Below are 57,177 nucleotides of genomic sequence, written 5' to 3'. Positions count from 1 at the left end.
ACGGCGAAGGGGCGAGCGATGGGGACGGACACCGCGCAGGCGACGGCGCGAACCGCACGGACCGATCGGCCGGGGCGGCTGGTCGTGGACTGGCTGACGACCACCGATCACAAGAAGATCGGGCACCTCTATCTGATCACGTCGTTCGTCTTCTTCCTGATCGGCGGCCTGATGGCGCTTCTGATGCGCGCCGAACTCGCCCGGCCCGGCCTGCAGATCGTGGACAACAACCAGTTCAACCAGCTGTTCACCCTGCACGGCACGATCATGCTGCTGCTCTTCGCGACCCCCACGTTCGCCGGGTTCGCCAACGAGATCATGCCGCTGCAGATCGGCTCCCCTGACGTCGCGTTCCCGCGTCTGAACATGCTGTCGTACTGGTTCTTCCTCTTCGGGGGCCTGATCGTGCTCGGCTCGCTGGTGGTACCCGACGGGCCCGCCGCCTTCGGCTGGTTCGCCTACGCCCCGCTCAACAGCCTGGAGCGGTCGCCGGGCATCGGCGCCGACATGTGGATCATGGGCCTCGCGCTGGCCGGCTTCGGCACGATCCTCGGCGCGGTCAACTTCATCACGACCATCGTCGGGATGCGCGCCCCGGGCATGACGATGTTCCGGCTGCCGATCTTCACCTGGAACACCCTGTTCACCTCGATCCTCATCCTCTTCGCGTTCCCGGTGCTCGCGGCGGCGCTGCTGGTCCTGGAGGCGGACCGGCGATTCGGATCGGTGGTGTTCGAGGCGGCCAACGGCGGGGCGCTGCTGTGGCAGCACCTGTTCTGGTTCTTCGGCCATCCCGAGGTCTACATCATCGCGCTGCCGTTCTTCGGGATCATCACCGAGATCCTGCCGGTCTTCAGCCGGAAGCCGATCTTCGGCTATCTCACACTGGTCGCCGCGACCATGGCGATCACCGGTCTCTCGATCGTCGTATGGGCGCATCACATGTTCGCGACCGGCGCGGTGCTGCTGCCGTACTTCTCCTTCATGTCGTTCCTGATCGCCGTGCCCACGGGGGTGAAGTTCTTCAACTGGTCCGGCACGATGCTCAAAGGGTCCCTGTCCTTCGAGACACCCATGCTCTGGGCGACGGGCTTCCTGGTGTCGTTCCTCTTCGGCGGCCTGACGGGCGTGATCCTGGCCTCGCCGCCACTCGACTTCCACGTCACCGACTCGTACTTCGTGGTCGCCCATTTCCACTACGTCGTCTTCGGCACGGTCGTCTTCGCGACCTTCGGCGGCTTCTACTTCTGGTGGCCCAAGTTCACCGGCAAGATGCTCGACGAGCGGCTCGGCAAGATCCAGTTCTGGACGCTGTTCGTCGGCTTCCACACCACGTTCCTGGTGCAGCACTGGCTGGGCGCCGAGGGCATGCCGCGCCGGTACGCGGACTATCTGGCCGCCGACGGCTTCACCGCGCTCAACACGGTCTCCACGATCGGCGCCTTCCTGCTGGGCATCTCGACCCTGCCGTTCCTCTACAACATCTGGAAGACCGCCAGGTACGGCGCGAAGGTCGAGGTCGACGATCCCTGGGGCTTCGGCCGCTCCCTGGAGTGGGCGACCTCGTGTCCGCCGCCACGGCACAACTTCGTCACCCTGCCCCGGATCCGCTCCGAGTCCCCGGCGTTCGACCTGCACCATCCGGAGTACGCGCCGATCGGCCCGAAGCCCGCTCCAGCGTCCGGGACAGCCGGTCCCGCGCCGTCCTGATCGCCTCGGTCAGCTCGGTGGGTTCGAGGATCTCGAACTCGAAGCCCATCAGCATCACGTGAATGACCATCACGTCGAGGCTCGCCGCTCCGGTGCGCAGAATGCAGCTGCGCCTCCCCTCGGCCTCCAGGGTGCCGGCGGAGGGCGAGATCTTCTCGGCGGCCTCCTCCAGGGGCACGAGCAGCCGGACGACCGCATGTGAGGCGTACGCGCGCGTGGAGACACCTTGGGAGACGTACGCCGCCAGATCCTCGGCCGGGGGCTCACGGTGCGGGAAGCGCGGCCCGTGCGGCGGCCTGGGCGTGATGCGGTCCACCCGGAACGTACGCCAGTCGTCGCGGTCGACGTCCCAGGCCACCAGGTACCAGCGGCGCTCGGTGCACACGAGGCGGTGCGGTTCGACGGTACGGCGCGAGGTGGCACCCTCGTGGCCGCGGTACTCGAAACGCAGTCGCTCGGAGTCGCGGCACAGGTTGGCGAGTTCGGTGAGGACGGCGGGGTCGACGGCGGCGGGCTCAGGGCCGCGCAGCATCGGCACGGTGAAGGCGTTGAGGGCGCCCACGCGGCGGCGGAGCCGGCTCGGCAGCACCTGCTCCAGCTTGGCGAGGGCACGGACGGAGGTCTCGCCGATGCCCTCGATGCCCTGCCCGGCGGCGGTGCGCAGTCCGACCGCCACGGCCACCGCCTCGTCGTCGTCAAGGAGCAGCGGGGGCAGCTCGGCTCCGGCACCGAGCTGGTAGCCGCCGCCCGTGCCCGGGCTGGCGTTCACGGGGTAGCCCAGCTCACGGAGCCGGTCCACGTCGCGCCGTACCGTCCTCGGGCTGACGCCGAGCCGCTCCGCCAGGTCCGGCCCGGACCACTCCCGGTGAGCCTGCAGCAGCGAGAGCAGCCGCAGCAACCGTGCCGATGTCTCCAACATGGCCCGAGTCTGCCACCGCTTGCGGACAGTTGCTGTCCGCAAGCTTGTGGGTTCACTCCTGGCTGCGGCTGGGTGGGGGTGGTGGGAGCCTGTCGCGCAGTTCCCCGCGCCCCTTCGGGGGCACGGGGAAACTCACGGTCGGTACGACAGCTGCGGCACCTCGAAGCAGGTGGAGTTCATGTCACCTTGGGAGACCCACCCTTGGCCGTCCTCCCAGCGGGCCACCGACAGACACGCCCGACGCGTCTTCGGCGGCTCGGACAGCCGCTCGTACATGACGGGGACGAGCAGCCCATCGGCGGTGTAGGGCTCACCCCGGTTCATGAAGCCGTCGACGCACGCGCGCGTGACGCCCCCGCCCGCACAGGACTTCGCCGCGTCGGTGAACCACATCGCCGCGGCCCACCCCTCCACCTGCCACTGGGAGTGCGACGACAGCCCCTTGGTGGCGTCCCGGAACTCCCGGACAGCCGGATCACCCGTGTCCTCGTAGTCACGGCTGGACCCGGTGGCCCACAAAGCGTTGCGGCACCGCGGCGCGTCCTTGTAGTCCTCGGGAACGGTGGACGTCCAGTTCTGCACATTGGTGACCTTCGCGATGACCTCGGCCCCGACCTCGTCCATGGCCTTGCACAGCTGGGCGTTGCCATGTGTGTCGATGGCGTCGAAGACGAGATCGGCGCCCTGGTCCTTCAGGTCGGCCGCCGCGGCACGGAAGTTGGGCAGGGCGAAGTCCACCTGCTCGGTGACCACCTTGTAGCCCTCGGCCTTCAGTCCCTGGGTGACGAGCCGGGCGTAGGCGGCGGACGCGGACTGGTTGTAGGAGACGACGGCGGCGGTACGGGCACCCTGCACGCGCTTGAAGTAGCGGTAGACCTCGGTGCCGCCGTACAGCTTCCCGTCCCAGCCGGGCTTGCCGTTCCTCGGCGCGAGGCTGCCGTAGATCCCGTACAGGTGCGGATACGTGTCGTACGCCGGACCGATCGGCTGACCCCCGATGTCGGGCACGCGCGCGTGGGACACCCGGTCGGCGCCCGCGTAGTCGAGGGCCGTCGTGGCGACGAGGGCCACGACCTTGTCCTCGTCGACGAGTCGGTGCACGCACTCGTTGTTGCCGACCCCGCTGCCGCCGTCGTCGCACAGGCGCACCTCGACCCGGCGCCCGTCGATGCCCCCGCGCGCGTTGAGCCGGTCGAAGTAGGCCTTCGCCCCGTCGCGCGGCCCGGTGAAGGCGGACCCGCCGACCGGGCTGGTGGCGCTGGTGATGATGCCGACGCGGATCGGGGCGGTACCCCCTTGCGGCGTGGGCGTGGACCGGTTCCCGAAGTCGCTCTCGGGCAGGCGGCTGCCGCAGGCCGTGCCCAGCAGGAGCAGCACGGCCAGGGCGGCCGACTCAGCAGCCGGGGCCGGGCGACGCATTGCCGCTCAACTGGACCAGCGCGCAGAGCGTCTTGACGGAGACCTTCCAGGTGCCGTCCTGTTCGACGGCCGTCCCGGAGGCGCCCGGCAGCGCGGTCGCGCCCTTCAGGGTGAGCGAGTACGTCACGTTCGCGCCGGCCGGCGAGGTGAACTCGACCTTCTCGACCTTCGCCTGCACCTCCTGGCCGCGCTTGTCGCCGTTGAAGCTCTGCAGGACCTTGGTCATCCGGTCGCCGTTCTCGAGGACGGCCTGCTTGTCCTTCTGCGGGACGGCCGGGTCGAAGAACTTCTCCCAGTTCTTCTTGACCTCCTGCTCTGCCGCCGCCGGATCGGACGGCGCCGTGGGACTGGGCTCGGCGCTGGTGGACCGCTGCGCGGAGGGGACGGGCGGTGCCGAACTCCCGCCGCCGCCGCTGTCGTCGCCGCACGCCGTGAGGGCCGCGGCAAGGACGAGGGCGACCACCGTCGCCGCCGCCGCTCCCCGGCCGTTCTCCCGCCTGAGGTCGCTCCCGAGAACCATCCTGGCTCACCACCGGGTGTCGGTCCGGGTCAACTGCGCCCGGAGCTTTCAGGGTCAGCTTCCAGAGGGCATAGTGCAAGTCCATCGGCGGACTTGGAAGACAGACAGACACACGACGTCTGGGAGCCCGGATGCGGACAGCTCGACTGCGGACCGTGCACCCCGCCCTGTGGGCCGGGTGGGCCGCGCTCGCCGGCGGAGCGGTGTTGTGCGTCATCGGCTGGTACGGCATCTCGGGCGAGCGGTACGTGGAGCGGCAGTTGCCCTATCTCGCGTCGTGCACGGTCCCCGGCGCCGCGCTGATCATCGCGGGCGCGGTGCTGCTCGCGCACGGCAGGAACGCGGCGGCGGCCTCGCGCGTGGAGGAGCTGTACGGGCTGCTCGTGGCGGCCGAGGCCGCCGGGGTGGACGAGTCGGGCCAGGCGGCCACCGTGCCCCTCGCCTCCAGCGGCGAACTGCTGATGGTGCCGGGGGGCACCCTGTGGCACCGCGCGGACTGCCCGCTGGTCGCGGGGAAACCGGAGGCCGTGCCGGTGGACTCCCGGGTGCTGGCGAGCGGGGAGTTGGGGCCGTGCCCCATCTGCGAACCGTCCGCCGCCGATCCGGGCGACTGATGGCCTCGCTGTCGTACGACCTCACCCTCGCCGGGCTGTCCGTCGGCGGTGCCGCCGCGCTCACCGGGATCGGACTGATCGTCACCCACCGCGCGACCGGCGTGCTCAACTTCGCGCACGGCGCGATCGCGATGGTGTGCGCGTATCTGCTGCGCCAGTTCACGGTCGAGTGGCGCTGGCCCCTCGCGCTCGGCGCCTCGGTGACGCTGCTGCTGGTGGCTCCGGCGATCGGCATGGCCCTGGAGCGATGCGTCTTTCGCCCCTTGTCGGTCCTCGGCGGCGATCCGGCACAGACGCTCGTCGCGTCCATCGGCGTCTTCGTGCTGCTGGTCGGCGGAGCCGCGCTGGTGTGGGGCACGGGAGCCCGCGCGGACGCGCCGACGCTGGTGTCGGCGGATCCCTGGGGGCAGTTGGCGGTGGCCGTCGCGCTGGCCGTGGCGGTCGGCGCCGTGACGCGGTGGACCCGCTTCGGCACGGAACTGCGGGCCGTCGTCGACGACCGTTCGCTCGCGGTGCTCGGCGGTATCGACGCGGACCGGGTGGCCGCGGCGGGGTGGGCCTTCGGCTCGTTCACGGCAGGCCTGACGGGCGTGCTGCTCGCGCCCTACGTGCGCCTGGATCCGTACGGCATGCCGCTGCTCGTCATGGAGGTGATGGCGGTGGCGGTGGCCGCCCGGATGCGCAGCCTCCCGGTCGCCGTCGTGGTGGCCCTCGGCATCGGGGTCGCCCAGAGCCAGCTGACGCGACTGCACCCCTCGGGCTGGGCCGAACCGCTGCTCCAGGCGGTCGGCGCGAACCTGTTCGTGGTCGCGCTGCTGATCGCGGCGCTCGTCCTCCCCGGCATCGGCAGCCGCGACGCGCTCCCGCGCACGGCGACGGCCCGCGTGGCGACGCCGCCGGGCGCGTGGATCGTCGCGGTCGTCCTCTTCCTGCTGCCCCTGGGCTTCGCGGGCTCCGACCTGCACACGTCGGTGCAGGTGCCCGCGCTCGGTGTCGTACTCCTGTCCCTGGTCGTCGTGACGGGGCGCGGCGGGCAGATCTCGCTCGGGCAGTCGGCGTACGCGGGTCTCGGCGCCCTCTTCACGGCGTTGCTGGCGGCGGGCCGCTTCCCCGGTCTGCCGCGTCTTCCCGAGCTGGCCGCGCTGGCGGTCGCCGTGCTCCTGGTGGCGCCGCTCGGCGTCCTGACCGGCCGGCCCGCCATCAGCCGGCACGGCCTGGCCCTCGCGCTGGCCACCTTCGCGGTGGGCGTGGGCGTCAGCCGCTTCGTCTTCGCCCAGCCGTACGCGACGTCGGGGCTGTCCCTCGACCGCCCGGCGGGCTTCCACGGCGACCGCGCGTACTACGTGCTCGAACTCGTCCTGCTCACCGTCGCGTTGCTGACGGCGCACGCCCTGCGCCGCGGCCGTACGGGCCGGGCTCTCGCCGCGATGCGCGATGACGAGTCGGGCGCCTCGGCGGCGGGTGTCCGCGTCCCCACCCTGAAACTGACCGCCTTCGTCGTGGGCGCCGCCCTGGCCGCGCTCGGCGGCGGCATGCTCGGCCTGGGCCTGCGCGCCTTCGACGCCACGGCGTACGACCCGGTCCGGGGGCTGCTCTGGTTCGCGGCGGTCGTCGTCCTCGGTGCCGACAGCGTCCTCGGCGCACTGGCCGCCGCGGCTCTCCTCGTGGGCCTCGACGCCGGCGCACGCGGCGGTGTGGCGGCCGCTCTGATCGGCGTACTGGCCGTCCTCGTCGGCCGCTTCCCCGGCGGCCCCTACGAAGCACTCCGCACAGCGGCCTCCCGACTGCGACTCCGCCGCCGGGCAGCCCTGACGCCCCTGGGGGCACGGGTCCGGCGCCAACTGCGCGCGGCGGAAGCGAGGAGAGCGGGCACGACCGCGAGGGCGGACACGGTGAGGAGCACGCCCGGCATCACGGGCCCGCCGACGCGCGCCACCACCTCCGTCCAAGAACCGGGCTCGCTCCCCGGCCCGCCGGACAGCACCGCTCCACCACCCGACAGCCCCGTGGCCCGACTGCCCGGGGGCACACCCCTCGGCCGACCGGACGGCGCGCAACGTGGCCGCACGGCACCGCCGGACCGCCGTACGCTACGCCCGCCCGCGGACGCCGCACCCCGGCCGGGCGCGCGGAGGACCCAACCTCTCACCGCCCGCCGACTACGCGTCGCCTACGGTGGATTCGTCGCCCTCGACGGGGTCTCCCTCGACATCCCGCCCGGCCGGGTCACCGCGCTCGTGGGGCCCAACGGCGCCGGGAAAAGCACCCTCTTCCACTGTCTCGCCGGAACGCTGCGCCCTTCGGGCGGGCAGGTGCAGCTCGGGGATCGGGACGTCACCCGGCTGGCCGCGCACGCGCGGACCCGGTTGGGGATCGCGCGGACCTTCCAGCAGCTGGCGGTCTTCCCCTCGTTGACAGTGGCCGAGAACGTTCGGGTGGGCGCCGAGCAGGGACGGGTCGCCGATCCGGGGGCCGCGGAGCGGGCGTTGCGGCTGTTCGGGCTCGACGGGCCGGTACGGGCGCTGCCCGCGGCGGGGCTGCCGACCGGGACGCTCCGGCGCGTCGAACTGGCCCGGGCGCTCGCCGGAAGTCCGCGCGTACTGCTGCTCGACGAACCCGCGGCCGGCCTCGACACCGCCGAAGTGACCGCGCTGGCCCGGGTGTTGCAGGCCCTCGCCGCCGACGGCATGGCCCTGCTCGTCGTCGAGCACGACCTCGACCTGGTCGCCGATCTGGCCCATACCGTCCATGTCATGGCCGCCGGGCGGATCGTCGCCTCCGGCCCCGCCGACCGCGTACTGGAGACGAGGTACGGCGGATGAGCATCGCCCTGCGCCACGCGCGCGTGCGCTACGGCCCCCTGGAAGCCCTGCACGGCGTGACCCTCGTCGCCCCGGACCCCGGCCTCACCGTGCTGCTGGGCCGCAACGGCTCCGGCCGTACGACCGTGCTGCGCGCCCTCGCCGGCACGGTGCGGCTGTCCGGCGGCGCCGTCGTCTGGGACGGCGCCGACGTGACCCGCCTGTCCGCGTACGAGCGCGCCCGGCGCGGACTGTGCCTCGTACCGGAGCGCCGGGCCGTCTTCGGCTCCCTCACCGTCCGCGAGAACCTGGAGCTGGCCGCGACCGACATCGCGACCGCCCTCGACGCCTACCCACAGTTGGAGCCCCTCCTCCCCCGCCGCGCCGGCACCCTCTCCGGCGGGGAGCAGCGCATGCTCGCGATCTCCCGCGCCCTGCCGGCACGCGCGCGCGTGGTGCTCGTCGACGAACCCGCGCAGGGCATGTCCCCGACGGTCGCGGCACGGACGTACGAAATCCTGAGCGGCCTCGACGCGTGCGTGGTGGTCGCGGAGCAGCGGCTGCCGCCCGGCCTGCGCGAGAGGGCGGGCCGGACGACGTACGTCCATGAACTGCGCCGTGGCGCGGTCGTGTTCAGCGGAGAGGCGGCCGAGCCGACCCGGGGGACGCGAGGGCCGGAGCGCCCCGGGAGACCAGGGGCGGCCCGAACCGGACGAGCTCCGAGCGCCGGGCGCCGCCGCCCGAACCCTTCGGGATGACGAGCAGCGTGCCCACGTTCAGCCGGTCCGGATGAGTGCCGACCATCTGCTTGTTGGCCTTGTAGAGCGCCTGCCAGCCGCCCTTGACCTGATACTTGCGGGCGATCGACGAGAGTGTCTCGCCGGCCTTCACCACATGCATGCGCCCCTCGAGTCGGTACTTCTTGGAACAGATCGGCCAGGCCTCCCACCCCTGGACGGCCAGCACCTCCTCGGCGACCTTGATCTGCTCCTCGCGCGTGGCGAGATCGGCGCGCGGGGCGTACGGGAGCCCACCGAACTCCTCCCAGGTGCGCTGCCAGAACTGCAACCCCCCGTAGAAGCCGTTCCCCGTGTTCGCGTTCCAGCGCCCGCTGCTCTCGCAGTCGGCGATGCAGGCCCAGGGCCACTGGTCCTTCACGCAGTCGTACGGCACCCGTACCGCCTGTGGGCCGGGAAGCGGGGGCGGTGGCGCGGCGGCCGCCCTCGGGGCGACGAGGACGGCCAGAGCGGCGGCGGCCGCGGCCGCGTACCGCATGAACTGGTTCGACACGAGGGACATCGGCCCACGCTAAGCAGGCCACCTCCCGCGCCCGTCGAGCCGCGCCCGGCGCGATCGGGGCCCCACCCGGTCGGAGGACCGGACGGAGCCCCTTGCCCGCCACCGGGAAGCCGGACCCGGACTCCGGTCAGGACTCAGGTACGGACTCAGTCCGGGCCGGGCTCAGGTCCGGACTCGGTTCCGGACTCGGTTCCGGACTCGGTTCCGGACTCAGATGTCGAGCCGCTGCCCGGGCACGATCAGGTCGGGATCACCGCCGATGACGGCCTTGTTGGCGGAGTAGAGCTCCCGCCAGGTCGTCCCGTGCCGCGCGGCGATGCCGCTCAGGGTGTCGCCGCTACGGACGGTGTAGTCGCCGCGGGACGCGCTGCGGTTGGTGTGGCCCGACGGACGTGCCGGCGCCTTCGACGGCTGCGACTTCGCGGGAGCCGACTCGGGTGTCGACTGCGCCGGGGCCGACTTGGGCGCCGACTTCGTGGCGGCCGATCCGCCCGCCGACCCGGCGCCCGAGGACGCCGGCGCGTTCCCGTACGCCCCGGCGCGTGCCGAACAGGTGGGCCACGCACCCCATCCCTGGGCGCTCTGGACCTTGGTGGCGACGGCGATCTGCGCGGACCGCGAGGCCTGGTCGGCGGTCGGCGCGTAGGCCGCGCCGCCGTACGCGCGCCAGGTGCCGGCGGAGAACTGGAGTCCTCCGTAGTAGCCGTTGCCGGTGTTGATGTGCCAGTTGCCGCCGCTCTCGCACTGGGCGATGCGGTCCCACACTCCACTGTCGGCCGCGGCGGCGTTGCCGGTCGCGGCGAGCAGTCCGAGCGGGGCGAGCAGTGCCGCCCCGGCGAGGACCGCCGTCGTACGAGCCTTGGTCGTCGTACCAGTCCTGGTCGTCGAACCAGCGTCGGCCGTCGCATCGGCCTTGGTCGTCGTACGAGCCTGCTGAGTGTTCTCGGCACATGCGGACATGTAGTTCCCTCTCGAAACACCCGGGGTCCCCCAAGGCGGGACGCGAGACCCTGCGCGTAGGACGCGGTCGTCGCGCTCCGCCCCGTCCGCCGGAGGTGGTGTTGCGAGCTGGCTTGGTTCGGCCGGCGGACGTGCCCGAGCGGTGCTCTTTGCACACGGCGGAGGAATCTATGGAGCTTGCCGCCCCGATATCAACCAACTCCTCGTCATTCGAGGCCAGTTCGCCGTTACCGCGGGTATCGTCGATTTTCCGCCACCCACTTCATTGGGTGATTTCCGGATTTGTCGACCTGTCACCCTGACGACCTGTGACTCACCTCACCGGCTCAACTTCCCTAGTGCTGCGTGAAGTTGACGTGGAGTGACGGATTCCGCAGGTGACCTCACCCTGCGCGTCGGATGGTTCGATTCCGTTCGCTCTCGAGCGTGACTCCGGCCACAGATCGCCCGTTGTCATCTTCATGAGCCGGGAACCCCCCGGGTTCATGGGCCGGGAGCCACCCGGCATCACCAAGCACCGCATCCCGAGGAGCCACCGTGCCGCGCATGCTCGACGTCAGCGACGACGTACGCGCCGAGATCGGCGACGAAGAAGCCGACCGCCTGCTCGCCGGAGAGAACACCCCGGGCAGTTACGACTGCACGTCCTGCCGCACCCCGGGCGACTCGGAACAGGAGCGCACCAGCACCGTCCTGTTCATCGGCGACGAGACCGCCGTCCTCGCCTTCGCCCACGCCACCTGCCTGCCCTCGCAGGTCGTGCAGGTCACCGAGGAACAACTGCAGGGCGCCGTCCGCTCGATCCACCCCGACGGCGCACCCGCCCCGGCCGCGCCCGAGCAGGCCGTGCTCGGTGTGACCAGCGGACTCGTCCTGATCAACGGCGATTTGCACCCGGCGCTCGTCGTCGAGCCGACCGGGCCGATCGTGCGCCCCGGCTCGACCGACGTCGGCGACGACTTCCTGCCCCTGCTGATCGAGCAGGGCTTCATGCCGGTGACCGAGCTGAACGCGGTGCCGCCGGTGTTGCACGGCTGGTCCGTGCTGCTCGCCATGGGTCAGCTGCACGCCGTGCTCCAGCCGGGCACCGGCGGCGGCTCCCCGGTCGCCTGGTGGCAGGCGCACCAGGCACTCCAGGTCGCCGACAGCTGGCGGGCGGCCGCCAACAAGCACCAGCAGGTGCTCCTGTTCGCCGCCCCGGTCGGCTCGATCGGCCGCCAGCCCCGCGAGGACCTGCTGCGCGACGCGCTGGACAAGGCGGCGGCCAACGGCAAGCTGGTCGCGGCCGCGATGCCGCTCGCGGGGACCTGAGCCGGGGTCCGGACGGGAGCCCGGACCGGAGTCCCGACCGGAGTCCCGACCGGAGTCCCGACCGGAGTCCCGGCCGGGGCCCGGAGCGGATCTCCCGACCGGAGGTCACGGCCGGAGCGAGCCCGGAGCCGGGAGCTCGGAGCCGGGAGCCCGGACCTCGGAGCCAGGAGCCCGGAATCCGAAAGTGCGCCGGGCACACTCCGGTTGACCTGCGAAAGCGACGTGGTGGCCGCATCCGTTGGGCGGCGGGGTCGTTGGCACGTACGTGCACAGCTATGACGTCCCTCGCCGCCAGCCCTTCCAGCCGATCGCTCCCCCAAGCTCTCAACTTCGTTCGAGCAGGGAGGTACCCCCGGCGCGACCGGCCCAGGATTCTCCGGGCGGCTCCTCGGCCACGCCGATCTACGACGCGCTCTACGCCGAGTGGGTCAGATCCTTCAGGGCGCTGCCCGGCGACCGGCACGGCGAAGACGACCTGGGCTTCGTGCCGTTCGGGAACCTCGGGCACGGCACGAACTCGTACGGCTCGTCGGGCTCGTACAACTCCTTCAGTTCGTACAGCGCGGGTGCGCACTCGGCACGCCACAGTGCCGCGCAGCACGGGCACACCGCGACGACGACCGCCATCTGGCAGCCGAGCGGGCGGCAGCACAGCACCGGGATGCACCACATCCCCGCCGCACTGCCGCCCGCACCACGCCGCGGGCTCTGACACGACAACGGGTAAGGGGCGGCTCCCAGAGGAGCCGCCCCTTACCCGTTCTCGCCTACCCGATCCCGCTACGTCACTTCTTCTTGGCGCCGCGCTTCTCGCGCACCCGCACCGAGATGTGGATCGGCGTGCCCTCGAAGCCGAACTGCTCGCGCAGCCGGCGCTCGATGAAGCGCCGGTAGCCGTGCTCGATGAAGCCGGAGGCGAACAGCACGAACCGCGGGGGCTTGGTGCCCGCCTGGGTGCCGAAGAGGATGCGGGGCTGCTTGCCGCCGCGGATCGGGTGCGGGTGGGCCGCGACCAGCTCGCCGAGGAAGGCGTTCAGCCGGCCGGTCGGGACGCGGGTCTCCCAGCCGTCCAGGGCCGTCTCGATCGCGGGGACGAGCTTCTCCATGTGCCGCCCGGTGCGCGCCGAGACGTTGACGCGGGGCGCCCACGCCACCTGGAGGAGCTCGGTCTCGATCTCGCGCTCCAGGTAGTAGCGGCGCTCCTCGTCGAGGGTGTCCCACTTGTTGAAGGCGAGGACGATCGCACGGCCCGCCTCGACGGCCATCGTGACGATGCGCTGGTCCTGGACGGAGATGCTCTCGGACGCGTCGATCAGGATGACCGCGACCTCGGCCTTCTCCACGGCCGCGGCCGTGCGCAGCGAGGCGTAGTAGTCGGCGCCCTGCTGGAGGTGGACGCGCTTGCGGATGCCCGCCGTGTCGACGAACTTCCAGGTGACACCGCCGAGCTCGATGAGCTCGTCGACCGGGTCGCGGGTGGTGCCCGCGACCTCGTTGACGACCACTCGCTCCTCGTTGGCCACCTTGTTGAGCAGCGAGGACTTGCCGACGTTCGGGCGGCCGATGAGGGCGATCCGGCGAGGGCCGCCGACCGCGGTGCCGAAGGTCTGCGCCGGGGCCTCGGGCAGCGCCTCCAGGACGGCGTCCAGCATGTCGCCGGTGCCGCGGCCGTGCAGCGCGGAGACAGGGTGGGGCTCGCCGAGACCGAGGGCCCAGAGGTACGAGGCGTCGGCCTCGCCGCTCGGGCCGTCGACCTTGTTGGCGCACAGCACCACGGGCTTGCCGGCCTTGCGCAGCAGTCGTACGACCGCTTCGTCGGTGTCGGTGGCGCCGACCTTGGCATCCACGACGAAGACGACCGCGTCGGCCGCCTCGATCGCGTACTCGGCCTGCGCGGCGACGGAGGCGTCGATTCCGAGGACGTCCTGCTCCCAGCCGCCGGTGTCGACGAGCTTGAAGCGGCGGCCCGCCCACTCGGCCTCGTAGGTGACACGGTCGCGGGTGACGCCCGGCTTGTCCTCGACGACCGCCTCACGGCGGCCGATGATGCGGTTCACCAGGGTCGACTTGCCGACGTTGGGGCGGCCGACGACGGCGAGGACGGGGAGCGGGCCGTGGCCCGCCTCCTCGATCGCGCCCTCGACGTCCTCGATGTCGAAGCCCTCTTCCGCGGCGAGCTCCATGAACTCCGCGTACTCGGCATCGCCAAGCGCCCCGTGGTCGTGCTCTGCCGAGCCCTCGGGCTGGATGTCGTCGTTCATGAAGTCCGTACCTCGTCGTTCATCGTGGTGATCGGTGGACCGCCCGCATATCGGGTGATCCACTACTCAAGTGTCGCCTAGTGCCCGGTGGGGCGCCCGGCGTTTTCCCGGCGTCCGGTCAGACGCCTGGCGTGGTCCAGGTGGGCGCTCAGCTGCTTCTGGATGCGGGTGGTCGCCTCGTCGAGCGCCTTGCGCGTACGCCGTCCGCTGCCGTCGCCCGCCTCGAACGGGTCGCCGAAGACGACGTCGACCCGGCTGCGCAGCGGGGGCATCGCCTTGGTCAACCGGCTGTTCCTCTCGGAACTTCCCAGCACCGCCACCGGGACGATCGGCGCCCCGCTGCGGACGGCGAAGTAGGCGAGCCCGGCGCGCAGCGAGGCGAAGTCGCCCTCGCCGCGGGTGCCCTCCGGGAAGATCCCGAGGACGCCGCCGTTGTCCAGGACGCCCAGCGCCTGGGTGATGGCCGTGCGGTCGGTGGTCTCGCGGTCCACCTTCAGCTGGCCGATGCCGAGCAGGAAGGGGTCGAGCGGGCCGATGAACGCTTCCTTCTTGATCAGGAAGTGCGTGGGCCGGGGCGCGACCCCCATGACCATCGGGCCGTCGATGGCGTGCGAGTGGTTCACGGCCAGGATCGCCGGGCCGGTCGCGGGGACCTTCCAGGCGCCCAGCACGCGCGGCTTCCACAGCCCGTACATCAGGCCGACGCCGATGCGGCGGCCCACCTCGGCGCCCCTCTCGGAGGGTGCGGTCACTTGGCGGCCCGCTTCTCCTCGACGAGGGTGACGACGCACTCTATGACCTGCTGGAGCGTGAGGTCGGAGGTGTCCACCTCGACCGCGTCGTCCGCCTTGGCGAGGGGGGAGGTCTTGCGGCTGGAGTCGGCCGCGTCGCGCTTCAGCAGGGCCTCGCGCGTCTGGTGCACGTCGGCGCCCTTCAGCTCACCGCTGCGGCGGGCGGCACGCGCCTCCGGGGAGGCGGTGAGGAAGATCTTCAGGTCGGCGTCCGGCAGCACGGTGGTGCCGATGTCCCTGCCCTCCACCACGATGCCCTTGTCCGCGGACGCGGCGAGCGAGCGCTGGAGCTCGGTGATCCGGGCGCGTACCTCGGGCACCGCGCTGACCGCGCTCACCTTGGAGGTGACCTCCTGCGTACGGATCGGGCCCGCGACGTCGGTCCCGTCGACCACGATGGTCGGCGCGACCGGGTCGGTCCCGGAGATGATCTCCGGCTTCCCGGCGACGGCGGCGATCGCGGTCGGGTCGGTGATGTCGATCCCGTTGGCCACCATCCACCAGGTGATGGCGCGGTACTGCGCCCCGGTGTCCAGGTAGCTCAGCCCGAGCTGCGCGGCGACGGCCTTCGAGGTGCTCGACTTGCCCGTGCCGGAGGGGCCGTCGATGGCGACAATCACAGCCTGGGCGGTCCGGGCGGCGCCGTTTTCCACGGTGAGGACACCTTCCTGCGTACGGGGTGGAGGTTCGTGCGGGGCACGATCGCGCCCCGCACAAGGTTACTGGGTGCGTCGAGCCGCCCAGTACCGGCAAATTTCAGCAAGCCGGCCCTTCCGGCGTTTTGAATCAGCCCCTCGTTTCACATCAGCCCCTCCGCCGTTTCACATCAGCCCCTCCGGCGTTTCACATCAGCCCCTCCGGCGTTTGAGGAGCGGGGGTCCAGGGGGCAGAGCCCCCAGGCGGGGCCTGGGGCGGAGCCCCAGAAAGGGACAGGGCAGGGGCGGAGGGGGCGACCACATCCACCAGCGGCGCCGCTGGTGGATCAAAGCGGGCCGCCGCGGGCCAAGGCGGCCGGCCACAGGCGAACCTGGATCGCGGACCCGCCCCCGGCGGGGCTACTGCCGCAACGCCCAACCCCGCTCCCGCAGCCCCGCGCTCAGCACCGGCGCGGCCTTCGGCTCGACCATCAGCTGCACCAGACCGGCCTGCTGCCCGGTCGCGTGCTCGATGCGTACGTCCTCGATGTTGACCCCGGCCATCCCCGCGTCGGCGAAGATGCGGGCCAGCTGGCCGGGCTGGTCGTCGATGAGGACGGCCACGATCTCGTACGTCAGCGGAGCGGCACCGTGCTTGCCGGGGACTCGGACCTGGCCCGCGTTGCCGCGGCGCAGGACGTCCTCGATGCCGGTGGCGCCCTCGCTGCGCTTGGCCTCGTCGGAGGACTGGAGGGCGCGCAGGGCCTGCACGGTCTCGTCGAGGTCGGCGGAGACGTCCGCGAGGAGGTCGGCGACCGGCCCCGGGTTCGCGGAGAGGATGTCGATCCACATCCGCGGGTCGGAGGCCGCGATGCGGGTCACGTCCCGGATGCCCTGGCCGCACAGCCGTACCGCCGCCTCCTCCGCGTGCTCCAGGCGCGCGGCGACCATGCTGGACACCAGGTGGGGCATGTGGGAGACGAGCGCGACCGCCCGGTCGTGGGCGTCCGCGTCCATGACGACGGGCACGGCACGGCAGTGCGACACCAGCTCCAGGGCGAGGTTGAGGACCTCGGTGTCCGTGTCCCGGGTGGGCGTCAGCACCCAGGGGCGCCCCTCGAAGAGGTCACCGGTGGCGGCCAGCGGGCCCGACTTCTCCCGGCCCGACATGGGGTGCGAGCCGATGTACGAGGAGAGGTCGAGGCCGAGCGCCTCCAGCTCGCGGCGCGGCCCGCCCTTGACGCTCGCCACGTCCAGGTAGCCGCGCGCGACCCCGCGCCGCATGGCGTCCGCGAGCGTCGCGGCCACGTGCGCGGGCGGGGCCGCCACGATCGCCAGGTCGACGGGCCCCTCGGGTGCCTCGTCCGTGCCCGCGCCGAGCGCGGCGGCCGTACGGGCCTGCTGGGGGTCATGGTCGGCGAGGTGGACGACGACCCCGCGCTTGGCCAGCGCCAGCGCCGCCGACGTACCGATCAGCCCGGTTCCGATGACGAGTGCGGTTCTCACTGGGCGATGTCCTTGCGCAGCGCGCCCGCGGCGCCGAGGTAGACGTGCACGATGTCGGCACGCGGCCGGTCGGACTCGATGTGCGCGAGGAGCCGTACGACACGGGGCATCGCGCCCGCGATGTCCAGCTCCTGTGCGCAGATCAGCGGCACGTCGACGATGCCGAGCTTGCGCGCCGCGGCCGCCGGGAAGTCGCTGTGCAGATCGGGCGTCGCGGTGAACCAGATGCTGATCAGGTCGTCCGTGGTCAGCTCATTCCGCTCAAGGACGGCGGTGAGCAGCTCGCTGACCTGCTCGTCCATGTGCCCGGCCTCGTCCCGCTCCAGTTGGACGGCGCCCCGGACCGCTCGTACCGCCACGGTGATGCTCCTCGCTGATCTGTGGACACGACGTGTCACACCAGCGTAGTCAGCCCGCAATGCGCGGGTGCGCGGCGCCCGCCTGACGAGACGGCCGCCGCGCACCGGAAGCGGTTCAGAGTTTCTGCGCCTTGATGATGTCCTCCAGGGAGCCGGACGGGAGCCGGCCCTCCGGGGTGAGTTTGTCGACCGCCTGGGGCAGGACCTGCGCGATGTGATCCGCGGCCTGTTCCGGGCTGACACCGGCCTGCTCGGCGACATTCTGGAGGGTGTCGTCGGGGATCGCCTGGGCGACCTGCTCACCGGTGACGGGCTTGTTCTGACCGGTGCCGATCCAGGACTGCGCCTCCTCGGTGAGGCCCGACTTGGTCAGCAAGTCCAGCAGCCCGCCGAGCGGATCGCTCCCGTTGCCGCCGCCCTGGCCACCCTTCGTGAGGGCCCCGAGCAGCGCGCCCAGGACGTTGCCCGCCCCACCGGAGGAACTGGCCCCGCTACCGCTTCCACCGAGGAGACCGCCGAGGAGGCTGCCGAGATCGTTACCCGCCATGGTCACGCCTTTCCGGAGTGCGGCCGGGGGTAGGCCACCGCCCGGCCTCAGACCCTGCCAATGTCACTTGAATCGCCCTATTCCGCTACTTGTAGTGAGAACGCACCCGTGCGCCCCTGGACGCGGGGGCACCGGTCCGCTCTCATGGCAGGAGACTCGCCTCGGGGGAGGCCCGTATGAAGCGTCCAGGACCCCTTCTCACCCTTCTCGCGGGACTGCTGCTCGGCGCGTTCATGCTGTCGCTCAACGCGACGACGGGGACGAAGAGCGCGTCGTCGTACCGGGAGGCGTCGCCCGGCGTCACGGCGCCGCCGAGCCCGACGCCCAGCTCGTCGACGACTCCGTCTGCGTCACCATCTCCGTCGTCACCGTCTCCGTCGAAGAGCGCGAAGACCGTTCCGCCGCACGCCGACTACGCGGGCCGCACCGACGACGACTCCTCCGCGGTCGCCGTTTCGCTGCGCGGCGGCAAGGCGATCGCGTACTTCTGCGACGGGCACGACAAGGAGTCGTGGCTGAAGGGCGACGTCAAGGACGACGGCACCATGAAGCTCACCGGCCGGCACGGCGCCGAACTGAACGGCACGCTCAAGGACGGCCGGAGCATCCGCGGCACCGTCGACCTGGGCGGCCGGCGCTACGCCTTCACCGCCGACAAGGCCGTCAAGCCGTCCGGGCTCTACCGGGCGACCGCCACGGTGCGCGGCGCCACACTCGACGGCGGCTGGATCGTGCTGCCCGGCGGCAGGCAGGTCGGCATCCTCGACCGCGACGGCAGGCCCTCCGCCGCACCCCGGATCGACCCGGAGACCGGCGCGGTGACGATCGACGGCGAGCGGCTCACCGCACAGCCCGTCACCCCCTGACCCGGCTTCCCGTTCCCCCGCTCGTCCGCATTCCGACAGCCTCCTCGGCAGGGAGCCGATCATGACCGTGGACCCGAACGCCGCCACCCAGGGCTTCCCTTCTCACCAGCCCGCCCACCGCCGCCCCAGCGCGGCCCGCTATCTCGTCCCGGCCCTGGTCGCCGCGGCGGTCGCGGTCGGCCTCGGCGTGTACGGCAAGGTGCACGACCCGACCGGGACCGCCTTCAACCTCGCCGGATTCAGCAGCACGGGCGCCGTGAAGTCGTGGCTGGCGACCACGGCGTTCGCCTTCGCGCTCATCCAGCTCGTCTCGGCGTTCATGGTCTACGGGAAGCTGCCCGGGCCGAGCTGGGCGCCGACGCTGCACCGCTGGTCGGGACGGATCGCCTTTCTTGTGGTGGTTCCGGTGGCGGTGCACTGTCTGTATGCGTTGGGCTATCAGACGTACGAAACGCGCGTCTTGTGGCACTCCCTCCTGGGTTGCTTCTTCTTCGGTGCTTTCAGTGCCAAGATGCTGCTGCTCCGCTCGGAGCGACTTCCCGGCTGGCTGCTGCCGATCGTCGGCGGCCTCGTCTTCGCCGCCCTGACGGCCATCTGGCTGACGTCCGCCCTCTGGTTCTTCCGCACATTCGGAGTGACGACATGACAAACCCCCCGACGCGGCGCACGGTTCTCGGGACGGGCGCGGCCGCCGCCCTGATCGTGGGATGCAGCAAATACGGCGACAACACCAGCAGCACCACCACCGTCTCCCCGGCGGCGGCCGACGATGACATGCTCGCGAAGAAGTCCGACATCCCGGTCGGCGGGGGCAAGATCTTCAAGGACAAGAAGGTCGTGGTCACCCAGCCCAAGAAGGACGAGTTCAAGTGCTTCTCGGCCGTCTGCACCCATGAGGGCTGCACGGTGAGCACCGTCTCGGCAGGCACCATCAACTGCCCCTGTCATGGCAGCAAGTTCAAGATCGAGAACGCCGCGGTGGCCCATGGGCCGGCGACACGTCCGCTGCCCGCGAAGAAGATCATCGTGGACGGAAATTCGATCCGCCTGGGCTGACCCGAGCCCGTACGCTCCGGGGCATGAAATCCGAGGCCCTGGAGCCTGGCCACGAGGTCCTGGTGCGCGATCACACGATCTACTCCTGTGTGATGGGGTCGCGCGCCTTCGGGCTGGCCACGGACGGCAGCGACACGGACCGTCGGGGTGTGTTCCTCGCCCCGACGCCGCTGTTCTGGCGCTTCGAGAAGCCGCCGACGCATGTCGAGGGCCCGGCGGAGGAGCAGTTCAGCTGGGAACTGGAGCGCTTCTGCTCCCTCGCGCTGCGCGCCAACCCGAACATCCTGGAGTGCCTGCACTCCCCGCACGTCGAGTACGTCGACGACACGGGCCGCGAACTCCTCGCCCTCCGCGAGGCGTTCCTCTCCCGCCAGGTGCACGACACGTTCGCCCGCTACGCCCTGGGCCAGCGCAAGAAGCTGGAAGCCGACGTGCGCCTGCACGGCGCGCCCCGCTGGAAGCACGCCATGCACCTCCTGCGCCTCCTGATGAGCTCCCGCGACCTGCTGCGCACCGGCACCCTGACGATCGACGTCGGTGACCACCGCGAGCCGCTGCTCGCGGTGAAGCGGGGCGAGGTCTCCTGGACGGTGGTCGAGACCTGGATGTCCCGGCTGGCGACGGAGGCCGACGAGGCGGCCCCGCGCAGCCCCCTTCCCGCCGAACCGGACCGGGCCCGCGTCGAGGACTTCCTCGTCCGCACCCGCCGGGCCTCAGCGCTCCGGGCCGCCCCGGAAGCCCTCCAGGCGGACCCGTACGACGAACGCGTGCAGGGCGTCGTACACGGACGGGGCGTCCGGCAGGGCTGAGGTGGCCTGCGCCTCGTCCAGCAGCACGTGCAGCCGCTCCACGTCGTCCTCCACACGCGCGTGGGCGACGTCCGCCGCTCCGTGCTCGTGCTCCGCCTTCGCGGCGATCAGCTCCGGCAGATACGCGGGCGCCTCGATGTGCCCGATCAACGTGGGCAGATCGGCCTGCACCTCACCGCTGCGCATCAGGTGGATGCCGGTGAGCAGCACACGGAACGTGTAGAGCAGCGGCTTGAGTTCGCCGGTCTTCTCGAAGAGACGCCACTGGGTGGTCGCGAACCCCCGGTAGTGGTGGGCGTGATGGCGGGTGAGGACGCCGGGGGCGAGCGCGGCCAGCTCGCGGTGCGTCTCGCTGGTGTGCACGACCAGCGGCGAGAGCAGCTGCTCCAGCACATAGCCGTTGCGCCGCAGCATCAGCCGTACGAACTTGCGCAGGTCGTGGGTGACCAGGTCCATCTCGACCCCGTCCCGGTCCCACATGCGCGACCGGGTCTCCTCCGGCTCGCGCAGGCCTACCAGTTCGGCCGCCGACAGCAGGTGGACGCCCCGCAGGTCGACGTCCGAGTCACGCGACGGGAAGCCGTACAGGTGCGCTCCGGAGACGGTGGCGAACAGCACCGGGTCGGGCTGCTCGGCGACCACCGCCGCGAGATCGAGGTCCAGGACGTCGTCAGTCATCCCTCAAGCGTCCCAGAGCGCCCCCAGCGACATCAGGTCGCCCTGGTACTCGATGCGGTCGGCCCAGGAGGTCGGCCACGCCTCGGAGCCGTGGTAGGCGCCCGCGAAGGCGCCGGTCAGGCAGGCGATGGAGTCGGAGTCGCCGGAGGTGCAGGCGGCCCGGCGCAGGGCGGTGAGGGGTTCGTCGACGAAGAGCAGGAAGCACAGCAGACCGGTGACGAGCGCCTCCTCGGCGATCCAGCCCCCGCCGGTGGCGAGGCAGGGATCGGTCTCGGGCGAGACGGTGCGCACGGCGTGCCGCAGATCGTCCAGGGCGCCCAGGCACTCGTCCCAGCCGCGGGCGATGAAGGCCTCCGGCGTGGCGTCCTCGCTGAAGGTCCACAAGTCGCCGAGCCAGCGGGAGTGATAGCGGTGGCGGTTCTCGTACGCGTACGACCGCAGCATCCCGACGAGTCCCATCGGCTCGGCGCCCTGGCTGAGGAGCCAGATCGCGTGGGCGGTGAGGTCGGAGGCGGCGAGCGCCGTGGGGTGCCCGTGGGTGAGCGCGGCCTGGAACTGCGCGGCACCCGCCCGCTGTTCGTCGCTGAGTCCCCGCACCAGCCCGACGGGGGCCACGCGCATGTTGGCGCCGCAGCCCTTGGAACCGATCTGGCTGGCCTCCTGCCAGCGGCGCTGCTCGTTCTTGAGGAGATTGCAGGCGACGAGGCAGGTGCGGCCCGGCGCACGGTTGTTGTCGGGCGACTGGTACCAGTCCACGAACTCCTCGCGCACCGGCCGCTCCATCCGCAGCGGGCCGAGCAGTCCGCGGTCCATGGCCGTGCGCAGCCCCCGCGCCAGCGCCAGCGTCATCTGGGTGTCGTCGGTGACCGTCGCGGGCTTGGGCAGCGCCATCTGCCGCCAGGGCCCGCACTTGGCGAGGATGGCCGGCACGGAGTTGAACTCGGTCGGGAACCCGAGCGCGTCGCCCAGCGCGAGTCCGATCAGGGAACCGGTGGCGGCGCGCTTCGCGAGCGTCGTGGTGGTCATCAGGGCCGTCCTTCCGAAGTGGGACGCAGCAGGGGTGGGTGCAGGGCCTTGGCACCGCCCGCGCGGTAGAGCGCGGCGGGTTTGCCGCGGCCTCCGGTGAGGCGCGCGGCACCGGGGACCGGTTCGACGAAGCCCGGCGTGGCGAGGACCTTGCGCCGGAAGTTGGGCCGGTCGAGGGCGGTGCCCCACACGGTCTCGTAGACCTGCCGCAGCTCTCCGAGGGTGAACTCGGGCGGGCAGAAGGACGTGGCGAGACAGGTGTACTCGAACTTGGCGCCGACGCGTTCGTGGGCGTCGGCGAGGATCCGGTCGTGGTCGAAGGCGAGCGGACCGAGCGCGTTGTACCGCAGCCACTGGGCCTGTGCCGCGTCGCCGCCGCCGCGCGGCTCGGGAGGGTCCGGGAGCAGCGCGGCGTACGCGACGGAGACGACCCGCATCCTGGGGTCGCGGTCGGGTTCCGTGTACGTCCGCAGCTGCTCGAGATGGAGTCCGGAGACGTCCGACAGGCCGGTCTCCTCGGCGAGTTCGCGGCGGGCCGCCGTCTCCGCGGACTCGTCGGGCAGCACGAAACCGCCGGGCAGTGCCCAGCGGCCGGCGTACGGCTCCTGCCCGCGCTCGACGAGGAGCACCTGGAGCGCGCCCGCGCGCACCGTCAGGACGGCCAGGTCGACGGTGACGGCGAAGGGCTCGAACGCGTACTTGTCGTAGCCCTCGGGTGCCTTGCCGCCGGGGGCCCGGCCTTCCCTTGCGAGCATGCCCTCCACCCCCTATTAAGAGTCAGATCGACTTATAGTCATTACGACTATAAAAGGAGCGGGCGGGCGTCTACAAGCCCTTGGGTACGGGAATTTGACGGTCTTCGACCCCAAGTGAGCGAGAATTGTCGGTCCGTGAGGCGGGGGCGGCGGAAGCTGTCAGGTCCTAGGCCCGGTGCGGCGAACATCCCGCTTCCGGCAGTGGCCGCGATCACGGCGCATCCGTCGCAGGGGCCCTGAGGGGCTCCTCAGGGGCCCGCAGGGGCTCTTCAGGCCCGGCCGAGGGCTCACCCGGCCCAGCGGGCAGGCGACGGCGTACGCGGCTCTCCAGGGGCCTCAGACGCGTGTCGGCCGGCCCCGGAGAAGTTCCGGGACCGGCCGTCGTTCGGGGCGTACGGGTGCTACGGGTCGGACGGGTGCTACGGGTCGTACGGTCGTGCGCGGGGCGTCTAGAGACCGACCTCGGCCATGAGCATGCCGACCTCGGTGTTCGACAGGCGGCGCAGCCAGCCCGACTTCTGGTCGCCCAGGGTGATCGGACCGAAGGCGACGCGCACCAGCTTGTCGACCGGGAAGCCGGCCTCGGCGAGCATGCGGCGCACGATGTGCTTGCGGCCCTCGTGCAGGGTCACCTCGACCAGGTAGTTCTTGCCGGTCTGCTCGACGACCCGGAAGTGGTCCGCCTTCGCGTACCCGTCCTCCAGCTGGATGCCGTCCTTGAGCTGCTTGCCCAGGTCGCGCGGGATCGGGCCCACGATGTGCGCGAGGTAGACCTTCTTCACGCCGTACTTGGGGTGGGTCAGGCGGTGCGCCAGCTCACCGTGGTTGGTGAGCAGGATGACGCCCTCGGTCTCGGTGTCGAGCCGGCCGACGTGGAAGAGCCGCGTCTCGCGGTTCGTCACGTAGTCACCGAGGCACTGCCGGCCCTCGTTGTCCTCCATGGTCGAGACGACACCGGCGGGCTTGTTCAGCGCGAAGAACTGGTACGACTGCGTCGCGACCGTCAGCCCGTCGACCCTGATCTCGTCCTTCTCCGGGTCGACGCGCAGCCCCTGCTCCAGGACGATCTCGCCGTTGACCTCGACGCGGGCCTGCTCGACCAGCTCCTCGCAGGCGCGCCGGGAGCCGTAGCCCGCGCGCGCGAGCACCTTCTGCAGGCGCTCGCCCTCCTGCTCGGCGCCCGGGAAGGTCTTGGGCAGCTTGATCTCCTTCTTGCCCGCGTACCGGTCCCGGTTGCGCTCCTCGGCCCGCGTCTCGTACTCGCGGGAGCGGGCCGGCTCCGTACGGCCGCCGCGCTGCTGGCCCTGCTTGGGGCCACCCTTGGCGCCGCCGCGCGCGGAGGCGCCGCGTCCCGACTTCGGGCCGTCCTTGGAGGCGCCGGGGCCCACGTCGTAGCGGCGCTCCTCGGGACGGGGCTTGCTCTCGCGCTTCGGCTTGTCGTCGCGCCCCGCCCCGCTCCTCGGCTGGGCGCCGCGCCCACCGGTCCCGCGAGGGTTGCCGCCCCCACTGGTTCCCCGGGGGTTGCCACGCCCGCTGTTCCTGCCACTGCCGCTGCCACTGCTTCGCATCAAAGTTCCGTCGTCGTCGTGTCGTCTGCATCTGCATCCGGTGCATCCGGATCGAACGACGGGACCCCTTCCAGCGTCTCGGCCTCGATCGCGTCCGCCTCCGGGAGGAAGGGCGCGAGCTCCGGGAGTTCGTCCAGGCCGCGCAGGCCCATCCGCTCCAGAAAGTAGTTCGTCGTCGTGTACAGGATCGCACCTGTTTCGGGTTCCGTGCCCGCCTCCTCGACCAGACCCCGCTGCAAGAGGGTGCGCATCACCCCGTCACAGTTCACTCCGCGGACCGCCGAGACCCGGCTGCGGCTGACCGGCTGGCGGTACGCGACGACCGCGAGCGTCTCCAGCGCCGCCTGGGTGAGCCGGGCCTGCTGGCCGTCCAGGACGAAGCGCTCCACGGCCGCCGCGTACTCGGGCCGGGTGTAGAAACGCCAGCCTCCGGCGATCAGCCGCAGCTCGAATCCGCGCGCTTGGACGGTGTACTCGTCGGCCAGCTCGCGCAGCGCGTCCGCGATCTGCCGCCGTGGCCGCTCCAGGATCTTCGCGAGGTGCTCCTCGGTCGCGGGCTCGTCCACGACCATGAGGACGGCCTCCAGGGCGGGCTTGAGATCGAGGTCGGCGACGGAGTTCAGCCCCGCCGGAACCTGTGTCGTCTCCTGGCTCACGCCTTCTCCTCCTTGGCCGGCTCGGGCGGCCGGTCGAACTCGTCCGTGACCGTCGGCTCATCGTCCCCGTCCCCGCCCGTCCAGCGCACCACCAGCTCCCCCAGGGCGTCCTCCTGGTCGAGGGCGACGGCCTTCTCCCGGTAGAGCTCCAGAAGGGCCAGGAACCGCGCCACGACGGTGAGGGTGTCGTCGGTGTCCTCGACCAGGTCCCGGAAACTGGCCTCGCCCCGCTCCCGGAGCAGCGCCACCATGATCCCGGCCTGCTCCTGCACACTCACCAGCGGCGCGTGGATGTGATCGACGTACACCTGAGGCTTGGGCTTGGGCTGCATCGCCTTCACGGCGAGCTTGGCGAACCCTTCCGCCCCGATGCTGATGACCACCTCGGGCAGCAGCTCGGCGTGATGCGCTTCCAGCCCGACGGTACGGGGGTAGCGGCGGCCCTCTTCCTCCAGGCGCGCGTTGAAGATGTCCGCGATCTGCTTGTAGGCGCGGTACTGGAGCAGCCGCGCGAACAGCAGGTCACGCGCCTCCAGCAGCGCGAGATCCGCTTCGTCCTCCACCTCGGCGGAGGGCAGCAGCCGCGCCGCCTTGAGATCGAGCAGCGTGGCCGCGACGACGAGGAACTCGGTCGTCTGATCCAGGTCCCAGTCCGGCCCCATCGCCCTGATGTGCGCCATGAACTCGTCAGTGACCTTGGAGAGCGCGACTTCGGTGACGTCGAGCTTGTGCTTCGAGATCAACTGAAGCAGCAGGTCGAAGGGCCCCTCGAAGTTCGAGAGCCGCACCTTGAAGACCCCGTCGGCGGGCTCCGGCTCACTGTCCGGCCCGCCCGCGTCGAGGACAGGCGTTCCGCCCGGCGACGGGGGTTCCGCCTGCTCGAGCGGAACCGAGAGCTCGGGGGAGGGCGGGCGCAACGCCCCACGGTCCGCCGACGAAGATGCGGCCTCGACCGGAAACTCACCCTCCGCCCCAGCCGGACCGGGCTCCGCCGCAGGCGGCAAGGGCTCGGCCGCAAGCGGATCGGGCTCCGCCGCAACCGGCAAAGGCTCGGCCGCAGGCGGATCGGCTGCCGCCACAAGCGGATCGGGCTCCGCCGCACCCGGCAAAGGCTCAGCCACAAGCCGATCAAGTTCCGCCGCAGGCGCCAAAGGCTCGACAGCAGGCACATCGGCTTCCGCCACAAGCGGATCGGGCTCCGCCGCAAGCGGCAAAGGCTCGGCCGCAGGCGCATCGGCTGCCGGCGCAGGCGGCAAAGGCTCGGCCGCTGCGGGGGGCGCAGCCCCGGGCCCCCGCCCCAGCGCACGCCGACGCCCGGCGGAGCCGGATGCGGGGACAGGGACGTCGTTCGAGGTCATAGCCGTCGCAGGCTACCGCTACCGCCCACGAAGCCGTCGTACGAGGATGCTCGCGTCCCCACGGGATTCAAGATCGGCGAGCACCACGGCGACCGCCTCGCGGACGATCCGCCCGCGGTCGACCGCGAGCCCGTGCTCCCCGCGGAGCACCAGACGCGCGTGCTCCAGATCCATGAGCTCCTCGGCGGACACGTACACGGTGATCTTCTCGTCGTGCCGCTCCCGCCCGCTGGGCCGCCGGTTCGCGGCGCGCCCCCGCTTGCCGCGGGACTGCTGCCCCGCGGCAGAACCTTCCTGCGGCGCCTGACGTCGTCCGGAGCCGGAGCGCTCGCCACCGGCGGACCGGCTGCGGGACTCCCCCGCGTCGGACGACTCGGCATCGGCCGCGACGTGTTCGTCGCCCTCGCCGTCACCGCCCTGGACGGGCACCGACTGGGGCGCGTCCTCCCCGGCGGCGGCCGCGTCGCTCTCGCCGGCCGGAGCCGGCACCCGGGCCTCGCCGTTGGTCCGGCGCGACGGTGTGGACGCCTGGAGCGCCATCCCCCCGGTGGTACGGAACAGTTCGTCGGCCCCCGGCAGACTCACTCGGCGTGACACCGGGCGAGCACCTCCCTGGCGAGCTGGCGATAGGCGGCGGCACCGACGGAGTTGGAGGCGTACGTGGTGATCGGCTCACCGGCGACGGTGGTCTCCGGGAAGCGGACGGTCCGGCCGATCACCGTGTGGTACACGTGATCGTCGAAGGCCTCGACCACCCGCGCGAGCACCTCACGGCTGTGCACCGTGCGGGAGTCGTACATCGTGGCGAGGATGCCGTCGAGCTCCAGCTCGGGGTTGAGCCGCTCCTGGACCTTCTCGATGGTCTCGGTGAGCAGCGCGACACCGCGCAGCGCGAAGAACTCGCACTCGAGCGGCACGATCACCTTGTGCGCCGCCGTGAGGGCGTTGACGGTGAGCAGGCCGAGCGAGGGCTGGCAGTCGATCACGATGTAGTCGTAGTCGGCCATCAGCGGCTTGAGCGCGCGCTGCAGCGTGGACTCGCGCGCGACCTCGGAGACCAGCTGCACCTCGGCGGCGGACAGGTCGATGTTGCTGGGCAGCAGGTCCATGTTCGGGACCGCCGTCTTCAGGAGCACCTCGTCGGCCGCCATGCCCCGCTCCATGAGCAGGTTGTAGACGGTGAGGTCGAGCTCCATGGGGTTGACGCCGAGACCGACCGAGAGCGCGCCCTGCGGGTCGAAGTCGACGAGCAGGACCCGGCGTCCGTACTCCGCGAGCGCGGCGCCCAGGTTGATGGTCGACGTCGTCTTGCCGACGCCGCCCTTCTGGTTGCACATCGCGATGATCTTCGCGGGGCCGTGGTCGGTCAGCGGGCCCGGGATCGGGAAGTACGGCAGCGGGCGCCCCGTCGGGCCGATGCGCTCACGGCGCTGACGGGCCGCGTCGGGCGCGAGCGTGGCCGCGTACTCCGGATCGGGCTCGTATTCGGCGTCGGGGTCGTAGAAGTGCCCCTCGGGCAGTTCGTCGTAGTCGGCGAAGTGGGTGTGGTTCTCGCCACTTCCGTTGCCGGCCATGGCGTTCACGTGATGGCCATCCATGCTCTGGTGTGCTGTCTGAGTCATCCGGGGACTCTTTTGGGCTGCGAAGGTTCGGACAGCGACGGAGCCGACAGCCTCGAGCCCCGTGGGGCTCTGGCCCCGCGCCGGCATTCCTGGTTGACCACCCCCGGGAGTAAATGTCGACTCATTCACAAGTCGTCTTACCTCCTTGGTGACCAGGAAACTTCTAGATAGGTCAGCGTGGCACCATGCCGACGGTTGGCGACTCTATGGCGTGTCACCGGTCCGCAGCAACACAATCCGCCGGACCCGACCCGATGTGTCGGCAACCGAACACCCCTCTGTCAAGGGCGTAAGGCCGTCGCACAGCAGGTTTCACCGGTGTGCGAATCGGTTGAAGAGTTACGTTCGTGGCGAGTTGAACGAGTGTCACAAAGTGACCCGACACACATCCGGCCGGACCTTGTCGGGCAAGGTCCGGCCGGGTGCGTGCGGTTGACGATCTGTGTTGACGTATCGCCTTTTACCCGTTGATGACTTAACCGAGCAGGCTCTCCAGCTCGACGTGCTCCAGGCCGTGCGCCTCGGCGACCTCGCGGTAAACCACCTTGCCGTCATGGGTGTTGAGGCCCTTGGCGAGCGCGGGGTCACGGCGCAGCGCCTCGGCCCAGCCGCGGTTGGCGAGCTCGACGATGTACGGCAGCGTGGCGTTGGTGAGCGCGTACGTCGACGTGTTGGGCACGGCGCCGGGCATGTTGGCGACGCAGTAGAAGACCGAGTTGTGGACCCGGAAGGTCGGCTCGGCGTGGGTGGTGGGACGCGAGTCCTCGAAGCAGCCGCCCTGGTCGATCGCGATGTCGACAAGGACACTTCCCGGCTTCATCCGGGAGACGAGCTCGTTGGTGACCAGCTTCGGGGCCTTGGCGCCCGGGATGAGCACGGCACCGATGACGAGGTCGGCCTCGAGGCAGGCCTTCTCGAGCTCGAAGGAGTTGGAGACGACGGTCTGGATCTTCGTACCGAAGATCTTGTCCGCCTCCTTGAGCTTGTTGATGTCGCGGTCGAGCAGGGTCACCTGGAAGCCCATGCCGATGGCGATCTGCGCGGCGTTCCAGCCGGAGACGCCACCGCCGATGACGACGGCCTTGGCGGGCAGCACGCCCGGGACGCCGCCCGGCAGAACGCCACGGCCGCCGTTGGCGCGCATCAGGTGGTAGGCGCCGACCTGCGGGGACAGCCGGCCCGCGACCTCGGACATGGGGGCGAGCAGCGGCAGCGCGCGGCTGGGCAGTTCGACGGTCTCGTACGCGATGGCCGTGGTGCCGGACTCCAGGAGGGCGTCGGTGCACTCCTTGGACGCGGCCAGGTGCAGGTAGGTGAAGAGCGTCTGGTCCTTGCGGAGGCGGTGGTACTCCTCCGCGATGGGCTCCTTGACCTTCAGCAGCAGGTCGGCGGTGGCCCAGACCTCGTCGGCGGTCTCCAGGATCTGGGCACCGGCCGAGACGTACTCGTCGTCCGTGATCGAGGAGCCGACACCGGCGTTCCGCTCGACGACGACCTGGTGGCCGTAGCGCACCAGCTCGTGCACGCCGGCGGGGGTGATGGCCACCCGGAACTCGTTGTTCTTGACCTCGCGGGGGATACCGACCTTCACGTCGATCACGGTCCTTGGCTCAGAGGGTTCTGGGGCTATGCGTGCCGGGGCGATGCAAGCCAGGCATTGCATGACATACCCGACGTACGCGAGCACACCGGGAGACACCACGAAAGAACGCGGCGGAGCCAGTCTAATGAAGGGATTCTCTCTGTCTAGCCTTTCAATGCATCAATCTTCAGCGGATGCACTACGGATTTCGCAGGCATTAGCGCCTTGTTCCCTGGCCGAAACACTCTCGGGGAGCTCGTCTCCCAGCATGCGCTCGGCCGCGCCCCGGTGCAGCCGGGCGGCCGCCGGGTCGCCAAGATGCTCCAGGGTGTCCGCCAGTCTGAGCTGAAGCGCGGCCTGCAGTCGTACGTCCTCGGCCTGACGCGCCCACTCGACCGCCTCCTGGCAGGTGCGCAGCGACTCCTCGGGCCGCCCCCCGTACTCCTGGACCCGCGCCAGCTCGCTCAACGCCCGCGCCTGGGCCGCCACATCGCCGTTCCTGCGGTGGCAGGTGACGGCGGCGCGCCAGTTGCGCAGCGCCTCCCCGTAACGGCCCGCGTAGGTGTGCGCGGTGCCGATACGGCCGTACAGCCGGGCGGCGTGCACCCGCTCGTCGCGGGCGAGGCGCTGGGCGAGCGCCCTGCCGTACCAGTCGGCGGCCCGGTCGTAGTCCCCCAGCTCCTGGTGGGCGCCGCCTACGGATTCCATCGCGCGCCCGGTCGCGTACGGGTCATTCGCCTCGCGTCCGGCGTCGAGCGCGGCCCGGTATCGGGCCAGGGCTTCCGTCGTACGGCCGGTCTGCGCGTCCAGATCGGCGAGGTTCAGCAGGGCCGCGGCCTTCTCGCGGGGCAGGTTCCGGCGCTCGGCGACGTCCAGGACGAGCCGGTGGATGCCGTACAGCTCGGGCGCCGCCGCCTGCGTACCGACGTGCGCGACCATCGCCCGGACCAGCGCGGCCATCAGGCGGCGGGCCAGCGTGTCCAGCTCGCCGTCGGCGACCGCGAGCCGGGCCGAGGCGAGCAGGGCGGGCTGCCGGATGCGCAGCCAGTCGGCGGCGGCCCGGGGGTTGGGGAAGCGCAGGGCGCGGGGCATTCCGGCGAGCTTCTCGCGGGCGGGCGAGCTGTCGGTCTCGGTGATGGCGCGGCAGGACACCAGCAGCCGTACGGTCCGCTCCAGCATGCGGGCGCGGGCCAGCTGGAGCTCGGCCGGGCGGTCGTGGGTCTCGGTGAGCGCGCCCAGCAGGGGCAGCAGGCAGCCGGGCACCTCGTACTGCGGCAGCGGCGAGGGGACGGACCGGACGAGCCCGAGCCCGGCGAAGCCGTCCAGCGTGGTGCGGGCCTCGGCCACCGAGCAGCCGGCGAGCGCCGACGCGGTGTGCGGGTCGACGAGCCCCGCGGGGGCCAGCGAGAGCAGTCGCAGTATCCGCGCCGCGGTGCTCGGGAGCGAGGCGTAGGTGAGCCGGAAGACGCGGGCCAGCGCCGTGCCCTCCTCGGCGTCGGTGCGCAGCTGCTTGGTCAGGTCGGCGACGGCCGACTGCGGGCGGGCCGCGAGCCAGCCCCCGGCGAGCACCAGGGCGGCGGGCTGTCCCGCGCACAGCTCGACCAGACCCTCGGCGGCGAGCGGGTCGACGGTGATGCGCACTGAGCCGGTGAAACGCTCGAGGAGTTCCAGGGCGGACTTGGTGTCCAGGCCGCCCAGGGTGCACGGGCGGACGTCCGCGATGCCGGTCAGCGGTCCCCCGGAGACGGCGACGACCAGGCACTGGGGTGTGTCGGGCAGCAGGGCGTCGACCTGTCCGGCGTCGGCCGCGTCGTCGAGCAGGAGCAGCACACGGCGGGTGGCGAGGGCCGCGCGCACCGCCTCGCTCAGGTCGTCGTCGGCGGCCCCGGGCGGAGTGGGCAGCTCCAGGGCGGTGAGCAGCTCCCGTGCGGTGCGCTCGATGGGCACCGGGGTGCCGTCGGGCTCGGTGAGGCGGGCGCGCAGCACGCCTTCGGGGTAACGCTCGGCGACCTGCCGTACGAGCTCTTCGGCGAGCGCGGTGCGGCCCGAGCCGGGCTTGCCCGCGATGAGCAGCACGCGCGCGCGTGGCGCCTTCTTGCCGGAGAGGGTGTCCAGACCCGCGCGCTCGATGTCGGCACGGAGTTCCTTCAACTCTCTTGTACGGCCGAGGAACTGACCCTCCGTAGGAGCGGACACGGCAGCTGGGCGCTGCCCCTTGGCCGACATCGTCGTGCCGCCGTTGTCCACCGCCTGATCCGCCACGGGCCACGCTCCCGTCCCACTGCACACCGGGGCCCGCCGGGACTCCGGTTCGGGCGTTTCCAGAGCCTAGTTCACGCTCTGCGACGATCCGGGATGAGCGGGGCGGACACGTCCCCCGATCGGATCAGGCGATCGTAGGACTGATGGGGCCGGTGGAGTGTCAGGCCTCGAACGGCCGGGCCGGCCACGGCGCCTCCGCCGGGCGCAGCGCGTCGAGTCCGTCGCCGTGCCGCGCGGCGATCAGTGAGAGCACGCCGACGACCAGGACGTTGTTGTGCAGATCACCGGCGAGTACGCCGCGCACGAGTTCCTCCACGGGGACCCGGGCCAGTTCCATGTCGGCCTCCTCGTCCTCGACCTCGAAGCGCTCCCCCTCGGCCTCCGAGAGGTCACGGGCGAGGAAGACGCGGACGGCCTCGTCGCAGCCGCCGGGAGTGGTGAAGACGTCGGTCAGCACCCGCCAGTCCTCGGCCTTGACGTGCGCCTCCTCGTAGAGCTCGCGCTGGGCGGCGTGCAGCGGGTTCTCGCCGGGGACGTCGAGCAGGCCCGCCGGGATCTCCCAGAGCTTGTGGCGCACGGGGTGGCGGTACTGGCGGATGACCAGCACCCGGCCGTCGTCGTCGAGGGCGAGGACGGCCACGGATCCGGGGTGGACCTGGTAGTCACGGCGGGCGACCGATCCGTCGGGCATGACCACGTCGTCGGTGCGGACCGAGGTCTTGTTGCCCTTGAAGGGGGTCTCGGTCGCCAGGACCTCCCACTCCTCGGCGGTGTCCTTGAGCGTCATGGCCTGTCCTTCCCACACGTACAAAAGAAGCCGGTTACGGCCGAAAGGAATCGGCCACAGCGAGGCTGCAACGGAAACCGGGGCACGCACCTCGAAAGACGCGCACCCCGGCCACCGTACAACCCTTGTGTCACTTGCCCGTCTTGCGCTCCACCGCGGCCTTGACCAGGCCGGCGAAGAGCGGGTGCGGGCGGGTCGGGCGGGAGCGCAGCTCGGGGTGCGCCTGGGTCGCGACCAGGTACGGGTGGACTTCGCGCGGGTACTCCACGTACTCCACGAGCTTGCCGTCCGGGGAGGTGCCGGAGAACTGCAGACCGGCGTTCTTCTCCAGCTCGGCGCGGTAGGCGTTGTTCACCTCGTAGCGGTGGCGGTGGCGCTCCTCGACGTACTCCTTGCCGTCGTACACCTCGCGCACGATCGAACCGTCGGCGAGCTTGGCCGGATACATGCCCAGGCGCATCGTGCCGCCCATGTCGCCCTCGCCCGCCACAATGTCGAGCTGCTCGGCCATGGTGGAGATGACCGGGTGGGCGGTGGCGGAGTCGAACTCGGTGGAGTTGGCGTCCGGGATGTCGGCCAGGTTGCGCGCGGCCTCGATCACGATGCACTGCAGGCCGAGACAGAGGCCGAGCAGCGGGATCCTGTTCTCGCGGGCGTACTGGATGGCGCCGACCTTGCCGGAGACACCGCGGTCGCCGAAGCCGCCGGGGATGCAGATCGCGTCGACGTCGCCCAGCTGCTTTGCGGCGCCCGCCGGGGTCTTGCAGTCGTCCGAGGTGACCCACTTGATCTTCACGCGGGCCTTGTTGGCGAAACCGCCCGCGCGGAGCGCCTCGGTGACCGAGAGGTAGGCGTCGGGCAGGTCGATGTACTTGCCGACGAGCGCCATGTTGATCTCGTGGACCGGGTTGTGGACGCGGTCGAGCAGGTCGTCCCAGGTCGTCCAGTCCACGTCGCGGAAGGGCAGGTCCAGCTTGCGCACGACGTACGCGTCGAGGCCCTCGGTGTGCAGGACCTTCGGGATGTCGTAGATCGACTTGGCGTCGATGGCCGCGACCACGGCCGCCTCGTCGACGTCGCACATCAGCGAGATCTTGCGCTTGATGGCGGTGGGCACCTCGCGGTCGGCGCGCAGCACGATCGCGTCCGGCTGGATACCGATGTTGCGCAGCGCCGCGACCGAGTGCTGCGTCGGCTTCGTCTTCAGCTCCCCGGACGGGCCGATGTACGGGAGGAGCGAGATGTGCACGACGAACACGTTGTCCCGGCCGACCTCGTGCCGGACCTGGCGGACGGTCTCCAGGAACGGCAGGGACTCGATGTCGCCGACCGTGCCGCCGACCTCGGTGATGACGACGTCGACGTCGTCGGTGGCCATGCGCCGGATGCGGTGCTTGATCTCGTTGGTGATGTGCGGGATGACCTGCACGGTGTCGCCCAGGTACTCGCCGCGCCGCTCCTTGGCGATGACCGTCGAGTACACCTGACCGGTGGTGACGTTGGCCGAGCCGTCCAGGTCCACGTCGAGGAAGCGCTCGTAGTGACCGATGTCCAGGTCGGTCTCGGCGCCGTCGTTGGTGACGAACACCTCGCCGTGCTGGAACGGGTTCATGGTGCCCGGGTCGACGTTCAGGTACGGGTCGAGCTTCTGCATCGTGACCCGCAGGCCCCGCGCCTTGAGCAGCGCGCCCAGGCTGGAGGCGGTCAGGCCCTTGCCGAGGGAGGAGGCGACACCCCCGGTGACGAAGATGTGCTTGGTCGTCGTGGCTGTGCTGTTTCGAAAAGCAGCGGGCGGCATGGCCAAGAGGGGGCTCCCGTGGTCGCGGTCTGGGGTGCGTGCCGGCGTCATGTCCGGAGATCTCCGGAGGCGCCGTCGCTGCGGTTCGGGGGTTTCTTGCCCACCGGTCCACGGGCTACCAGGGTATCAGCGACAGGAGGAGGCTGCTTCCGGCCACGCTCCGCACACACCTCGGCACACACCCGTCACGGCACTCACTCGATCGGCCCAGCCAGGTTGCCGGGAGCGGCACGCGGATCTTCCACGTGCGTCGTATCCTGCTCGGACACTCGCTGCCGAGCCCGGCCGGCACACGGCACCATCCCCGCCCGTACCCCGGAACCACGAGAGCTCGTCAGTTCGTTTCGAAACGACAATCGCACCGCCCATCGCACCGACAATTGACGTTTCGCAGCGACTCATACCAACGTTCCCCACTACTGACGTTTCGCACTACCAACGTTCCCTTGACCGCAGAGCGACCGCCCCCCGGGGGCGACGTGGCCGTTCGACTGGAGATGCACGTGGCCGGGCGCATCGAGGACTACGCACTCATCGGAGACATGCAGACAGCTGCGCTGGTCTGCCGGGACGGCACAGTCGACTGGCTGTGCCTGCCCCGCTTCGACTCCCATGCCATCTTCGCGGGACTGCTCGGCACGGAGGAACACGGATTCTGGCGGCTGGGTCCCGCGCACGCGGCCGACGCCGAACCGCCGACGGCGGCGCGCCGCCGGTACCGCGGCGACTCGCTGATCCTCGAATCCGAGTGGGACACTCCGCGCGGCACGGTCCGCGTGACCGATTTCATGCCCCCGCGTGACGGCGCGCCGCAGCTGATCCGGATCGTCGAGGGCGTCACGGGCCGGGTGCCGATGCGCTCCGCGCTGCGCATGCGTTTCTCCTACGGCCGCGTGGTGCCCTGGGTGCACCGGCACGAGGGGCGCACGGTCGCCGTCGCCGGGCCCGACTCGGTCTGGTTCGACACCGCCTGCGAGACCTACGGCAAGGCGCTGACCACGTACGCCGACTTCACGGTGGCTCCCGGTGACCGGATCGCGTTCACCATCTCGTGGGAACCCTCACACAAGGAACCGCCCGCGCTGCCCGAGCCGGAGCAGTCGCTGGAGGCCACCGAGGACTTCTGGCGCGAATGGGTCGAGCAGTGCACGTACCACGGCCCCTACCGCGAGGCCGTCGTCCGCTCGCTGATCACGCTCAAGGCCCTGACGTACGCGCCCACGGGCGGCATCGTGGCCGCCCCGACGACCTCGCTCCCGGAGGAGATCGGCGGCGTACGCAACTGGGACTACCGCTACACCTGGCTGCGCGACGCCGCGATCACCCTCTCCTCGCTGCTGCGCACCGGCTACCGCGAGGAGGCCCGCGCCTGGCGCGAGTGGCTGCTGCGCGCGGTCGCCGGCGACCCGGAGAACCTCCAGATCATGTACGGCATCGCGGGCGAACGGGAGTTGGGCGAGGCGGAGCTCGACTGGCTTCCCGGGTACGAGAATTCGGCGCCCGTACGGGTCGGGAACGGAGCCGCGCACCAGCTCCAGCTGGATGTGTACGGCGAGGTCATCGAGGCCCTGCACCTGGCCCACATGACAGGTCTGTCGCGCAACGACTACGCCTCGCTGCTCCAGTTGAAGCTGATCCGCTACCTGGAGGACCACTGGGACCAGCCGGACGAGGGCATCTGGGAAGTCCGCGGCCCGCGCCGCCACTTCGTGCACTCCAAGGTGATGGCCTGGGTCGCCGTCGACCGCACCATCAAGCTCATCGAGTCCGGTGACGCGGACGGTCCGCTGGAGAAGTGGCGTGAACTGCGCGACGACATCCACCGGGACGTGTGCGAGAAGGGCTACGACAAGGAGCGCAACACGTTCACGCAGTCGTACGGCTCCAAGGAGCTGGACGCCTCGCTGCTGCTCATCCCGCAGATGGGTTTCCTGCCGCCGGACGACAAGCGCGTGATCGGCACGATCGAGGCGATCCAGCGCGAGCTGTCCACCTCGGACGGCTTCATCCTGCGCTACCCGACCACCGGTGAGAAGGCGGGCGTGGACGGCCTGGAGGGAGACGAAGGCGCCTTCCTCGCCTGCTCGTTCTGGATGGCGGACGACCTGGCGATGATCGGCCGGGTCGACGAGGCCCGCAAGCTCTTCGAAAAGCTGCTGGCCCTCAGGAACGACCTGGGCCTGCTCGCCGAGGAGTGGGACCCGCGTCTTCAGCGCCAAGTGGGCAACTTCCCGCAGGCGTTCAGCCACGTGCCGCTGATCGACACGGCCCTGCGCCTGACGGCGTCGGGGGCGTACGGCGGCTGATCCGCCCGCATGTGTGCCGGTGCCGCGTATGTACAGCACCGGCCCGGCACACGTCTGGCGCCGCCGCGGACGAACCACCGGCCCGGCACACGTCCGCCACCGCCGCGGACGAACCACCGGCCCGGCACACGTCCGCCACCGCCGGGTACGTGACGCCACCGGCCCGGCATACGTCACCGACGCGTACGCACAGCCGCCGATCCGGCGTACCTCTGCCCCCGCCGGGTACGTACCGCCACCGCCCCGGCACTTGCCTGCCTGGCGCGGGCGGCCGCCGCTGCCGCGGACGATCGCTGGACAGGCCCGATCCGCCGTGCCCGCCTAGCCTGGACGTAGTTCTGTCCCCCGCTGAAAGGGGGCGGCCGCGATGGCCCCCTTTTCGAAGGCGGCCACGGCGCTCGCCGCGCTCCGCGCGGATCTGGTCGGCGATGTGTTCGCCCCGGACGACCCGGGGTACGACGAGGCCCGGACGATCTTCAACGCGATGATCGACCGGCACCCGGCGGTGATCGCGCAGTGCGCGAACGCGGCCGATGTCGTCCGTTCCGTGCGGTTCGGACGTGACCTGGACCTGCATATCGCGGTGCGCGGCGGCGGGCACGGCGTGGCGGGCATGTCCCTCAACGACAACGGCCTGGTCATCGATCTGCGCCGGATGCACGAGGTCACCGTGCACACGGGCGCCGAGACAGTGCGGGTCGAGGGCGGCGCCCTCATGAGCCACCTCGACCGCGCGACGCAGCCGTACGGCCTGGCCACCACCGGGGGCCGGAGTTCCGCCACCGGCGTCGCCGGCTTCGTGCTCGGCGGCGGGAACGGCTGGCTCGACCGGTCGTTCGGACCGGCCGTCGACAATCTGCTCGGCGTCGAGTTGGTGACCGCCGATGCCGGCACGGTCCGGGCCACCGACCAGGAGAACCCGGAGCTGTTCTGGGCGCTGCACGGCGGCGGCGGGAACTTCGGCGTCGCCACCGCGCTCACCCTGAAGCTCCACCCGCTGCCCGCGCTCTCGAGCGCCCTGCTGACGTACCGGCCGGAGACCGGCCCCGACGCGGTCCGCCGCTACCGCGAGATCATCGCCGGCGGCCCGCCGGAGGTGAGCGGCGCCTTGATGTATACGACGGGTCCGCCCGCGGAGTGCGTGCCCGAGCACATGGTCGGCAAGCCGCTGTGCGTCGCCCTCCTCACGTATCTGGGCGGCGAGGAGGACCTGCGCGAACTCGCCCAGCCGCTGCTGGCGCTGCCGCACGAGGCGGAGATCCTCGGCGCCATCCGCTACGTCGACCTCCAGCGCCTGCTCGACGACCCGCCCGGTCTGCGGAACTACCGGGCGTCGGAGCTTCTGACCGGCGCGCCGGACGACTTCGTGGCTGCCTTCTGCGCCCTCGGGGAGGCCGTGCCCGTCCCCACGAGAACCCGGCACGTCCTGTTCCCGCGGGGCGCCGCTATCGCGTCGGGACCGGCCCGGTTCCCCGTTCCCCACCGGGACGCGCCGTGGTGTGTGCACCCCTGCGCCATCTGGGAGGACCCGGCCGACGACGAGCGGTGTATCGCGTGGGTGCAGCAGGTCCGCGCCGGGATCCGTCCCTGGAGCACCGGCGCGATCTACCTCCGCTTCATCGGCGACGAGGGCGGCGACCGGATCGTGGCCGGCCTCGGCGCCGAGAGCCTCCGGCGCCTGGCCGCGGTGAAGTCCGTGTACGACCCGGACAACGTGTTCCGGTTCAACCACAACATCAGGCCCACGTAAGGGTTTACATCAGGCCCACGTAAGGGTTTAGGCCCGCGCTGGTTCCTTGACCGCGTCGTCCGTACGCTCGGCCGCGTCCTCCAGGACGATCCGGCCGATGACGTCGTAGCGCTCCGGGTGCCGGGCCTTGAGATGGAAGCCGAGCCCCAGGCCGCCGAAGAAGACCGCACCGACGATCCACGGGATGGCCTTGAAGAACAGCGAGTCCGCCGCCGTGCCCGCCGCGGTGTCCAGGTTCAGCATCAGCAGCACGACCACCGCGATCATGCCGATCCCGCCGATCAGGGGCGCGGTGAACGTGCGGAACCAGTGCCGGTCCTCGGGGTGGTTCTTCCGGAAGTAGCCGATGACGGCGAACGAGCAGAGCGTCTGCACGATGAGGATGGCCATCGTGCCGAGGATCGCGAGCAGCGTGTAGAGGTGGACGTACGGGTCCTGCCCGGTCAGCCAGAAGGCGCCCACCAGGGTGACGGCGATGACGGACTGCGCGAACGAGGCGATGTACGGAGAGCCGTGCCGCGCGTGCGTGCGGCCCAGGGCCGGGTGCAGGAAGCCCTCACGCCCGATCGCGTACAGGTAGCGGGACGCGCACTGGTGGAAGGCCATCCCGCAGGCGAACGAGCCGGTGATCAGCAGCCACTGGAAGGCGTTGACCGCCCAGGCGCCGATGAAGGCGTGCGCGGGGTCGAAGAACAGGTCGAGGGGGCTCGTGCCGGAGGAGAGCTTCACCGAGCCCTTCAGACCGTTGCCGGCGATCGTCATCCAGGAGACGTAGATGTAGAACAGCCCGACGCCGACGACCGAGATCAGCGTGGCGCGCGGGATGACGCGCTTCGGGTCGCGGGACTCCTCGCCGTACATCGCCGTCGACTCGAAGCCCACCCACGACCAGAAGGCGAAGAAGAGGCCGAGCCCGGCCGACGTACCGGTGAAGGCGTTCTTCGGGTTGATCGGCTCCACGGGGATGCCGTCCGGCCCGCCGCCCCGCACGAGCACCGCCGTGGCCACCGCGAACAGCACGGCGATCTCGGCGATCAGCATGACGCCGAGCGCCTTCGCGGTGAGGTTGATGTCGAAGTACGACAGGACGGCCGTGACGGCGAGCATGACGGCCGCGTAGAGGATCCACGGAAGGTCGACGCCCAGCTGGTCGTGGACCGTGGTCTTCGCGAAGTACGAGAAGACGCCGACGATGGACGCCTCGAAGACGATGTAGGCCATCACGGCGAGCAGGCCGGAGGCCATCCCGGCGATCCGGCCCAGACCGTGCGAGATGTAGCCGTAGAAGGCGCCCGCGGCCGTGATCCGCTTGGCCATGGCGACGTATCCGACCGAGAAGACCGTCAGGACGAGTGTCGCGAAGAGATAGCCCGCGGGCGCTCCCGTGCCGTTGCCGAAGCCGACCGCGATGGGGAGGTTGCCGGTCATCGCGGTGATCGGCGCCGCGGTGGCGACCGCCATGAACACGACGCCGACCAGCCCCACGGAATTCGCTTTGAGTCGATTGACCTCTCGCGCGGGTGTCTCTGCCGACGCTGCCCTTGCCGCCTCTGCTCTTGCCGACTCTGCCACTTTCGACCCTCCATAGCTTCCGATACAACGAAATCCGAAGATCATTCGCTGTTTCCTGGCGGATGCGACAGTGTGGCGGCCCAGTGATGCACGCCACAACAGACACGAGGTCGCGCGATTTCGGCGCAGGGGCGACGCATTGTCGCGCGCATGCCGCCCGGGTCGGCCCCCGTGACCGGTCGGAGATGTCCCCGGAACGCGACCACGGGTAGCGTCCGCTGCATGGACAGCCGTTTGGACAGCCGTTACGACACCCAGGGCGCCGGAATCACCGTGCAGCGGGCGCTTGAGCTGCCCGGGCTGCGCAGCGGGCTGCCGGAGATCCTCGCGGGAGCCGACCGGCTGCAGCGCACCGTGCGCTGGGTGCACGCGGGCGAGGTCCCGAACATCGCCTCGCTGCTGAAGGGCGGCGAGCTGCTGCTGACCACGGGGTACGGACTCGGCACCCGCCCGGCCGAGCAGCGCGCCTTCGTCCGCACCCTGGCCGAACGCGGTATCGCCGCCCTCGTCGTGGAGCTCGGCCCCCGCTTCACCCGGCTGCCCGCGGCGCTGGTGGACACGGCCCGCTCGGCCGGCCTCCCGCTGGTCCAGCTGCACCGCGAAGTGCCTTTCGTGGCGGTCACGGAGGAGATCCACACCGAGATCGTCAACGGCCACTACGCACTGCTCCAGCAGGCCGAGGAGGTGCACAGGCGATGTACCGAGGCGCTCCTCGGCGGCGGCGGTGTGCCCCAGGTCCTCGGCATCCTCGCGGACTTCAGCGGCAATCCCGTCTTCCTCGAGACGGCCGACGGACAGCTCCTGTACGCCGCCGGCGCCGGTTCCGCGGGCGCCGATCCGCTCCAGGTGTGGGAGGGGCTGCGCGGCCAGCACAAGGAGGATCCGCCCGCCGGGACGACCCTCGTGGACGTCCCCGGCGGCGGCCCCGGAACGGGCTCCGTACGGGCCCGGCTGGTCCTGCTGCCCGTCAGCTCCCCCATCGCCCCGGTGCACCGGATCGCCGCCGAGCGGGCCGCGGGCATCCTGGCCGTCGTCCTGATGCAGGCCCGCCAGGAGGAGGAGCTGGCGGCGCGCGGTCGCGGCGACTTCCTCACCGACCTCGCGGAGGGCCGTATCGAGGCCGAGGACGCGCCCGCGCAGGCCCGCGTGCTCGGCTTCAAGCCCGGCGCCGGCCCGCTCCTGCCGGTCGTGATGCGGCTCGCCGACGGCCTGTCCCCCGGGGGCGGCTGGGCTGTCCTGGCCCGCGCGGTCGCGGAGGAACTGGCCTCGGTGGGGGTGCCCGTCCTGCTGGGCGTACGTCCCGTCGAGGGCCGTGTCCCCCTGCTCCTGGGCCTGCGCTCGGAGTCCGAACGCTCGGCCGTGGCGGACCGGGTCGCGGCAGCGCTGCGGGCGGGCGTGGAGCGCGCCGGGATGCAGCGGCCCGGGGCACAGCCCCCGGTGGTGGTGGTCGGCGTCGCGGGCGGCTGGGCGGCGGCCTCGGCGGGCCTGCGGCACGCGGCGGAGACGGCGACGGCGGCGCAGGGCCTGTCGGACCGCCCCTGGTACGACGCCCGCCGCCTGGACATCGACCTGCTCCTGTGGCGGCTGCGCGAGCACCCCGACCTGGCGGCCTTCGTGGACCGGGCGATCGGCCCGCTCCGCGATCACGACAACCGCTCCAAACCACCGCTCCTGCCCACCCTGGAGACCTACCTGGCCCACGCGGGCCGTAAGGCGGAGACGGCCCGCGAACTGCACCTCAACCGGCAGACCCTCTACAACCGCCTGGCCCGGATCGGCGAGTTGCTGGGCACGGACCTGGACGACCCGCAGACGGTACTGGCGTTGAGCCTGGCGCTGCGGGCACGCCGGCACGTGCCCTAGAGGCCTGGCCTGGAGGGGCGGGCCTAGAGGGGTCTGGGTTGCGTCAACTCGTCGTAGATGCTGAGCACTTGGGCGACTGTCTCGTCCTCGGTCGGCCAGGTGGCGGCCTGTCGGACGCCCTTCTCCTTGAGGAGCTCCCGGCGCGCGGGATCACCGAGGAGGCGCGCGACTGCTTCGGCGAGCGCCTCCGGGTCTCCGTACGGGACGAGTTCGGCCGCGTCGCCGACGAGTTCGGGGATGCCGCCGACGGCGGTCGCGACGAGCGGAACGCGCGCGTGCAGGGCCTCCTGCGCGAGCACGGAACGCGACTCCCAACTGCTCGACAGGAGCGCGAGATCGGCGGCCACGAGCAGTTCGGAGACGTCGTCACGCCGCCCGACGAGCCGGACCGGCAGCCCCTCGACCTCGATGCGCCGTTGAAGGACCGTACGCAGCGGCCCCTCGCCTGCGATCACGATGAGCGGCACGGGATCCAGACGACGCCACGCGCGCGCGGCGTCCAGCAGGGTGTCGTAGCCGCGGTGCCGCTCCAGGGAGCCCACCGCCATCAGCAACGGGCGGTCGGCGGCGCCGAGTTCGGCCCGCGCCTTGTGCCCCAGCCGGTCCCGGTCCTCGTACTCGACCGCCGTGCGGGGCGCGGGGAGTGCGACAGCGGCGAGCCGCGCGTCGCGCGCGCCCCTGCTGCGCGCCCGGTCCACGAGATCGGAGGAGGTGCCGAGCACGACGGCGGCGGCCTTGGCCACCCGGCGCTCAAGGAGGCGCAGCAGATGGGCGCGCGCGCCCTCGGCGTGCGAGCGCGTGTGCCAGGTGACGACGAGCGGCACGCGCCGCCCGCTCAGCGCGAGCGCCGCCCTGAGCGCCGCGTGCAGCCCGTGCGCGTGCACGAGGTCGGCGTCCGCGCAGGCTGCCCGCAGCGCGGCCACGGAGGCGGGGTCGCTGCCGCGTGGCACGGGAACGTGCTGCGCGCCCACGCCACTGAACCCGTAGGCGTGATCGACCTCGGCAGGGGCGCACACGGTGACGCGCACGCCCCGGGCGACGAGCCCCGAGGCCAACGACCGCACATGCGCACTGCTGCCCGCACTTCCTCCGCCGAGCACCTGCACGGTGCGCAGCGGCGACTGGCCGTGCGGTGAGTGGCTGCTCACGTGGCTCACGTGGCCGGGGCTCCTGGTTCGGCGTCGGACGGTCACGAAGAAACGTACAGAAGGATCGCGCGGAGGGGGGTCCACCGCACGTCGTGCTCCGCGGGCTCCGCGTACTACGCCAAGGATGCCAGGCCGCACGGGTGTTCCGGCACCGCCACCGAGCGACGATCGCGACGACTCGCCGGGCGCAGTCACTCACATGAGTGAGATGGGGTGAGGGCCCGGATTGCCGCGCCCACAGCCACACCCGCAGCCGCGCCCCCGCTCGTCACGCCGGCCGCCGCGGCTGACGGCCCGGCCGGGGTGCTTTCGGCGTCGTCTCAGGCCGACGCCACTCTCAGTCGGCCCAAGGCGCGTGCCATATCGCTGACCTTGTCCCCGTACGCCGTCGCGGCCACCAGCGTCGCGGCGTGGGCGACGAGTCCGGCGCGGCCGTTGCCCACGGCGATGGCGGTACCCAGAGCGGCGCCGAGGGCGTGGGCTCCGGTGTCGCCGATCATCGCGCGCTCGCCGAGGTCATCGGGGAGCACGGCCGCGGCGGCGCCCATCGCCGCGGCGGTCAGCCGACCCGCGGGGCCGCCGCGCAGCAACCCGGGCGCCCCCAGCGCGAGCACGGCACCGGCGGCCCGCCCGGGCCGCACATCGACGAGGTTGACGAAGTGCGCGGTCCCCGCGATCACGACGCCCGCGAGCAGCTTGTCCAGCGGCCGCTCCTTGAGCATCGCCCCCGCGACCAGCCCCGCCGCCGAGATCCCGAACAACTTGACCGCCCCGCTGGTCACTTCACCGTCCCGCAGCGCGCCCAGGTGCGCCCGGAACCCACGCCGAGAGTCACCCGCGCCCACGACGTCGTCGTACGCGCCGCACGCACCGGCGGCCGCGATCGCGAACCCGGCGGCGGGCCGCACCCGCGCGGCCCCGAGCGCCGCGCCCACGGCCGCCGCGGGCCCCGCGTACAGCTCGACGGTGCGCCCGGTGTAGTTCTTGCGCTCCCAACGGGCTGGGCCGCCGGGCGCCTTGGAGCGCAGGGCGGCGATTCCCGCTCGGGTGACTGCGGCGGCGGTGCCGAATACAACGCTCCGGCCCGAACTCGTGATCATGCGCTCCACCCTAGGGGCCTGCGGAGCAGGCCGGATACGGGGGTCGCGGAGCGACCAAAAGGGCGGGCGGGCGGGAAACCGCCGCGGAGCGGCGGAGACCAGACCGCGGAGCGGTCAAAGCCTCACCGCGGAGCGGTCAAGCCCCACCGCAACGCGATCGAAGAACCCCACCGCGGAGCGGGCGCAAACCCCCACCGCGGAGCGGTGACAGGGCAACCCCGCGAAGCGGTGACAGGGCAACCCCGCGGAGCGGGCGGAACCCTGCCGCGGAGCGGCGGAGAAGTCCCGTCCCGCCGGCGGCTACCCGTCCGCCCGAGCCGTCGCCAACAACTCCTCCGCATGGGCCCGAGCCGTCTCCGAGTCCTCCTGTCCCGCGAGCATGCGGGACAGTTCCCGAATCCGCTCCTCGCCCTCGAGGACCTTCACCCCGGACCGGGTCACCGACCCGTCGTTCGTCTTCTCCACCAGCAACTGCCGGTCGGCGAAGGCGGCCACCTGCGGCAGATGCGTCACGACGACGACCTGCGCGGTCTTCGCGAGCCGCGCCAGCCGCCGCCCGATCTCGACCGCGGCCTTGCCGCCGACACCCGCGTCCACCTCGTCGAAGAGGTACGTCGGCACAGGATCGGTCCCGGCGAAGACGACCTCCACCGCGAGCATCACGCGTGACAGCTCACCGCCCGAGGCCCCCTTGGCGATGGGCCGCGGCGGCGCCCCGGGATGCGGGGCGAGCAGCAGCTCGACCTCGTCGACACCCGCGGGCCCGTACGCGACCGTGCGCCCGCCGACCTCCACACCCTCCGGGTCGTCGGTCTGCCGGAGCTCGAACGACACGCGCGCGTGCGGCATGGCGAGCGAGGCCAGCTCGGCGGTCACGGCGGCGGCGAACCGCTCGGCGGCCTCCGTACGGGCGTCGGTCAACGCCTGTGCCAGCCCGCCCAGTTCGGCCCGCAGGGCGTCCCGTTCGGCGGTCAGCTCGCCGATCCGCTCGTCGTCACCGTCGAGTTCGAGGAGCCGCGCCGCCCCCTGCTCGGCCCACGCCAGCACCGCGTTGACATCCTCGCCGTACTTCCGTGTCAGCTGGGTGAGCGCGGCCCGGCGCTCCTCGACCGCGGCGAGCCGCAGGGGATCGGCGTCGAGGTCGTCGGCGTACCCGGCGAGCTCCCCCGCCACATCGCCCAGCAGGATCCCGATCTCGCCGATCCGGCCGGACAGCCCGGCGAGCGCGGCGTCGTGGGACCGTACGGCCTCCAGGGCCCGGTGCGCGCCCGCGACGAGCGTCGCCGCGTCGATGCCCTCGGGGTCCTCCGGATTGCCCGCGAGCGCGGCGTGCGCGGCCGTGGCGGCGGACGCCAGCGCCTCCGCGTGTCCCAGCCGCTCGGCTTCGGCGGCCAGCTCCTCGTCCTCGCCCGCACGGGGCTCGACCCCCGCGATCTCGTCGAGCCCGAAGCGCAGCATGTCCGCTTCCTGGGCCCGCTCACGCGCGCGCGTGGTGATCTCGTCCAGCTCGGTCGAGATCGCCCGCAGCCTTCGGTAGGCGCCGGCGTACTTGGCGAGCGGCACGGCGACCGCGTCGCCCGCGTACCGGTCGAGGGCCTGCCGCTGCCGGGACAGTTTGAGCAGTCCCTGCTGGTCGGTCTGGCCGTGCACGGCGACGAGCTCGTCGGCGAGCTCGGCGAGTACGCCCACCGGCACGGAACGCCCGCCGAGGTGTGCCCGGGAGCGCCCCTCGGCCGAAACGGTACGGCTGATCAGCAACGCGCCGTCGTCGAGCTCGGCCCCGGCCTCCTCGGCCCGTACGACGGCCGTCCCGCCCGTGGGGACGGTGATCCGCCCCTCCACGACGGCGTTCTTGGCGCCGATCCGCACGAGGGCCGGGTCGGCGCGCCCACCCAGCAGCAGCCCGAGGCTGGTGACCACCATCGTCTTGCCCGCACCGGTCTCACCGGTCACGGCGGTGAAGCCGGGCGACAGCTCGACGACCGCGTCGTCGATGACTCCGAGCGACCGTATCCGCATCTCCTCCAACACGGACACGACCTTACGAGGTCCGGGCCCGGGTGTGCGACGGGCCCTGCCCCGCTGCCGTGAAGGCGCAGGTGACAAGGCCCCACAAAGAGGCTGTTGTCACCCGCGGGAGTGGGCTGCCGTACAAGCCCTCGTACGTCTAGTGCGGCGCCCCGCGCCATCCCGAGACCGGCAGCGCGAACTTGGCCACCAGCCGGTCGGTGAAGGAAGCGTGGTGCAGCCGCGCCAGCCGCACCGGCACCGCACCCCGCCGTACCTCCACCCGCGCCCCCGGCGGCAGCTCCACCGTCCGCCGCCCGTCGCACCACAGCACGCCCGGCGGAATGTGCGGCAGCACTTCCACGGCGAGCACGGAGTCCGGCGAGGTCACCAACGGCTTGGCGAACAGCGCGTGCGCGCTGATCGGCACCATGAGCAGCGCCTCGACCTCCGGCCACACCACGGGGCCGCCCGCGGAGAAGGCGTACGCCGTCGACCCGGTCGGGGTCGCGCAGACGATTCCGTCGCAGCCGAACCCGGTCACGGGCCGCCCGTCGATCTCCAGGACCACCTCGAGCAGCTTCTCGGCGGACACCTTCTGCACGGCCGCCTCGTTCAGCGCCCAGTCGGTGTGCACGATGTCGCCGTTCTGGTGCACGACGACGTCGACGGTCATCCGCTCCTCGACCTCGTACGCCTTGGTGACGACCCGGTCGACGACCTTGTCGAGGTCGTCGCGCTCGGCCTCCGCGAGGAAGCCGACGCGGCCCAGGTTGACGCCGAGCATCGGCACCCCGGACGCACGGGCGAACTCGGCGCCGCGCAGCAGCGTGCCGTCACCGCCGAGCACGATCAGCAGCTCGCAGCCGTCGAGGCACTGCGCAGTCGCCTCCTTGACCAGCTCCACCTCGTCCGGCAGCGGCAGGTCGGCCGCCTCCGCCTCCAGGACCCGTACGCCGATCCCGGAGCGCAGCAGCCCCTGGACGACCAGCTCGGCGCTGCGGATGGCTGCCGGCCGCCCGGTGTGGGCCAGCAGGAAAACAGTACGAGCTCGGGTCTGTGTCAACGCGGCCCCTCCGCCACTGCACGGTCAACGTCGGCCGGGTCGAGTTCGGGTGCCCCGGCACGCAGCCACAGAAAGTACTCGACGTTGCCCGACGGTCCGGGCAACGGGCTTGCGGTCACACCCTGCACTCCGAGCCCCAGTTCCCCGGCCCGCCCGGCCACTGCGCGCACGGCCTCGGCGCGCAGTTCGGGGCTGCGGACGACACCGCCGCTGCCCAGCCGTTCCTTCCCCACCTCGAACTGCGGCTTCACCATCATCACCAGGTCGGCATCCGGCGCCGCGCACCGCACGAGGGCGGGCAGCACCAGTCCGAGCGGGATGAAGGACAGATCCCCGACCACAAGATCCACGGGCTCTCCATCGATCGCCTCCAACGTCAACTCGCGTACGTTCGTACGGTCCTTGACGGTGACGCGTTCATCGCTCTGAAGAGACCAGGCGAGTTGACCGTAGCCGACGTCGACGGCGACGACATGGGCGACGCCCGCGCGCAGCAGTACGTCGGTGAAGCCTCCGGTGGACGCTCCGGCGTCCAGCGCGCGCCGGCCCTCGACCTTCAGCCCCATCGGCACGAAGGCGGCCAGGGCGCCCGCGAGCTTGTGCCCGCCGCGCGACACGTAGTCGGGGTCGCTGTCGTCCTGGGTGACCACGATCGCGGCCGCCGTCTCCACCTGTGTGGCGGACTTGGTCGCGAGGGTCTTGCCGACGGTGACCCGCCCCGCGGCGATCAGCTGGCCGGCATGCTCGCGCGAGCGTGCCAGCTTCCGGCGGACCAGCTCGGCGTCGAGTCGGCGGCGTGCCACTCCTGCCACGTTCGGTTCAGCTCCTCGTGCCATACGTCGATGGGGGCGCCGGAGGTCCCGGGCGGGCGTCGAGCGCGGTGAGCGCGTCGCGCAGCCCCCGGTGTACATCCTCGTACACCTCGACGTGTCCGTCCGTGGCGAGGTGGTCGGCGTCGGCCAGCCGGTCGAGCTGGGCGTCGACGTCGGCGTTGCCGGTGGGGGTGCGGTCCACGTTCAGCGGCGCCGGAACGGCGGGATCGTACGCGAGTTCGAGGCCGAGTCCCGCGTCCGCCGCACCGCCCGACTCACCCGACTCACCGCCCGGCCCGCCCGAGCCACCCGACTCACCGCCCGGCCCGCCCGACTCACGGCCCGGCCCGCCCGACTCGCCCGGCTCATCGTCGGGCTCGGGTCCGACCGCGAGTTCCGCGCCCGCCTCGGAGGCGAACCGGTCCTCCGGTCCCCTCACATCCCGCCGGACCTCACTCTTGGGCCATGAGTCGCTCATGCCCCGACGCTACCGCGAAGCGCTGGGGTACCGTCGATCACGATGGCGACGATTGAGGAGTGCCGCACCGCACTCGACAAGCTCTCGGACAACCTGGCGGGCGCCGAAGGGGACGTACGCAGCGCTGCGGCCCTGGACCGCTCGCTGAGCTGCCGTATCACCGACCTGGACGTCACCTTCGTGGGCCGTCTCAAGGACGGCCGGATCGAGGTGCTCGACACGCTCCAGGGCCCGCCCCGCGAGAAGGCCGCGATCCGGCTCACCATGAACGGCGACGACCTGGTCTCGATGGTGAACGGCGAGCTGAACTTCGCAAAGGCCTGGGGCTCGGGCCGGGTGAAGCTGGAGGCGGGCCTGCGCGACCTGTTCCGCCTCAGGAGTCTCCTGTAGCCGCTGCCGCGACCGCACGCGCCTTGCGCGCCGCCGGGACCACCAGCGGCGTCCCCGTCTCCGGGTCGTCGATGACCTGGCAGCGCAGCCCGAAGACCCGCTCGACCAGCTCGGCCGTGACGATGTCGTTCGGGGCGCCCTCGGCGACGACCTCGCCGTCGCGCAATGCGATCAGGTGGGTGGCGTACCGGGCCGCGTGGTTGAGGTCGTGCAATACGGCGACCAGCGTGCGCCCCTGCTCCTCGTGGAGCTCGGCGCACAGGTCGAGCACGTCGATCTGGTGCTGGATGTCCAGATAGGTCGTCGGCTCGTCCAGGAGCAGCAGCGGCGTCTGCTGGGCGAGGGCCATCGCGATCCACACGCGCTGCCGCTGGCCGCCCGACAATTCGTCGACATAGCGATCGGCGAGTTCGGCGACCCCGGTCGAGGCCATCGACTCCTGCACGACCCGCTCGTCCTCCGTCGACCACTGGCGCAGCAGCCCCTGGTGCGGGTAGCGGCCCCGGCCGACCAGGTCGCCGACCGTGATCCCGTCCGGCGCGATCGACGACTGCGGCAGCAGCCCCAGCGTCCTGGCCACCTTCTTCGCGGGCATGGACTGGATGACCTGCCCGTCGAGCAGCACCCGGCCCTCGGACGGCTTCAGCATCCGCGACAGGGCGCGCAGCAGCGTGGACTTGCCGCAGGCGTTCGGGCCGACGATCACGGTGAAGGAGTTGTCGGGGATCTCCACCGACAGCTTCCGCGCGATGACGCGCTGGTCGTAGCCAAGGGTGACGTTGTCGGCGGACAGGCGGTTCACAGTCGTAGCACTCCTCTTGGTGTTCACTTCCGGCCTGCCTGGCGGTGGTCGAATCGGTGGTCGAATCCGTCGGCCTTGTCGGGTTCAAATCCGGCCCGCCTTGCGCTCGGTGACAAGGAGCCACAGCAGATAGACCCCGCCCAGGACACCGGTCACGACGCCGACGGGCAGCTGGTCGGCCCCGAAGGCCCGCTGCGAGGCCCAGTCCGCGACGATCAGCAGGGTCGCGCCCATGCACATCGACGCCATCAGGTTCGGCCCGGGCGAGCGGGTCAGCCGCCGGGCGAGCTGCGGCGCGGTGAGCGCCACGAAGCCGACCGGCCCCGCGGCGGCGGTGGCGCCCGCGGTCAGCAGTACGGCGGACAGCATCAGCAGCAGTCGTACGCGCTCGACGCGCACGCCCAGGGCGTACGAGACGTCGTCGCCCATCTCCATCATGCGCAGCCCCCGGGCGTTGCCCAGGACGAGCGGCACGATGACGGCGCACATGATGAGCAGCGGCCAGACCTGCGCCCAGTCACGGCCGTTGAGCGAGCCGGTCATCCAGACGACCGCGCGGGCCGCGTCGACGATGTCGGCCTTGGTGAGCAGATAGCCGTTGACCGCCGTGACGATCGCCGACACGCCGATACCGACCAGAACCAGTCGATAGCCGTGCACGCCCTGCTTCCAGGCGAGCAGATACATGGCGAGTCCGGTCACCAGTCCACCGACGAGCGCCCCGAGGGCGACCTGGGTGGCGCTCCCTGAGAAGAGCACGATCATGACGAGCGCGCCCGCGGTCGACCCCTGCCCGAGGCCGAGGACGTCCGGACTGCCGAGCGGATTGCGGGAGATGGACTGGAACAGCGCCCCGCCGAGCCCGAGCGAGGCCCCCACCAGAAGGCCGACGAGCACCCGCGGCAGCCGCAGCTCGTCGACGATGAACTCCTGGCCCGCGTCCCCCTGGCCGACCAGCGTCTTGAGGACGTCGACGGCCGGGATCGGGAAGTCGCCCGTGCCGATGAGCACCACACTCGCGGCGAGCGCCGCCACCAGCAGCAGTACGACGACCGTGAACGCCCGGGCCTCGAGCCGGACCGACAGTCCGCCGGGCGTCCGAAGGGCACGGGGACGTGTGGCCGGCGTGGCCGGCGTGGCCGGCGTGGTCTGTACGGCCGGTGAGGCTGAGGTGTCCGGTGTGGCTGAGGCGTCGGATGTGGCTGAGGCGTCTGATGTGGCTGGAGTGTCCGGTGTGGTCGGTGTGGTCGTCACAGCTGCGCCGTCCTCCGCCGTCGTACGAGAAAGATGAAGACCGGGCCGCCGAGGACCGCGGTGACGATGCCGACCTGAAGCTCCGCGGGCCGCGCGACCAGCCGGCCGACCACATCGGCGCCGAGGAGCAGCACCGGCGAGAGCACGGTGGCGTACGGCAGGATCCAGCGCAGGTCGGGCCCGGTGAAGGACCGCACGACGTGCGGAACCATCAGCCCGACGAACACGATCGGCCCGCAGGCGGCCGTCGCGGCGCCGCACAGCACGGTTGCGGCGGCCATGGACAGCGCGCGGGTCCGGTTCAGGTCGGCGCCGAGCGCGCGGGCGGTGTCGTCTCCCATGGCCATGGCGTTCAGCGGCCGGGCGAGGGCCAGCGCGACGACCGTGCCGACCACCAGGAACGGCAGCACCTGCTTGATGGTCGTGTCGGTGGCGGAGGCCAGCGAACCGACCGTCCAGAAGCGCATCTTTCCGAGCGCCGCGTCATCCGTGATCATCACGGCCTGGAGATAGCCGTACAGCGCGGCGCTGATCGCGGTGCCCGCGAGCGCGAGCCGGACCGGGGTCGCCCCCCGGCTGCCGCCCAGGAACCACACCAGCGCCCCGACCGCGGCCGCGCCGAGGAACGCGAACCACACATAGCCGCTCAGACTCGTGACGCCGAAATACGTGATGGCGGTGACGACCGCGGCGGACGCGCCCGCGTTGATCCCGAGCAGCCCGGGGTCGGCCAGCGGATTGCGGGTGAGCGCCTGGAGGACGGCACCGGAGAGCCCGAGCGCGGCGCCGACCAGCAGCCCGAGGACGGTGCGCGAGATCCGGTCGCCGACCACGACGTCGGCGTATGTCCCCGTGTCGTGGAACAGGCCGTGCCAGACCTGGTCCAGCGGCAGCGCTTTCGCACCGACCGCGATGCTCGCCAGTGCGACGAGGACCAGGACGCCTGCGGACGCGAGGAGCCCAAAGGCACGTATCGCCCGGCGGGTTGGGGGCGCGGGGGCGGTCTCCGCGCGCTGTTCGGGGGGACTGTCGACCAACACGCAGTTAGGTTAGCCTACCCTCGCTCACGCATCGATCCCGGGTGACTACTCAGGCCTACCAGCGCTGCGGCCGACCGGCACTCAAGCCCGCTGACCCTCAGGCCCGCTGGCCCCTGCCCCTCCCCCTGCCCCCGCCCCTGCCCCTGCCCCTGCCCCTGTTGACCGTCACCGCTGACAGGCCCACACGCCCGCCGACCGCCGACTGCCGACTGCCGACTGCCGACTACCCTCAAAGCCCCAGCCGCGCCAGCGCCTTCCCCCCGTCCAGCTCACAGCTGCCCTCGCCCGCCGCGGTCCACGCCGCCGCGCACAGCGCCCGCAGCCCGTCGAGAGCCTCGCCGTCGCCCTCCAGCTCAAGCCTCCCCCAGGCTCTCGGCGTCGCCGTCCAGCCGCCGCAGCGGAACCCGTCGCCCGCCTCGACGACATCCGGCTGCCCGGTGAGCAGACCGCGCAGATCCGCGTCCACGAATGTCGGCCGGTGCTGCGGCGGGGCGGCCAGGAGCTGCGGACCGTCCGTCACGCCGGTGAGCACGAGCAGCGAGTCCACCTCGCCGTTGAACGCGCCCTCGATGTCCGTGTCCAACCGGTCGCCGACCACCAGAGGTCGCTTCGCGCCCGTCCGCAGGATCGTCTCCCGGTGCATCGGGGGCAGCGGCTTGCCCGCCACCTGTGGCTCGGCGCCCGTGGCGATCCGGACGACCTCCACCGCCGCGCCGTTGCCCGGCGCGATCCCGCGCCCGCTCGGGATCGTCAGGTCGGTGTTGGAAGCGAACCACGGCACCCCGCGTGCGATCGCGTAGCACGCCTCCGCGAAGCGCGACCAGCGGAGATCGGGACCGCCGTACCCCTGCACGACCGCCGCCGGATCGTCGTCCGCCGACTCCACGGGCTCGAGCCCGCGCTCGCGCAGCGCGACCCGCAGCCCCTCACCACCGACGACCAGCACACGCGCGCCGGCGGGCACCTGCTCGCTGATGAGCCGGGCCACGGCCTGCGCCGAGGTGATGACGTCCGACGCCTGTGCCGGTATGCCCAGCTCCGTGAGGTGCTCGGCCACCGCGTCCGGTGTCCGCAGCGCGTTGTTCGTGACATACGCGAGGTGCATCCCGCCCGACCGGGCGGTGCCGAGGGACTCCACGGCGTGCGCGATGGCGCTCCCGCCCGCGTACACCACACCGTCCAGATCGAGCAGCGCCGTGTCGTACGCCTCGTTCAGGGTCCGGCCACTACCCTCGGGACGCGTCCTGACGGTCTGGCTCATTACACATCGCTCCTCGTTCGATCCCATTCCCCCGATCATCGCGCATGCCACTGACACACTTACGATGCCTCAATGAACTATGCAGGTCCCGCGGAGGAGACACCGGCGCGCAGCGGCCTCGAACTGACCCCGTTCCGGGGCCTGCGCTACGACCCCGACCGTGTCGGCAGCCTGGCCGCCGTGACATCTCCGCCGTACGACGTCATCGTTCGGCCGGACGGCCTGCTCGAGCTCGAATCCGCCGACCCGCACAACATCGTCCGGTTGATCCTGCCCCAGGACGGCACTCCCACCGCCCGCAACCGGCAGGCGGCCGACACCCTGCGCCGCTGGCTGTCGGAAGGCGTCCTGACGACCGACCCCGAGCCCGGTCTGTACGTCTACGAGCAGCGCGACGGCGACCTGCTGCAACGCGGCATCATCGGCGCCCTGCGCCTCTCGGAGCCGGCGGACTGCGTCGTCCTCCCCCACGAGGACGTGATGCCGCACGTCATCGCCGACCGCGCGGCCCTGATGCGCGCCACCTCCGCCAATCTCGAACCCCTGCTGCTGACCTACCGCGGCAACGGTTCCCGGGTCGGTACGGCCGCCGTCATCGAGCGGACCGCTGAGCGCCCGCCGCTGTTGTCGACCACTACGGAGGACGGCTTCAACCACCGTCTGTGGGCGGTCACCGATTCGGCCGAACTGGCCGAGATCCAGGCAGATCTCCAGCACCACCAGGCACTCATCGCCGACGGCCACCACCGCTGGGCGACGTATCTGCGTCTACGCGCGGAGCACCCGTCCCCCAGCCCCTGGGACTTCGGTCTGGTCCTGCTGGTGGACACCGCGCGCTATCCGCTCCGGGTCCGGGCGATCCACCGCCTGCTGCACCGCCTGCCGGTCGCCGACGCACTGGCCGCCCTCGGGGACTCCTTCCGTGTCCGACGCCTCGAGGTCCCTCTTTCGGAGGCATTGGAGGCCCTCTCCGTAGCGGCCGCCGACGGAAACGCCTTCCTCCTTGCCGGCGACGGCGCGTTCCACCTGGTCGACCGCCCGGACCCGCACGTCCTGGCCCGTACGATCCCGGCCGGCCATCCCGAGGCCTGGCGCACCCTGGACGCGACGGTCCTGCACGCGACGCTCCTCGACCACGTCTGGGGCATCCCGGAGGACTCGCCCGAGCACATCGCGTACATCCACGACACGACCGCCACGGTCGAGAAGGCGGAGCGCGACGGCGGTACGGCCGTCCTGATGCACCCGGTCCGCGAGGAGGTCGTACGCGACCTCGCCCGCCAGGGCGTCACGATGCCCCGCAAGTCGACGTCGTTCGGCCCGAAGCCGGCGTCGGGTCTGGTACTGCGGGCACTCGCGCTCTGAAACGCGGAAGGGCGGAACCCCACCGGGGTCCCGCCCTTCCGCGTGCTTCTACGCCTGAGTGACGTCAGGTCCGGGGGCTGTCCTCGGAGTCACCCTTGTCGTCGGGGTCGTCGTCGAAGTCGTCCTCGACCTCGTCGTCGTCGTCCTCGTCCTCGTCCTCGTCCTCGTCCTCATAGTCGTCGACCGGTGCCGGGGCGGCCTTGGAGGCCTCGGCGGCATCCGCCCCGCGACCGTCGGTCGTGTTCTCGACCTCGTGCTCGACCCCGTGCTCGTCGAGCGCGTCGACGAACTCGACGCCGTCCATCTCGGCAAGCCGGTCGGAGGCGTCCGTGCTGCCGTCCTTGTCGGACTCCACGGCCTTCGCGAACCACTCCCGTGCCTCGCCCTCACGGCCGACGGCGAGGAGGGCGTCGGCGTACGCGTAGCGCAGCCGCGCGGTCCAGGGCTGTACGGAGTTCGAAGCGAGCTCCGGGCTCTGGAGAGTCACGATGGCGGCATCCAGCTGCCCCATGTCCCGCCGCGCACCGGCTGCCACGAGCCGCATCTCGACCTGACCGGCCTTGTCCAGCTTCTGCACCTCGGGCGCACCGGCCATGTCCAGCGCCTTCTCGGGCCGGCCCAGACCGCGCTCGCAGTCCGCCATGACGGGCCACAGCTCCACGCCGCCGGTCATCCGGCGCGCGGCCCGGAACTCGGCGAGCGCCTCGCTGTACTTCTGGTTCGCGTACGCGGCGAACCCGGCCGCCTCACGTACGGCGGCGACCCGCGACGCCAGACGCAGCGCGATCCGCGAGTAGGCGTACGCGCCCTCGGGGTCCTCGTCGATGAGCCGGGCGACCATCACCAGGTTCCGGGAGACATCCTCGGCAAGCCCCTTGGGCAGGCTCTGGAGCTCCTGCCGTACGTCCTTGTCGATCTCCTCGCCCGTGACGTCGTCCGGGATCGGCAGCCGCTTGATCGGCTCGCGGTCGCGGTCCCGCTCATCGCGGAAACGCCCGCCACCGTGCCGGTCGTCGCCCCTACGGTCGTCGCGGCCACGGAAGCCGCCGGGGCGTCCGCCCCGGTCGTCGCGGCGCGGACCACCGCGTCCCCGGTCGTCGCGGCCGCGGAAACCGCCACCGCGACTGTCGTCACGGCGATCATCACGCCGGTCGTCACGGCGGGGGGCCGGACGGTCATCGCGACGGGGGGCAGGTCGGTCATCGCGACGGAAGTCGCTGCGGTCGTCGCGACGGAACCCGCCGCCGGTACCGCGGTCGCCGCCCCGGTCGCCGCTGTCACGACGATCGTCACGACGGAAACCACCACGGTCATCGCCCCGACGATCGTCACGCCGGTCATCACGGCGGTCATCACGGCGGAAGTCGCTGCGGTCGTTGCGACGGAACCCGCCGCCGGCACCGCGGTCGCCGCCCCGGTCACCGCTGTCACGACGGTCATCGCGGCGGAAACCACCACGGTCGTCGTCGCGACGCGGGCCGCCCGTGGGGCGATCGTCACGGCGGAAGGGCGGACGGTCCCCATCCCGGCGGAATCCACGGTCATCGCCTCGGCGGTCATCACGCCGGTCGTCACGGCGGTCATCACGGCGGAAGTCGCTGCGGTCGTCGCGACGGAACCCGCCGCCGGTACCGCGGTCACCGCCCCGGTCACCGCTGTCACGACGGTCATCGCGACGGAAACCACCACGGTCATCGCCCCGACGATCGTCACGGCGGTCATCACGGCGGTCGTCCCGGCGAAAACCGCCGGCACCCCGGTTGTCGTCCCGACGGAAGCCACCGCGATCGCCACTCCGGTCGCCGCTGTCACGACGATCGTCACGACGGAAACCACCACGGTCATCGCTTCGACGATCGCCACGGTCGTCGCGGCGGAAGGCGGGACGGTCGCCGTCCCGGCGGAAGCCACCCCGGTCACGGTCGTCGCGACGCGGCCCGTCGTCACGACGCGGCCCACTGGGGCGTTCATCGCGTCGGAACGGCGGCCGGCTGCCGCGATCGCCCTCGCGCCGGTCGTCACGGCCACGGAAACCACCGCCGCGGCTGTCATCACGTCGGCTGTCGTCACGACGGAAACCACCTCGGTCACCGCCACGGTCACCACTGCGGTCACCGTCACGGCGGTCGTCGCGTCGGCCGGCGTAGCCGCCACGATCGGATCCGCCCCGGTCGTTGTCCCGGCGCGGGCCCCCGCGGTAGCCGCCGCGGTCACCACTGTCCCGGCGCCGCTGGTCGCGCTCCGGTCGATCGTCGGGAGAGTTGGTGGACATGGGTGACTCCTGTCTTCGGTACCGCAAGTCATTCTCGCGCAGCCGGGTACCCGGCGCGCTTCGGAAAAACAAAAAAGGACCTCTGGCCCCAGCGAGTCGCTGGGACCAGAGGTCCTCAAAGATTGTTCGGCGGCGTCCTACTCTCCCACAGGGTCCCCCCTGCAGTACCATCGGCGCTGTAAGGCTTAGCTTCCGGGTTCGGAATGTAACCGGGCG

Annotated in this window: 49 protein-coding genes, 1 rRNA gene and 2 pseudogenes; 15 read left to right on the top strand and 37 right to left on the bottom strand. The window is 71.6% G+C overall.

Going from position 1 to position 57,177, the window contains the following annotated elements; translation table 11 throughout:
- Positions 1–18: 18 nt before the first annotated feature.
- Positions 19–1,710 carry a cytochrome c oxidase subunit I gene (ctaD, locus tag ACFVXA_RS36395; RefSeq protein ID WP_362030840.1) on the top strand — a complete coding sequence of 564 codons (1,692 nt, stop codon included), beginning with the start codon at positions 19–21 and terminating at the stop codon, positions 1,708–1,710.
- On the opposite strand, the gene ACFVXA_RS36390 is transcribed toward ctaD, so the two are convergent.
- The 3 genes from ACFVXA_RS36390 to ACFVXA_RS36380 form a co-directional block, all read right to left on the bottom strand.
- Complete coding sequence (locus ACFVXA_RS36390; protein ID WP_383747286.1) at positions 1,592–2,629, bottom strand: helix-turn-helix transcriptional regulator; 1,038 nt, start codon at positions 2,627–2,629, stop codon at positions 1,592–1,594. The genes ctaD and ACFVXA_RS36390 overlap by 119 nt on opposite strands.
- Before the next feature lie 132 nt (positions 2,630–2,761).
- Positions 2,762–4,048, bottom strand: a complete 1,287-nt coding sequence (locus ACFVXA_RS36385; RefSeq protein WP_389757805.1) for an ABC transporter substrate-binding protein — start codon at positions 4,046–4,048, stop codon at positions 2,762–2,764.
- Positions 4,023–4,568, bottom strand: coding sequence for a hypothetical protein (locus ACFVXA_RS36380; protein WP_383911061.1), 546 nt, complete (start codon positions 4,566–4,568; stop codon positions 4,023–4,025). The genes ACFVXA_RS36385 and ACFVXA_RS36380 overlap by 26 nt, the downstream gene beginning before the upstream one ends.
- A gap of 131 nt (positions 4,569–4,699) precedes the next feature.
- Here ACFVXA_RS36380 and ACFVXA_RS36375 point away from each other — a divergent pair, with 131 nt between their 5' ends.
- The 3 genes from ACFVXA_RS36375 to ACFVXA_RS36365 are packed head-to-tail and all read left to right on the top strand — an operon-like array spanning position 4,700 to position 8,741.
- On the top strand, positions 4,700–5,182 hold the full coding sequence (locus ACFVXA_RS36375) for a hypothetical protein (protein WP_383747281.1): 483 nt from the start codon (positions 4,700–4,702) through the stop codon (positions 5,180–5,182).
- Positions 5,182–8,004 carry an ATP-binding cassette domain-containing protein gene (locus ACFVXA_RS36370; RefSeq protein WP_390028353.1) on the top strand — a complete coding sequence of 941 codons (2,823 nt, stop codon included), beginning with the start codon at positions 5,182–5,184 and terminating at the stop codon, positions 8,002–8,004. Before ACFVXA_RS36375 ends, ACFVXA_RS36370 begins: the two co-directional genes overlap by 1 nt.
- Positions 8,001–8,741, top strand: coding sequence for an ABC transporter ATP-binding protein (locus tag ACFVXA_RS36365; protein ID WP_390028340.1), 741 nt, complete (start codon positions 8,001–8,003; stop codon positions 8,739–8,741). Before ACFVXA_RS36370 ends, ACFVXA_RS36365 begins: the two co-directional genes overlap by 4 nt.
- A gap of 52 nt (positions 8,742–8,793) precedes the next feature.
- Here ACFVXA_RS36365 and ACFVXA_RS36360 read toward each other — a convergent pair.
- Together ACFVXA_RS36360 and ACFVXA_RS36355 are read right to left on the bottom strand one after the other, a co-directional pair.
- A pseudogene (locus tag ACFVXA_RS36360) lies at positions 8,794–9,258 on the bottom strand (transglycosylase family protein); the annotation flags it as partial.
- Between the two features lie 234 nt (positions 9,259–9,492).
- Positions 9,493–10,242, bottom strand: a complete 750-nt coding sequence (locus tag ACFVXA_RS36355) for a transglycosylase family protein (protein WP_362030852.1) — start codon at positions 10,240–10,242, stop codon at positions 9,493–9,495.
- Between the two features lie 537 nt (positions 10,243–10,779).
- On the opposite strand from ACFVXA_RS36355, the gene ACFVXA_RS36350 reads away from it, so the two are divergent.
- Together ACFVXA_RS36350 and ACFVXA_RS36345 are read left to right on the top strand one after the other, a co-directional pair.
- The gene (locus tag ACFVXA_RS36350; RefSeq protein WP_362030854.1) at positions 10,780–11,553 is read left to right on the top strand and encodes a hypothetical protein; all 774 of its coding nucleotides are present in this window, start codon (positions 10,780–10,782) and stop codon (positions 11,551–11,553) included.
- Positions 11,554–11,818: 265 nt separating this feature from the next.
- A complete protein-coding gene (locus ACFVXA_RS36345) occupies positions 11,819–12,265 on the top strand; it encodes a hypothetical protein (RefSeq protein WP_362030856.1) in 447 nt (148 codons plus the stop codon).
- A 73-nt stretch (positions 12,266–12,338) separates the two neighbouring features.
- Here ACFVXA_RS36345 and der read toward each other — a convergent pair whose 3' ends face one another.
- The 6 genes from der to ACFVXA_RS36315 all read right to left on the bottom strand — a co-directional run bounded on the left by der (position 12,339) and on the right by ACFVXA_RS36315 (position 17,652).
- Positions 12,339–13,814 (bottom strand): ribosome biogenesis GTPase Der, encoded by a 1,476-nt coding sequence (gene der, locus ACFVXA_RS36340; protein WP_362030858.1) that lies wholly within the window; start codon positions 13,812–13,814, stop codon positions 12,339–12,341.
- A 77-nt stretch (positions 13,815–13,891) separates the two neighbouring features.
- Positions 13,892–14,605: a lysophospholipid acyltransferase family protein gene (locus ACFVXA_RS36335; RefSeq protein WP_362030860.1), complete on the bottom strand. Its 714-nt coding sequence runs from the start codon at positions 14,603–14,605 to the stop codon at positions 13,892–13,894.
- Entirely contained in the window at positions 14,563–15,258 is a 696-nt protein-coding gene (gene cmk, locus ACFVXA_RS36330) for a (d)CMP kinase (RefSeq protein WP_362030862.1), read from the bottom strand. Before cmk ends, ACFVXA_RS36335 begins: the two co-directional genes overlap by 43 nt.
- A gap of 402 nt (positions 15,259–15,660) precedes the next feature.
- Positions 15,661–16,746 (bottom strand): prephenate dehydrogenase, encoded by a 1,086-nt coding sequence (locus ACFVXA_RS36325; protein ID WP_362030864.1) that lies wholly within the window; start codon positions 16,744–16,746, stop codon positions 15,661–15,663.
- Positions 16,743–17,105 (bottom strand): chorismate mutase, encoded by a 363-nt coding sequence (aroH, locus tag ACFVXA_RS36320; RefSeq protein WP_362030866.1) that lies wholly within the window; start codon positions 17,103–17,105, stop codon positions 16,743–16,745. The genes ACFVXA_RS36325 and aroH overlap by 4 nt, the downstream gene beginning before the upstream one ends.
- Positions 17,106–17,220: 115 nt before the next feature.
- Positions 17,221–17,652: a YidB family protein gene (locus tag ACFVXA_RS36315; RefSeq protein ID WP_390028339.1), complete on the bottom strand. Its 432-nt coding sequence runs from the start codon at positions 17,650–17,652 to the stop codon at positions 17,221–17,223.
- A gap of 176 nt (positions 17,653–17,828) precedes the next feature.
- On the opposite strand from ACFVXA_RS36315, the gene ACFVXA_RS36310 reads away from it, so the two are divergent.
- From ACFVXA_RS36310 to ACFVXA_RS36295, 4 genes are all read left to right on the top strand, one after another.
- Positions 17,829–18,518: a hypothetical protein gene (locus ACFVXA_RS36310; RefSeq protein ID WP_383910956.1), complete on the top strand. Its 690-nt coding sequence runs from the start codon at positions 17,829–17,831 to the stop codon at positions 18,516–18,518.
- Between the two features lie 61 nt (positions 18,519–18,579).
- Positions 18,580–19,164 (top strand): DUF6529 family protein, encoded by a 585-nt coding sequence (locus ACFVXA_RS36305; RefSeq protein ID WP_383910953.1) that lies wholly within the window; start codon positions 18,580–18,582, stop codon positions 19,162–19,164.
- Positions 19,161–19,574: a Rieske (2Fe-2S) protein gene (locus tag ACFVXA_RS36300; RefSeq protein ID WP_383910950.1), complete on the top strand. Its 414-nt coding sequence runs from the start codon at positions 19,161–19,163 to the stop codon at positions 19,572–19,574. The genes ACFVXA_RS36305 and ACFVXA_RS36300 overlap by 4 nt, the downstream gene beginning before the upstream one ends.
- Positions 19,575–19,597: 23 nt before the next feature.
- Positions 19,598–20,383 carry a DNA polymerase beta superfamily protein gene (locus ACFVXA_RS36295; protein WP_390028338.1) on the top strand — a complete coding sequence of 262 codons (786 nt, stop codon included), beginning with the start codon at positions 19,598–19,600 and terminating at the stop codon, positions 20,381–20,383.
- Here the strand turns inward: ACFVXA_RS36295 and ACFVXA_RS36290 are convergent.
- The 12 genes from ACFVXA_RS36290 to ACFVXA_RS36235 all read right to left on the bottom strand — a co-directional run bounded on the left by ACFVXA_RS36290 (position 20,288) and on the right by ACFVXA_RS36235 (position 34,475).
- A complete protein-coding gene (locus tag ACFVXA_RS36290) occupies positions 20,288–21,061 on the bottom strand; it encodes a DNA polymerase beta superfamily protein (RefSeq protein ID WP_362030878.1) in 774 nt (257 codons plus the stop codon). The genes ACFVXA_RS36295 and ACFVXA_RS36290 overlap by 96 nt on opposite strands.
- 3 nt (positions 21,062–21,064) lie before the next feature.
- Positions 21,065–22,087 carry an ADP-ribosylglycohydrolase family protein gene (locus tag ACFVXA_RS36285; RefSeq protein ID WP_362030880.1) on the bottom strand — a complete coding sequence of 341 codons (1,023 nt, stop codon included), beginning with the start codon at positions 22,085–22,087 and terminating at the stop codon, positions 21,065–21,067.
- Complete coding sequence (locus ACFVXA_RS36280; RefSeq protein WP_362030882.1) at positions 22,087–22,842, bottom strand: NUDIX domain-containing protein; 756 nt, start codon at positions 22,840–22,842, stop codon at positions 22,087–22,089. The genes ACFVXA_RS36285 and ACFVXA_RS36280 overlap by 1 nt, the downstream gene beginning before the upstream one ends.
- 449 nt (positions 22,843–23,291) lie before the next feature.
- Positions 23,292–24,410, bottom strand: coding sequence for a pseudouridine synthase (locus tag ACFVXA_RS36275; protein WP_362030883.1), 1,119 nt, complete (start codon positions 24,408–24,410; stop codon positions 23,292–23,294).
- On the bottom strand, positions 24,410–25,066 hold the full coding sequence (scpB, locus tag ACFVXA_RS36270; RefSeq protein ID WP_362030885.1) for an SMC-Scp complex subunit ScpB: 657 nt from the start codon (positions 25,064–25,066) through the stop codon (positions 24,410–24,412). Before scpB ends, ACFVXA_RS36275 begins: the two co-directional genes overlap by 1 nt.
- On the bottom strand, positions 25,063–26,250 hold the full coding sequence (locus tag ACFVXA_RS36265; RefSeq protein ID WP_390028352.1) for a segregation/condensation protein A: 1,188 nt from the start codon (positions 26,248–26,250) through the stop codon (positions 25,063–25,065). Before ACFVXA_RS36265 ends, scpB begins: the two co-directional genes overlap by 4 nt.
- Positions 26,251–26,442: 192 nt before the next feature.
- Complete coding sequence (locus ACFVXA_RS36260) at positions 26,443–27,021, bottom strand: hypothetical protein (RefSeq protein WP_362030889.1); 579 nt, start codon at positions 27,019–27,021, stop codon at positions 26,443–26,445.
- Positions 27,006–28,133, bottom strand: a complete 1,128-nt coding sequence (locus tag ACFVXA_RS36255; protein WP_362030891.1) for a ParA family protein — start codon at positions 28,131–28,133, stop codon at positions 27,006–27,008. The genes ACFVXA_RS36260 and ACFVXA_RS36255 overlap by 16 nt, the downstream gene beginning before the upstream one ends.
- Positions 28,134–28,521: 388 nt before the next feature.
- Positions 28,522–29,646 carry an alanine dehydrogenase gene (ald, locus tag ACFVXA_RS36250; protein WP_362030894.1) on the bottom strand — a complete coding sequence of 375 codons (1,125 nt, stop codon included), beginning with the start codon at positions 29,644–29,646 and terminating at the stop codon, positions 28,522–28,524.
- A 162-nt stretch (positions 29,647–29,808) separates the two neighbouring features.
- Positions 29,809–31,890, bottom strand: a complete 2,082-nt coding sequence (locus tag ACFVXA_RS36245) for a tetratricopeptide repeat protein (RefSeq protein WP_383910942.1) — start codon at positions 31,888–31,890, stop codon at positions 29,809–29,811.
- Between the two features lie 160 nt (positions 31,891–32,050).
- Positions 32,051–32,677: an NUDIX hydrolase gene (locus ACFVXA_RS36240; RefSeq protein WP_362030898.1), complete on the bottom strand. Its 627-nt coding sequence runs from the start codon at positions 32,675–32,677 to the stop codon at positions 32,051–32,053.
- Positions 32,678–32,807: 130 nt separating this feature from the next.
- On the bottom strand, positions 32,808–34,475 hold the full coding sequence (locus ACFVXA_RS36235; protein ID WP_362030912.1) for a CTP synthase: 1,668 nt from the start codon (positions 34,473–34,475) through the stop codon (positions 32,808–32,810).
- Positions 34,476–34,972: 497 nt separating this feature from the next.
- Between ACFVXA_RS36235 and ACFVXA_RS36230 the strand changes: the two genes are divergently transcribed.
- Both ACFVXA_RS36230 and ACFVXA_RS36225 read left to right on the top strand, forming a co-directional pair.
- Positions 34,973–36,781, top strand: a complete 1,809-nt coding sequence (locus ACFVXA_RS36230; RefSeq protein WP_362030914.1) for a glycoside hydrolase family 15 protein — start codon at positions 34,973–34,975, stop codon at positions 36,779–36,781.
- Positions 36,782–37,148: 367 nt separating this feature from the next.
- Positions 37,149–38,531 carry an FAD-binding protein gene (locus ACFVXA_RS36225; RefSeq protein WP_390028337.1) on the top strand — a complete coding sequence of 461 codons (1,383 nt, stop codon included), beginning with the start codon at positions 37,149–37,151 and terminating at the stop codon, positions 38,529–38,531.
- A 27-nt stretch (positions 38,532–38,558) separates the two neighbouring features.
- Here ACFVXA_RS36225 and ACFVXA_RS36220 read toward each other — a convergent pair whose 3' ends face one another.
- Positions 38,559–39,992 (bottom strand): APC family permease, encoded by a 1,434-nt coding sequence (locus ACFVXA_RS36220; protein WP_390028350.1) that lies wholly within the window; start codon positions 39,990–39,992, stop codon positions 38,559–38,561.
- Between the two features lie 333 nt (positions 39,993–40,325).
- Between ACFVXA_RS36220 and ACFVXA_RS36215 the strand changes: the two genes are divergently transcribed.
- Positions 40,326–41,966 carry a PucR family transcriptional regulator gene (locus tag ACFVXA_RS36215; protein ID WP_362030902.1) on the top strand — a complete coding sequence of 547 codons (1,641 nt, stop codon included), beginning with the start codon at positions 40,326–40,328 and terminating at the stop codon, positions 41,964–41,966.
- A gap of 23 nt (positions 41,967–41,989) precedes the next feature.
- Here the strand turns inward: ACFVXA_RS36215 and ACFVXA_RS36210 are convergent, their stop codons facing one another.
- The 6 genes from ACFVXA_RS36210 to ACFVXA_RS36185 all read right to left on the bottom strand — a co-directional run bounded on the left by ACFVXA_RS36210 (position 41,990) and on the right by ACFVXA_RS36185 (position 48,538).
- Positions 41,990–43,123: a glycosyltransferase family 4 protein gene (locus ACFVXA_RS36210; RefSeq protein ID WP_383910937.1), complete on the bottom strand. Its 1,134-nt coding sequence runs from the start codon at positions 43,121–43,123 to the stop codon at positions 41,990–41,992.
- Positions 43,124–43,434: 311 nt separating this feature from the next.
- Positions 43,435–44,214, bottom strand: coding sequence for a hypothetical protein (locus tag ACFVXA_RS36205; RefSeq protein ID WP_390028336.1), 780 nt, complete (start codon positions 44,212–44,214; stop codon positions 43,435–43,437).
- A 300-nt stretch (positions 44,215–44,514) separates the two neighbouring features.
- Positions 44,515–46,245 (bottom strand): DNA repair protein RecN, encoded by a 1,731-nt coding sequence (gene recN / locus ACFVXA_RS36200; RefSeq protein WP_362034201.1) that lies wholly within the window; start codon positions 46,243–46,245, stop codon positions 44,515–44,517.
- A gap of 136 nt (positions 46,246–46,381) precedes the next feature.
- Complete coding sequence (locus ACFVXA_RS36195) at positions 46,382–47,287, bottom strand: NAD kinase (RefSeq protein ID WP_362034198.1); 906 nt, start codon at positions 47,285–47,287, stop codon at positions 46,382–46,384.
- Entirely contained in the window at positions 47,284–48,099 is an 816-nt protein-coding gene (locus ACFVXA_RS36190; protein ID WP_362034194.1) for a TlyA family RNA methyltransferase, read from the bottom strand. The genes ACFVXA_RS36195 and ACFVXA_RS36190 overlap by 4 nt, the downstream gene beginning before the upstream one ends.
- A 7-nt stretch (positions 48,100–48,106) precedes the next feature.
- Positions 48,107–48,538: a hypothetical protein gene (locus tag ACFVXA_RS36185; protein WP_389472284.1), complete on the bottom strand. Its 432-nt coding sequence runs from the start codon at positions 48,536–48,538 to the stop codon at positions 48,107–48,109.
- Positions 48,539–48,619: 81 nt separating this feature from the next.
- On the opposite strand from ACFVXA_RS36185, the gene ACFVXA_RS36180 reads away from it, so the two are divergent.
- Positions 48,620–48,967, top strand: coding sequence for an SCP2 sterol-binding domain-containing protein (locus ACFVXA_RS36180; protein WP_383747211.1), 348 nt, complete (start codon positions 48,620–48,622; stop codon positions 48,965–48,967).
- Here ACFVXA_RS36180 and ACFVXA_RS36175 read toward each other — a convergent pair.
- The 4 genes from ACFVXA_RS36175 to ACFVXA_RS36160 all read right to left on the bottom strand — a co-directional run bounded on the left by ACFVXA_RS36175 (position 48,951) and on the right by ACFVXA_RS36160 (position 53,324).
- On the bottom strand, positions 48,951–49,823 hold the full coding sequence (locus ACFVXA_RS36175; RefSeq protein ID WP_384025346.1) for an ABC transporter ATP-binding protein: 873 nt from the start codon (positions 49,821–49,823) through the stop codon (positions 48,951–48,953). The genes ACFVXA_RS36180 and ACFVXA_RS36175 overlap by 17 nt on opposite strands.
- A gap of 30 nt (positions 49,824–49,853) precedes the next feature.
- Positions 49,854–50,855 carry a FecCD family ABC transporter permease gene (locus ACFVXA_RS36170; RefSeq protein WP_390028348.1) on the bottom strand — a complete coding sequence of 334 codons (1,002 nt, stop codon included), beginning with the start codon at positions 50,853–50,855 and terminating at the stop codon, positions 49,854–49,856.
- A 164-nt stretch (positions 50,856–51,019) separates the two neighbouring features.
- Positions 51,020–52,063 (bottom strand): iron chelate uptake ABC transporter family permease subunit, encoded by a 1,044-nt coding sequence (locus tag ACFVXA_RS36165; RefSeq protein ID WP_362034181.1) that lies wholly within the window; start codon positions 52,061–52,063, stop codon positions 51,020–51,022.
- A 229-nt stretch (positions 52,064–52,292) separates the two neighbouring features.
- Positions 52,293–53,324 carry an HAD hydrolase-like protein gene (locus ACFVXA_RS36160; RefSeq protein WP_383747217.1) on the bottom strand — a complete coding sequence of 344 codons (1,032 nt, stop codon included), beginning with the start codon at positions 53,322–53,324 and terminating at the stop codon, positions 52,293–52,295.
- A 72-nt stretch (positions 53,325–53,396) separates the two neighbouring features.
- On the opposite strand from ACFVXA_RS36160, the gene ACFVXA_RS36155 reads away from it, so the two are divergent.
- Positions 53,397–54,689, top strand: coding sequence for a DUF1015 domain-containing protein (locus ACFVXA_RS36155; protein ID WP_362034176.1), 1,293 nt, complete (start codon positions 53,397–53,399; stop codon positions 54,687–54,689).
- Positions 54,690–54,753: 64 nt separating this feature from the next.
- Here ACFVXA_RS36155 and ACFVXA_RS36150 read toward each other — a convergent pair whose 3' ends face one another.
- The 3 genes and pseudogenes from ACFVXA_RS36150 to rrf all read right to left on the bottom strand — a co-directional run.
- The gene (locus ACFVXA_RS36150) at positions 54,754–55,638 is read right to left on the bottom strand and encodes a hypothetical protein (RefSeq protein WP_390028347.1); all 885 of its coding nucleotides are present in this window, start codon (positions 55,636–55,638) and stop codon (positions 54,754–54,756) included.
- Positions 55,639–55,773: 135 nt separating this feature from the next.
- Positions 55,774–56,961 (bottom strand): annotated as a pseudogene (locus ACFVXA_RS36145) (hypothetical protein); the annotation flags it as partial.
- 124 nt (positions 56,962–57,085) lie between these two features.
- Positions 57,086–57,177: ribosomal RNA gene (gene rrf / locus ACFVXA_RS36140) — 5S ribosomal RNA — on the bottom strand; the annotation flags it as partial.

The sequence above is a fragment of the Streptomyces sp. NPDC058246 genome (genome assembly GCF_042881985.1).
Lineage (GTDB): Bacteria > Actinomycetota > Actinomycetes > Streptomycetales > Streptomycetaceae > Streptomyces.
Note: the sequence above shows the minus strand (reverse complement) of the source record. Positions and strands in the feature narration are given on the sequence as shown.

Bases quoted from the DNA above. Each gene is read 5' to 3' on its own strand.
- ctaD (WP_362030840.1), top strand. From the start codon at position 19: ATGGGGACGGACACCGCGCAGGCGACGGCGCGAACCGCACGGACCGAT.
- ACFVXA_RS36390 (WP_383747286.1), bottom strand. From the start codon at position 2,629: ATGTTGGAGACATCGGCACGGTTGCTGCGGCTGCTCTCGCTGCTGCAG.
- ACFVXA_RS36385 (WP_389757805.1), bottom strand. From the start codon at position 4,048: ATGCGTCGCCCGGCCCCGGCTGCTGAGTCGGCCGCCCTGGCCGTGCTG.
- ACFVXA_RS36380 (WP_383911061.1), bottom strand. From the start codon at position 4,568: ATGGTTCTCGGGAGCGACCTCAGGCGGGAGAACGGCCGGGGAGCGGCG.
- ACFVXA_RS36375 (WP_383747281.1), top strand. From the start codon at position 4,700: ATGCGGACAGCTCGACTGCGGACCGTGCACCCCGCCCTGTGGGCCGGG.
- ACFVXA_RS36370 (WP_390028353.1), top strand. From the start codon at position 5,182: ATGGCCTCGCTGTCGTACGACCTCACCCTCGCCGGGCTGTCCGTCGGC.
- ACFVXA_RS36365 (WP_390028340.1), top strand. From the start codon at position 8,001: ATGAGCATCGCCCTGCGCCACGCGCGCGTGCGCTACGGCCCCCTGGAA.
- ACFVXA_RS36355 (WP_362030852.1), bottom strand. From the start codon at position 10,242: ATGTCCGCATGTGCCGAGAACACTCAGCAGGCTCGTACGACGACCAAG.
- der (WP_362030858.1), bottom strand. From the start codon at position 13,814: ATGAACGACGACATCCAGCCCGAGGGCTCGGCAGAGCACGACCACGGG.
- ACFVXA_RS36315 (WP_390028339.1), bottom strand. From the start codon at position 17,652: ATGGCGGGTAACGATCTCGGCAGCCTCCTCGGCGGTCTCCTCGGTGGA.
- ACFVXA_RS36310 (WP_383910956.1), top strand. From the start codon at position 17,829: ATGAAGCGTCCAGGACCCCTTCTCACCCTTCTCGCGGGACTGCTGCTC.
- ACFVXA_RS36305 (WP_383910953.1), top strand. From the start codon at position 18,580: ATGACCGTGGACCCGAACGCCGCCACCCAGGGCTTCCCTTCTCACCAG.
- ACFVXA_RS36300 (WP_383910950.1), top strand. From the start codon at position 19,161: ATGACAAACCCCCCGACGCGGCGCACGGTTCTCGGGACGGGCGCGGCC.
- ACFVXA_RS36295 (WP_390028338.1), top strand. From the start codon at position 19,598: ATGAAATCCGAGGCCCTGGAGCCTGGCCACGAGGTCCTGGTGCGCGAT.
- ACFVXA_RS36290 (WP_362030878.1), bottom strand. From the start codon at position 21,061: ATGACTGACGACGTCCTGGACCTCGATCTCGCGGCGGTGGTCGCCGAG.
- ACFVXA_RS36285 (WP_362030880.1), bottom strand. From the start codon at position 22,087: ATGACCACCACGACGCTCGCGAAGCGCGCCGCCACCGGTTCCCTGATC.
- ACFVXA_RS36280 (WP_362030882.1), bottom strand. From the start codon at position 22,842: ATGCTCGCAAGGGAAGGCCGGGCCCCCGGCGGCAAGGCACCCGAGGGC.
- ACFVXA_RS36275 (WP_362030883.1), bottom strand. From the start codon at position 24,410: ATGCGAAGCAGTGGCAGCGGCAGTGGCAGGAACAGCGGGCGTGGCAAC.
- ACFVXA_RS36255 (WP_362030891.1), bottom strand. From the start codon at position 28,133: ATGCCGGCGCGGGGCCAGAGCCCCACGGGGCTCGAGGCTGTCGGCTCC.
- ACFVXA_RS36240 (WP_362030898.1), bottom strand. From the start codon at position 32,677: ATGACGCTCAAGGACACCGCCGAGGAGTGGGAGGTCCTGGCGACCGAG.
- ACFVXA_RS36235 (WP_362030912.1), bottom strand. From the start codon at position 34,475: ATGCCGCCCGCTGCTTTTCGAAACAGCACAGCCACGACGACCAAGCAC.
- ACFVXA_RS36230 (WP_362030914.1), top strand. From the start codon at position 34,973: ATGCACGTGGCCGGGCGCATCGAGGACTACGCACTCATCGGAGACATG.
- ACFVXA_RS36225 (WP_390028337.1), top strand. From the start codon at position 37,149: ATGGCCCCCTTTTCGAAGGCGGCCACGGCGCTCGCCGCGCTCCGCGCG.
- ACFVXA_RS36220 (WP_390028350.1), bottom strand. From the start codon at position 39,992: ATGGCGGTCGCCACCGCGGCGCCGATCACCGCGATGACCGGCAACCTC.
- ACFVXA_RS36215 (WP_362030902.1), top strand. From the start codon at position 40,326: ATGGACAGCCGTTTGGACAGCCGTTACGACACCCAGGGCGCCGGAATC.
- ACFVXA_RS36205 (WP_390028336.1), bottom strand. From the start codon at position 44,214: ATGATCACGAGTTCGGGCCGGAGCGTTGTATTCGGCACCGCCGCCGCA.
- ACFVXA_RS36180 (WP_383747211.1), top strand. From the start codon at position 48,620: ATGGCGACGATTGAGGAGTGCCGCACCGCACTCGACAAGCTCTCGGAC.
- ACFVXA_RS36160 (WP_383747217.1), bottom strand. From the start codon at position 53,324: ATGAGCCAGACCGTCAGGACGCGTCCCGAGGGTAGTGGCCGGACCCTG.
- ACFVXA_RS36155 (WP_362034176.1), top strand. From the start codon at position 53,397: ATGAACTATGCAGGTCCCGCGGAGGAGACACCGGCGCGCAGCGGCCTC.